General features: G+C 40.6%; 51 protein-coding genes, 2 tRNA genes and 1 pseudogene (1 of these 54 running past the window's edge). 22 read left to right on the top strand and 32 right to left on the bottom strand.

All coding sequences use genetic code 11. The features are described from left to right. Nucleotides 1–365, top strand: partial view of an ABC transporter permease gene (locus tag FTU80_RS01475; protein WP_180083881.1) — the 3' end only. The gene continues 754 nt to the left of window position 1, outside the view; the window shows 365 of its 1,119 coding nt (coding positions 755–1,119); its start codon lies beyond the left edge, outside the window; it ends in the stop codon at nt 363–365. 119 nt (nt 366–484) lie between these two features. Here the strand turns inward: FTU80_RS01475 and FTU80_RS01470 are convergent, their stop codons facing one another. Then, nucleotides 485–1,033, bottom strand: coding sequence for a hypothetical protein (locus FTU80_RS01470; protein ID WP_180083879.1), 549 nt, complete (start codon nt 1,031–1,033; stop codon nt 485–487). A 459-nt stretch (nt 1,034–1,492) separates the two neighbouring features. On the opposite strand from FTU80_RS01470, the gene gltP reads away from it, so the two are divergent. Continuing rightward, on the top strand, nt 1,493–2,788 hold the full coding sequence (gltP, locus tag FTU80_RS01465) for a glutamate/aspartate:proton symporter GltP (RefSeq protein ID WP_078190399.1): 1,296 nt from the start codon (nt 1,493–1,495) through the stop codon (nt 2,786–2,788). A gap of 67 nt (nt 2,789–2,855) precedes the next feature. On the opposite strand, the gene FTU80_RS01460 is transcribed toward gltP, so the two are convergent. The 7 genes from FTU80_RS01460 to FTU80_RS01430 all read right to left on the bottom strand — a co-directional run bounded on the left by FTU80_RS01460 (nt 2,856) and on the right by FTU80_RS01430 (nt 11,248). Further along, on the bottom strand, nt 2,856–3,299 hold the full coding sequence (locus tag FTU80_RS01460) for a DUF3887 domain-containing protein (RefSeq protein WP_180083877.1): 444 nt from the start codon (nt 3,297–3,299) through the stop codon (nt 2,856–2,858). A gap of 197 nt (nt 3,300–3,496) precedes the next feature. Next, nucleotides 3,497–3,967, bottom strand: a complete 471-nt coding sequence (locus FTU80_RS01455) for a hypothetical protein (RefSeq protein ID WP_162689711.1) — start codon at nt 3,965–3,967, stop codon at nt 3,497–3,499. Between the two features lie 91 nt (nt 3,968–4,058). Beyond that, nucleotides 4,059–7,043 (bottom strand): DNA gyrase subunit A, encoded by a 2,985-nt coding sequence (gyrA, locus tag FTU80_RS01450; RefSeq protein ID WP_180083875.1) that lies wholly within the window; start codon nt 7,041–7,043, stop codon nt 4,059–4,061. A gap of 290 nt (nt 7,044–7,333) precedes the next feature. After that, nucleotides 7,334–7,864 carry a hypothetical protein gene (locus FTU80_RS01445; protein ID WP_257221389.1) on the bottom strand — a complete coding sequence of 177 codons (531 nt, stop codon included), beginning with the start codon at nt 7,862–7,864 and terminating at the stop codon, nt 7,334–7,336. Nucleotides 7,865–8,411: 547 nt separating this feature from the next. Next, entirely contained in the window at nt 8,412–9,344 is a 933-nt protein-coding gene (locus FTU80_RS01440) for an FAD-binding protein (RefSeq protein WP_180009984.1), read from the bottom strand. Nucleotides 9,345–9,362: 18 nt separating this feature from the next. Then, nucleotides 9,363–10,115 carry an electron transfer flavoprotein subunit beta/FixA family protein gene (locus FTU80_RS01435; protein WP_078192067.1) on the bottom strand — a complete coding sequence of 251 codons (753 nt, stop codon included), beginning with the start codon at nt 10,113–10,115 and terminating at the stop codon, nt 9,363–9,365. Between the two features lie 527 nt (nt 10,116–10,642). After that, nucleotides 10,643–11,248, bottom strand: a complete 606-nt coding sequence (locus FTU80_RS01430) for a LysE family translocator (protein WP_078190404.1) — start codon at nt 11,246–11,248, stop codon at nt 10,643–10,645. A 113-nt stretch (nt 11,249–11,361) separates the two neighbouring features. On the opposite strand from FTU80_RS01430, the gene FTU80_RS01425 reads away from it, so the two are divergent. Continuing rightward, complete coding sequence (locus FTU80_RS01425; RefSeq protein ID WP_078190405.1) at nt 11,362–11,856, top strand: Lrp/AsnC family transcriptional regulator; 495 nt, start codon at nt 11,362–11,364, stop codon at nt 11,854–11,856. Between the two features lie 503 nt (nt 11,857–12,359). Here the strand turns inward: FTU80_RS01425 and FTU80_RS01420 are convergent. The 7 genes from FTU80_RS01420 to FTU80_RS01390 form a co-directional block, all read right to left on the bottom strand. Continuing rightward, nucleotides 12,360–12,731 (bottom strand): hypothetical protein, encoded by a 372-nt coding sequence (locus tag FTU80_RS01420; RefSeq protein WP_218948993.1) that lies wholly within the window; start codon nt 12,729–12,731, stop codon nt 12,360–12,362. 279 nt (nt 12,732–13,010) lie between these two features. Then, the gene (locus tag FTU80_RS01415) at nt 13,011–13,934 is read right to left on the bottom strand and encodes a tyrosine recombinase XerC (protein WP_180003344.1); all 924 of its coding nucleotides are present in this window, start codon (nt 13,932–13,934) and stop codon (nt 13,011–13,013) included. Between the two features lie 71 nt (nt 13,935–14,005). Further along, nucleotides 14,006–14,827 (bottom strand): enhanced serine sensitivity protein SseB C-terminal domain-containing protein, encoded by an 822-nt coding sequence (locus tag FTU80_RS01410; RefSeq protein WP_180083871.1) that lies wholly within the window; start codon nt 14,825–14,827, stop codon nt 14,006–14,008. An 85-nt stretch (nt 14,828–14,912) separates the two neighbouring features. After that, nucleotides 14,913–15,758, bottom strand: coding sequence for a diaminopimelate epimerase (dapF, locus tag FTU80_RS01405; protein WP_180008334.1), 846 nt, complete (start codon nt 15,756–15,758; stop codon nt 14,913–14,915). A 13-nt stretch (nt 15,759–15,771) separates the two neighbouring features. Next, nucleotides 15,772–17,016: a diaminopimelate decarboxylase gene (gene lysA / locus FTU80_RS01400; RefSeq protein ID WP_180056051.1), complete on the bottom strand. Its 1,245-nt coding sequence runs from the start codon at nt 17,014–17,016 to the stop codon at nt 15,772–15,774. 24 nt (nt 17,017–17,040) lie between these two features. Continuing rightward, entirely contained in the window at nt 17,041–17,250 is a 210-nt protein-coding gene (locus tag FTU80_RS01395; RefSeq protein WP_372491094.1) for a lipoprotein, read from the bottom strand. Nucleotides 17,251–17,594: 344 nt separating this feature from the next. Continuing rightward, on the bottom strand, nt 17,595–18,998 hold the full coding sequence (locus FTU80_RS01390; protein WP_078192075.1) for an amino acid permease: 1,404 nt from the start codon (nt 18,996–18,998) through the stop codon (nt 17,595–17,597). A gap of 333 nt (nt 18,999–19,331) precedes the next feature. Between FTU80_RS01390 and FTU80_RS01385 the strand changes: the two genes are divergently transcribed. Next, on the top strand, nt 19,332–20,693 hold the full coding sequence (locus tag FTU80_RS01385; protein ID WP_180083869.1) for a sodium:alanine symporter family protein: 1,362 nt from the start codon (nt 19,332–19,334) through the stop codon (nt 20,691–20,693). A gap of 246 nt (nt 20,694–20,939) precedes the next feature. On the opposite strand, the pseudogene FTU80_RS01380 reads toward FTU80_RS01385, so the two are convergent. After that, a pseudogene (locus FTU80_RS01380) lies at nt 20,940–21,296 on the bottom strand (hypothetical protein); the annotation flags it as partial. Nucleotides 21,297–21,481: 185 nt separating this feature from the next. Between FTU80_RS01380 and radA the strand changes: the two are divergent. The 6 genes from radA to FTU80_RS01350 all read left to right on the top strand — a co-directional run bounded on the left by radA (nt 21,482) and on the right by FTU80_RS01350 (nt 27,239). Continuing rightward, the gene (gene radA / locus FTU80_RS01375) at nt 21,482–22,870 is read left to right on the top strand and encodes a DNA repair protein RadA (protein ID WP_180003350.1); all 1,389 of its coding nucleotides are present in this window, start codon (nt 21,482–21,484) and stop codon (nt 22,868–22,870) included. 123 nt (nt 22,871–22,993) lie between these two features. Continuing rightward, complete coding sequence (locus FTU80_RS01370; RefSeq protein ID WP_180083867.1) at nt 22,994–23,995, top strand: Tim44 domain-containing protein; 1,002 nt, start codon at nt 22,994–22,996, stop codon at nt 23,993–23,995. Nucleotides 23,996–24,197: 202 nt separating this feature from the next. After that, complete coding sequence (locus tag FTU80_RS01365) at nt 24,198–24,545, top strand: hypothetical protein (protein WP_180026688.1); 348 nt, start codon at nt 24,198–24,200, stop codon at nt 24,543–24,545. Between the two features lies 1 nt (nt 24,546). Then, complete coding sequence (locus FTU80_RS01360) at nt 24,547–26,289, top strand: PepSY domain-containing protein (RefSeq protein ID WP_180083865.1); 1,743 nt, start codon at nt 24,547–24,549, stop codon at nt 26,287–26,289. After that, on the top strand, nt 26,286–26,624 hold the full coding sequence (locus FTU80_RS01355; protein WP_180083863.1) for a DUF3325 domain-containing protein: 339 nt from the start codon (nt 26,286–26,288) through the stop codon (nt 26,622–26,624). Before FTU80_RS01360 ends, FTU80_RS01355 begins: the two co-directional genes overlap by 4 nt. Before the next feature lie 102 nt (nt 26,625–26,726). Next, nucleotides 26,727–27,239 (top strand): tetratricopeptide repeat protein, encoded by a 513-nt coding sequence (locus tag FTU80_RS01350; RefSeq protein WP_180008352.1) that lies wholly within the window; start codon nt 26,727–26,729, stop codon nt 27,237–27,239. Nucleotides 27,240–27,303: 64 nt separating this feature from the next. Here FTU80_RS01350 and FTU80_RS01345 read toward each other — a convergent pair whose 3' ends face one another. The 4 genes from FTU80_RS01345 to FTU80_RS01330 form a co-directional block, all read right to left on the bottom strand. Continuing rightward, nucleotides 27,304–27,828: a cysteine peptidase family C39 domain-containing protein gene (locus FTU80_RS01345; protein ID WP_180083861.1), complete on the bottom strand. Its 525-nt coding sequence runs from the start codon at nt 27,826–27,828 to the stop codon at nt 27,304–27,306. A 160-nt stretch (nt 27,829–27,988) separates the two neighbouring features. Beyond that, nucleotides 27,989–28,618 carry a hypothetical protein gene (locus FTU80_RS01340; RefSeq protein ID WP_180083859.1) on the bottom strand — a complete coding sequence of 210 codons (630 nt, stop codon included), beginning with the start codon at nt 28,616–28,618 and terminating at the stop codon, nt 27,989–27,991. A 152-nt stretch (nt 28,619–28,770) separates the two neighbouring features. Further along, nucleotides 28,771–29,712: a DUF4424 family protein gene (locus FTU80_RS01335; protein ID WP_180083857.1), complete on the bottom strand. Its 942-nt coding sequence runs from the start codon at nt 29,710–29,712 to the stop codon at nt 28,771–28,773. 34 nt (nt 29,713–29,746) lie between these two features. Continuing rightward, nucleotides 29,747–30,049: a hypothetical protein gene (locus tag FTU80_RS01330; RefSeq protein ID WP_111883908.1), complete on the bottom strand. Its 303-nt coding sequence runs from the start codon at nt 30,047–30,049 to the stop codon at nt 29,747–29,749. Between the two features lie 236 nt (nt 30,050–30,285). Here FTU80_RS01330 and ahcY point away from each other — a divergent pair, with 236 nt between their 5' ends. From ahcY to FTU80_RS16505, 8 genes are all read left to right on the top strand, one after another. Further along, nucleotides 30,286–31,668 carry an adenosylhomocysteinase gene (ahcY, locus tag FTU80_RS01325; protein WP_078192086.1) on the top strand — a complete coding sequence of 461 codons (1,383 nt, stop codon included), beginning with the start codon at nt 30,286–30,288 and terminating at the stop codon, nt 31,666–31,668. Between the two features lie 184 nt (nt 31,669–31,852). Next, on the top strand, nt 31,853–32,689 hold the full coding sequence (gene metF, locus FTU80_RS01320; protein WP_180083855.1) for a methylenetetrahydrofolate reductase [NAD(P)H]: 837 nt from the start codon (nt 31,853–31,855) through the stop codon (nt 32,687–32,689). A 32-nt stretch (nt 32,690–32,721) separates the two neighbouring features. Further along, entirely contained in the window at nt 32,722–33,435 is a 714-nt protein-coding gene (locus FTU80_RS01315; protein WP_180083853.1) for a 16S rRNA (uracil(1498)-N(3))-methyltransferase, read from the top strand. Nucleotides 33,436–33,618: 183 nt separating this feature from the next. Continuing rightward, on the top strand, nt 33,619–36,495 hold the full coding sequence (locus FTU80_RS01310) for an EAL domain-containing protein (RefSeq protein ID WP_180083851.1): 2,877 nt from the start codon (nt 33,619–33,621) through the stop codon (nt 36,493–36,495). 140 nt (nt 36,496–36,635) lie between these two features. Continuing rightward, nucleotides 36,636–38,915, top strand: coding sequence for an NADP-dependent malic enzyme (locus FTU80_RS01305; RefSeq protein WP_180083849.1), 2,280 nt, complete (start codon nt 36,636–36,638; stop codon nt 38,913–38,915). A gap of 81 nt (nt 38,916–38,996) precedes the next feature. Further along, on the top strand, nt 38,997–40,232 hold the full coding sequence (locus FTU80_RS01300; protein ID WP_180083848.1) for a multifunctional CCA addition/repair protein: 1,236 nt from the start codon (nt 38,997–38,999) through the stop codon (nt 40,230–40,232). 170 nt (nt 40,233–40,402) lie between these two features. Beyond that, nucleotides 40,403–40,609: a hypothetical protein gene (locus FTU80_RS01295; RefSeq protein ID WP_180083846.1), complete on the top strand. Its 207-nt coding sequence runs from the start codon at nt 40,403–40,405 to the stop codon at nt 40,607–40,609. A gap of 81 nt (nt 40,610–40,690) precedes the next feature. Continuing rightward, the gene (locus tag FTU80_RS16505) at nt 40,691–40,798 is read left to right on the top strand and encodes a hypothetical protein (protein ID WP_373685159.1); all 108 of its coding nucleotides are present in this window, start codon (nt 40,691–40,693) and stop codon (nt 40,796–40,798) included. Nucleotides 40,799–40,880: 82 nt separating this feature from the next. On the opposite strand, the gene epmA is transcribed toward FTU80_RS16505, so the two are convergent. The 6 genes from epmA to greB all read right to left on the bottom strand — a co-directional run bounded on the left by epmA (nt 40,881) and on the right by greB (nt 44,947). After that, nucleotides 40,881–41,849 carry an EF-P lysine aminoacylase EpmA gene (epmA, locus tag FTU80_RS01290; protein ID WP_373685162.1) on the bottom strand — a complete coding sequence of 323 codons (969 nt, stop codon included), beginning with the start codon at nt 41,847–41,849 and terminating at the stop codon, nt 40,881–40,883. Between the two features lie 5 nt (nt 41,850–41,854). Further along, a complete protein-coding gene (locus FTU80_RS01285) occupies nt 41,855–42,922 on the bottom strand; it encodes a 4-phosphoerythronate dehydrogenase (RefSeq protein WP_180083842.1) in 1,068 nt (355 codons plus the stop codon). A gap of 116 nt (nt 42,923–43,038) precedes the next feature. Beyond that, nucleotides 43,039–43,791, bottom strand: a complete 753-nt coding sequence (locus FTU80_RS01280; RefSeq protein ID WP_180083840.1) for a class II aldolase/adducin family protein — start codon at nt 43,789–43,791, stop codon at nt 43,039–43,041. A 165-nt stretch (nt 43,792–43,956) separates the two neighbouring features. Continuing rightward, nucleotides 43,957–44,046 (bottom strand) — tRNA-Ser (locus FTU80_RS01275). Between the two features lie 230 nt (nt 44,047–44,276). Continuing rightward, nucleotides 44,277–44,366: transfer RNA gene (locus FTU80_RS01270), tRNA-Ser, on the bottom strand. A gap of 86 nt (nt 44,367–44,452) precedes the next feature. Then, on the bottom strand, nt 44,453–44,947 hold the full coding sequence (gene greB / locus FTU80_RS01265) for a transcription elongation factor GreB (protein WP_180083838.1): 495 nt from the start codon (nt 44,945–44,947) through the stop codon (nt 44,453–44,455). Between the two features lie 365 nt (nt 44,948–45,312). On the opposite strand from greB, the gene FTU80_RS01260 reads away from it, so the two are divergent. Next, the gene (locus tag FTU80_RS01260) at nt 45,313–46,425 is read left to right on the top strand and encodes a transglycosylase SLT domain-containing protein (RefSeq protein WP_180083836.1); all 1,113 of its coding nucleotides are present in this window, start codon (nt 45,313–45,315) and stop codon (nt 46,423–46,425) included. Nucleotides 46,426–46,501: 76 nt separating this feature from the next. Here FTU80_RS01260 and FTU80_RS01255 read toward each other — a convergent pair whose 3' ends face one another. Then, a complete protein-coding gene (locus tag FTU80_RS01255; protein ID WP_180008384.1) occupies nt 46,502–46,885 on the bottom strand; it encodes an SCP2 sterol-binding domain-containing protein in 384 nt (127 codons plus the stop codon). 222 nt (nt 46,886–47,107) lie between these two features. Then, the gene (gene ttcA, locus FTU80_RS01250) at nt 47,108–48,037 is read right to left on the bottom strand and encodes a tRNA 2-thiocytidine(32) synthetase TtcA (protein WP_180083834.1); all 930 of its coding nucleotides are present in this window, start codon (nt 48,035–48,037) and stop codon (nt 47,108–47,110) included. 497 nt (nt 48,038–48,534) lie between these two features. Between ttcA and FTU80_RS01245 the strand changes: the two genes are divergently transcribed. Further along, entirely contained in the window at nt 48,535–49,398 is an 864-nt protein-coding gene (locus tag FTU80_RS01245; RefSeq protein WP_180023271.1) for a lytic transglycosylase domain-containing protein, read from the top strand. Nucleotides 49,399–49,531: 133 nt separating this feature from the next. Further along, nucleotides 49,532–50,437 (top strand): protease HtpX, encoded by a 906-nt coding sequence (gene htpX, locus FTU80_RS01240; protein ID WP_078192146.1) that lies wholly within the window; start codon nt 49,532–49,534, stop codon nt 50,435–50,437. Between the two features lie 161 nt (nt 50,438–50,598). On the opposite strand, the gene FTU80_RS01235 is transcribed toward htpX, so the two are convergent. From FTU80_RS01235 to FTU80_RS01225, 3 genes are all read right to left on the bottom strand, one after another. Further along, nucleotides 50,599–51,189 carry a DUF4112 domain-containing protein gene (locus FTU80_RS01235; RefSeq protein WP_180083832.1) on the bottom strand — a complete coding sequence of 197 codons (591 nt, stop codon included), beginning with the start codon at nt 51,187–51,189 and terminating at the stop codon, nt 50,599–50,601. A gap of 80 nt (nt 51,190–51,269) precedes the next feature. Then, nucleotides 51,270–52,610: a magnesium transporter gene (gene mgtE / locus FTU80_RS01230; protein ID WP_180083830.1), complete on the bottom strand. Its 1,341-nt coding sequence runs from the start codon at nt 52,608–52,610 to the stop codon at nt 51,270–51,272. Between the two features lie 230 nt (nt 52,611–52,840). After that, nucleotides 52,841–55,951, bottom strand: a complete 3,111-nt coding sequence (locus FTU80_RS01225) for a multidrug efflux RND transporter permease subunit (protein ID WP_180083828.1) — start codon at nt 55,949–55,951, stop codon at nt 52,841–52,843. Between the two features lie 276 nt (nt 55,952–56,227). Here FTU80_RS01225 and FTU80_RS01220 point away from each other — a divergent pair, with 276 nt between their 5' ends. Further along, entirely contained in the window at nt 56,228–57,415 is a 1,188-nt protein-coding gene (locus tag FTU80_RS01220) for a glycerophosphodiester phosphodiesterase (protein ID WP_180083826.1), read from the top strand. 56 nt (nt 57,416–57,471) lie between these two features. On the opposite strand, the gene FTU80_RS01215 is transcribed toward FTU80_RS01220, so the two are convergent. Beyond that, the coding region (locus FTU80_RS01215; protein WP_180083824.1) for a hypothetical protein at nt 57,472–57,671 on the bottom strand (200 nt) is incomplete at its 5' end.

Genomic DNA, 57,671 nt, shown 5'->3' with positions numbered 1-57,671 from the left:
CACGAGGTGGAAATTTTTGGGGTATGTTCATTGCTGTACCCATCTTCCTCAGTTGTATTATTGCAATGACCCTCTATCTCGCCACTTTTCTTGACCTGCCAGAACGTGCAGGACATGTCATCGTTTTTAGTTCTATTCCGCTATTTCTACTTTCGGGAACGGCATGGCCGCATGCAGCTATGCCTGAATGGATGCAAATACTTGCTCAGGTGTTGCCATCAACCCAAGGCATACAACTGTTCCTTCAACTCAATCAGATGGGTGTGCCTACAGTAATCGTCATCCCAAAACTGCTTTATCTCACAAGTATTGGACTGATTTTTTTATGTCTTGCTGTCTGGCGTTTAAAGTTTGCCAAAAGATAAAACTGTTTGTGCTGTAAGACATGTCTGGTCTCAAGCGAAATGCGTTCAAACCTATTCATCATAGACTCGAACGCTTTGTATCTAATCATGTCTCAAATTTAAATTCTTGCTGTCATCTATTAGCTGTATGCTGTTGGCGTCACAGTCGATGCCTCATCCACTTGAATATCAAAATCATCTGCATCTGAAGTGATCTCAGTAACCAAATCATCTGATTCTTTTTCTGCAGCGTTTTCAAGCCAGAATCCTTTCACTTTATCGTCCCCATCATGACCTGCAAAGACCACACTCATATACAGTTCTTTTTGCGGATAATCATATTTATACACAATTGTTGTGGTCTTACCTTCTCCCAGCCGAGTATTTGCCATTCGCTGAATCACTTCCGCCTCAGCGCTAGGTTGACCTGCAGGAATCAGTTTTTTCATACGTGAAAACAGCTCTGGATCTGCCAGCATCGCATCACGAACATTTTCTTCAACCAATGCCAAAAAGGTGTCTTGATGGGGTTCGTGTAGCGCGACGAATAATTTTTCTGACTTCGCACGCTGTGAACTTGTCTCACTTGGCAGGCTTGATTCGAATTTTGCAATCAAGAAATCGCCGATTTTTTCACAAGCCGTTATAGGTAAGATTAAAGTGATGATGACGACTAATTTTTTCAACACCGTACAAGCCCTCTGGTTATTATTAAAATATATAAAGTTAAAATTTAGTTCGGATAATCTATGTGATTTATAGAATTTTCACTGATTTATTTGCCTCACAAGTATAAAGCAAACTTCTATATAAAAATGAAAAATACAGGCTCACATTTAGTTTTTCGATCTTTCTAGGCAAATCAGCGATTTTGTGAAGTGTTTATTAATAACTCAATTTTATTCGTTTTATAAATTAAACTTAACAATCAAATCGTTTATACGACTAAAAATGATAATTTATCGATCAAACAGTTTGGTTTTTATCAAAATCGTTGGCTGTATTCTCATATAAACTGCAAAATATTGTCGTATTTATCTCCCAAATTATTCAGAACTTTTTGTCATGGCGGATTCAGTCTGTCTGCAACATTTGTTCGTGGATGACTGTGGGCTTTTTTCTCCCAAATCTGACATAAGAGCTGATGTATGAAAAAGATTAAGGTGAGCCTTGCCTGGCAAATCGTGATTGCTCTCATTCTAGGTATACTTGTTGGTGCTTTCCTACACTATTCTCCTGAATATCGTGATGCTTTAGTTAATAACTTTTTGACTCCTTTGGGCTCAATTTTTATTAACCTTATTAAGATGATCGTTATTCCGCTTGTTGTGTCGATGCTTATTTTAGGTATTGCCAATACAAGTCACGGTAGTAACCTAGGTAAACTAGGTTTCAAAACGATTATTTATTTTGAAATCATTACCACCGTTGCTATTTTAGTGGGTTTAGTTGCAGCCAACGTATTCCAACCTGGTGCCGGCATTGATATGTCTGCATTGACGCAAGTCGATATTTCAAAGTATCAAGAAACAACACATGAAGTCAGTGAACATTCTCATGGTTTGATTCAAACAATACTTTCACTTATTCCATCTAACTTTTTTGCAGCTTTGACTAGTGGTCAAATGCTCCCAATCATCTTTTTCTCTGTGATGTTTGGCGTAGGTTTAGGTGCGCTTGATCAGGAAGTAAAACAACCTTTAATTAAAGTGTTGACCGCTGTTTCTGAAACGATGTTTAAAGTTACGCACATGATCATGATGTTTGCCCCTATTGGTGTATTCGGCTTGATTGCAGCGACTGTTGCGAATTTCGGCTTCAGCTCACTTGTGCCACTGCTTAAACTCGCAGTTTTAGTTTATGGTGCAATCTTCTTCTTTATTTTCATTGTATTAGGTGCAGTTGCTAAATTCTGTGGCTTCAGTGTTTGGGCCATTATCAAGATCTTAAAAGATGAATTGATTCTCGCCTATTCAACTGCAAGTTCTGAAACTGTCCTACCCCGTATTATGGAAAAAATGGAAGCTTATGGTGCTCCGAAACCGATTACCAGTTTCGTGATTCCAATTGGCTATTCATTTAACCTCGATGGTTCGACCCTATATCAAAGTATTGCGGCTATCTTTATTGCTCAGCTTTACGGGATCGATCTGACAATCACCCAACAAGTGATTCTAGTACTGACCTTGATGATTACCTCTAAAGGGATTGCAGGTGTACCTGGCGTTTCTTTCGTGGTCTTGCTGGCGACTCTCGGCAGTGTCGGTATTCCTCTTGAAGGTCTGGCATTCATTGCAGGTATTGACCGTATTTTAGATATGGCACGTACTGTACTGAATGTAATTGGTAACGCACTTGCGGTACTGGTGATCAGTAAATGGGAAGGCCAATTTGATACTGAAAAACAAAAAAATTATGCCGCTAATCTAAAAGATGCCGCTTAATTTTATGACATAAAAAAGGACGCTTCGGCGTCCTTTTTTACAGCTTTGTTTTATTCTTTCACCAATTTTATTTATTTTTTTCGCCAAAAACTGAAATATTAAAATCTCGAATTTTGTTACTTCCTGCGGGTTTATCAAAACTTACATCATACTGTACAAGGTTTTTATTGGTATAACCGTACTCATAAGTGACCGTATATAAAGATGGTTTTTCAGTCGATTTTTCAATGTGCTTAGCCACTATATTTTTGCGTGAGTAATCTTGTTTCGGAATACCTCGTGCAAATTTACGCAGCTCTTTTTCATTCTGTTCAAACTTGGCTTTGAGTTCTGGTTCAAAGTAGGTGTACAGCTTTTCAAAATTGCCTTCACGCAACTGATCATAGGCAGCTTGGGCAACTTCAGTCTGTTCAGCGCTTGGGTCTGGTATTGCATTTAAGGTTTTTTGACCAATTTGGTCACAGCCTGACAACGCTATGACACAACCTAGTAACAAAAAATTTGCCTTCATAACCACACTTATTCCTAATTTAAGCTTTTGAGTATATATAAAACTTCAAAGTTGATATTAAAATTAAGATATCTCTTTAACTTTTCTCTTTCCAACTTGTTGACAATACATTAAATTAAACTCTGTTCACTTACGCAAGGTAAATGAGCTTCACTTTTAATGTATTTAAATAAAGTACCACTGAAAATTCTAAGGGTTTATTTAAGTACCAACTTTAGATGACTACCGATAATTTTAGCCAAAGGATCATCTTGTTTAAATAATACGGTGTAAAATACAGTTTGCTGCTCGTATTCATACTTAAGGTTTGCTTCAATTAGTTCACCATGCACACTATTTTTAATACTTTTATATTCCAACATTTTATAATCTAAAACTTTTTCAAAATATGGAATATATGAAGATATTTCTGGTAGTAATGTTGGATCTTCTAACAAAGCTTGATAAAACTTCTCATCTGTTATTTTCTGGATTTGATCTAAATCTTTATCACGTATAGCAACATACAATTGCTCAATGTGTTTAAGTTGCAAAGGTGTCAGCTTATAAGGAATAGATGATTCTTTTTTTATACCTTCATTAAACTCTACAGACGTCGGTTCACTACATCCCATTAATGCAAAACAAATGACTATTCCTTTGGTTCTAATTAATTTTTTGAAATACATTTAAGTCACTATTCTTGTTTATATAAATTTTTGTTAATACTATTCATCTATCAAAAAGGACGCCGTAGCGCCCTCTTTTCTCAATCTTCAATTAGTCTTCTTCAGGCCCATTGAGATCTGATTCATTGTCATTTTGATCAATAATCGTTGAGTCATCTACAAGCTGCTCAGTTTCGATTGCTTCCACTTCTTCAAAAGTTTCGTCTTCTTCAACTGCTTCGATCGCAACAACACCGACCAAGATTTCGCTTTCACCTAAACGGATCAGACGAACACCTTGAGCATTACGACCTGTTTGTGCCACTTCAGACGCACGTGTACGAACCAGCGTACCACCATCTGAAATTAACATCAGCTCTTTAGACGCATCAATCGCTACCGCACCAACAAGTTCACCGTTACGTTCAGATGTTTTGATTGCAATAACACCTTTACCGCCACGTTTCTTGGTTGGGAAGTCATCTACTGGTGTACGTTTACCATAACCATTAGCTGAAGCACAAAGTACTTCACCGGTTTCCGGAACAACCACCAATGACACTATACGGCTAATGAGAGCTGAATCAGAGGTATCTTCATCATCAGACTCTACATCCGCATCCTCAGCTTCTTCAGCTTGAGCTGCTGCACCAATGGTCACGCGCATACCACGAACACCTTTGGCAGAACGACCCATTGATCGCACGTCAGTTTCGGCAAAACGAATGGCTTTACCTTCGTTTGAGAACAACATGATTTGTTGTTCGCCGTCGGTAATGGCGACACCAATTAAAGTGTCATCACCATTCAGCTCAATCGCGCGTAGACCGTTAGAACGAACATTCGAGAATTGTTCTAACTCAACACGTTTAATCGTACCGTATTCTGTTGCCATAAATACGTAGAAGTTTTTACGAACGGCTTCTGCTTGCTGTGCAAAGTCATTGATGATTTCGTCATCAAGATCAGTGGTAGAAAGCTCTAAGCCCAACTGTTTCAATTGAACACGTAATGCATCAGACAAGTCATCTGCACCGTCTTCAGTCTCAGCAAGTGCAGCTTCTAAACCAGCAAAATGACTATTAATCACTTCATTGGTTTGTAGCTGTGCATTATTGGCTTTTACAAATGCTTTAAAGTCAGCCAAGCGTTCTTTAAATTTCTTCGGCGCATCAACCACAGGTAAAATAGCGGTGATGGTTTCGTTTTCATCTAATGGCAATAAGTTCACCATCGGACGACCTTTCGCACCACGAGATGCTTGAGGTACTTCATACACTTTCAAACGATAAACTTTACCCACATTGGTAAAGCAAAGCACTGTTGCGTGGTTTGAAGTCACGATCAAATGCTGGATGTAATCGTCTTCTTTCATTGAAGTTGCAGACTTACCACGTCCACCACGACGCTGTGCAGCGTAGTCTGACAATGGTTGAGTTTTTGCATAGCCTGATTTAGAAACAGTTAGTACCATTTGCTCTTCAGGGATTAAATCTTCACGAGAGAAGTCGATACGTGATTCCACGATATCGGTACGACGTGCATCGCCATATTGTTGAAGGATTAAAGCCAATTCTTCTTTAATCACGTTCATCAATAAGTTGAAATCGTTCAAAATTGCCGTGTATTCAGCAATTTGACCAAGAATTTCTGTATATTCAGCTTGTAACTTGTCTTGTTCTAGACCGGTTAAGCGATGTAAACGAAGTTCTAAGATCGCACCTACTTGGGTTGGAGACAGACGATAAATATCACCTGTTAAACCAAATGGACGTGATGGATCTTCGCCTTCAATTTCATCTGGACGGACAGATACCGCACCCGCTTTTTCAAGCAAGGCAACAACACCACCGCCTGCCCACTCGCCCGCTTGTAAACGTTCACGCGCTTCGCTTGGGTTTGCAGATGTTTTGATGGTTTCAATGATCGCATCGATATTTGCCAGAGCAACCGTCAAACCTTCTAAGATATGTCCACGTTCACGTGCTTTACGCAATTCGAACATGGTACGGCGTGTAACCACTTCCTGACGGTGACGGATAAACGCTGCAATAATATCCTTCAAGTTCATTAACTTAGGCTGACCATTATCGAGGCAGACCATGTTAATGCTGAATGAATTTTCTAATTGGGTATTTTGGAATAAGTTATTTACAATCACTTCAGCGTTTTCACCACGCTTCAAGTCAATTGCAATACGCATCCCTTCTTTATCTGATTCATCACGAAGTTCAGAAATACCTTCAAGTTTTTTCTCTTTAACCAACTCAGCAATACGTTCAATGGTTTTTGCTTTGTTAACTTGATAAGGAATTTCAGTGAAGACAATCGTGCTACGGCCCGATTTTTGGTCTTCTTCAATGTGATATTTACCACGGATATGCAAACGGCCTTTACCAGTACGGTACGCATCGACAATGCCTGATTTACCGTAAATGATACCGCCTGTAGGGAAGTCTGGACCAGAAATATGTTCCATTAACCCTTCAATGCTGATGTGCGGATCGTTGGCATAAGCAAGACATGCATTAATGACTTCTGTCATGTTATGCGGAGCCATATTGGTTGCCATACCTACAGCAATACCAGCTACACCGTTAATCAACAAGTTAGGCACACGTGTTGGCATGACTTGTGGAATACGTTCAGAACCGTCGTAGTTGTCTTCCCACTCTACGGTATCTTTCTCAAGATCCGCTAAAAGTTCGTGGGTTAATTTACGCATACGAACTTCGGTATAACGCATTGCTGCTGCACTGTCACCATCGACAGAACCGAAGTTACCCTGACCATCAACCAATTGATAGCGTAAGCTGAAATCTTGAGCCATACGAACAATGGTTTCGTATACAGCTGAGTCACCATGTGGGTGATATTTACCGATGACGTCACCGACTACACGGGCAGACTTTTTGTAAGCTTTGTTGTAGTCATTGCCCAATTCGTGCATTGCAAAAAGCACACGACGGTGAACAGGTTTGAGACCATCTCGGACATCTGGCAACGCACGTGACACAATCACGCTCATTGCATAATCGAGATATGAGCTCTTCAGTTCATCCTCAATGGCAATCGGTCTAATTTCCGATACGCTCATGCATACTCCTTGTTATACAAGCAGAATTCTGCCCGCATTTATATATCGTAAATCTGTAAAAATTAGTTCAAAAAACACTGAACCAATATCAAAAATCAAGTCGGACAGTATAGCATAAAAACCCTGATTTTTGTGCCAATCATCTTGCACTAGAACCATGATTTTTTGTATTTATTTTAAGCATTTTGATTTTATTTGCTGTGAAAAAAACCTCTACGAATAGAGGTTGTTTAATGTTCAAAATATTTCTTTTCGTAGCTTCAAATTTAGACCCATAAATGTGATAAAAATCACTCTTTATGATATTGCATGACTTCTAATTCTTGAGGCACATGATCCTGCTGCATCCATGGGTATGCTGTTAAAAACAAACCTAAAATAAGCGGAAATTCATAAACTTCTTCGATGAAATCTTTATAAGCTAAATCGTACAAAAATAAAAAACTGAGACTTCGGCTATGCTCAACTGCATCAGAAATAAATAAGCCCAATATCACCAAGCCCAATGGCCAAATTGGTAAAGCCAAGGTTTTTAGCTTACGTACAATTTCTTGACGTAAATACGGCGAAAACAGCATAAAGACCACAAGTGCAATCATGAATACCGAAATTAAACGAAAATACGGTTTAGGCACATCAGGAAAATAGTCACGCCCCCAACTAATACTACGACCAAATAGCAACAACCACCATGCAACAGCCCACAACCAAAATTGTTTCTTTCCATCTTGCATTTCAAGTGGTCGAATATAGAAAAAAGTAAAAATCGCAAAAAACAGCAATAACAATGCTTGGACCGATTCAACTGCCGTAACAGTCATTCCATCAAATAAAGGAAAAGAGATACTTTGTAAAACAGGAAAAAGTAAACAACAGATCATCAGCACCAATACACTGATTGGTAACTGAAAATCAAATTTCAAAGGGAGACTCGGCCTAAAGGCAAGTTCAATAAAAAAGCAAAGTTAACACAAAATATACAATCCTTTAAGCTTGCTTTAAGTTTAAGATTCAAACTTGAAGGATAAATTTTATTATTTTAAACCTATGTATTTTTTATAATTTATTAATTTTCATCCTATTAACAAGCCATTGCTCCTGCTTACTTACCATTTAAGTTTTAACATACAAATAGCTTGCGCTACAGTAGTGTCTAATACCAATAATAAGAAACACTATATGAATTTTGAACTACTAAACTAAGAATCCACTACCCTCATAAGCATGAAACATCTAAGTGCAATTTATATATGTACATTTACGTATAATTAATCGATTAAACATAACCAAGAAGACCTACTAATTCTTCAAACAATAAAAACGCCCCTAAACCATAAGCTTAGGAGCGTTTTGAACTGCGTTCAGAAATTAGATTTTAGATACTAATTCTGGAACTACAGTATTCAAATCACCCACTAACCAGTAGTCAGCTACTGAGTTAATTGGCGCTTCTTCATCTTTGTTGATCGCAACGATCACTTTAGATTCTTTCATACCTGCCAAGTGCTGAATCGCACCAGAGATACCTACAGCGATGTACAAGTCAGGAGCAACGATTTTACCTGTTTGACCCACTTGCATATCGTTTGGTACGAAACCAGCATCAACTGCTGCACGAGATGCGCCTTGCGCAGCACCAAGCTTGTCCGCTAATGGATCAAGAACAGTGTGATAGTTTTCACCTGAACCAACACCACGACCGCCTGAAACAACAATACGCGCAGCTGTTAATTCTGGACGTTCAGATTTCACGATTTCTTCAGAAACGAACTTAGAAATACCAGCATCACCAGTAGATGCAACAGCTTCAACTGCAGCAGAGCCGCCTTCGCTTGCAACAGCATCAAATGCAGTACCACGAACAGTCGCAACTACAACAGACTCGCCAGACTCTACAGTTGCAATCGCGTTGCCTGCATAGATTGGACGTTTGAAAGTTTTAGGACCTTCAACAGCAATGATGTCAGTGATCATGCTTACGTCAAGTAGCGCAGCAGCACGTGGAAGTACGTTTTTGCCTGTTGTCGTAGAAGCAGCAAGGATGTGAGAATATCCCGCACCGATAGAAGCAACTAATTTAGCAACGTTTTCAGCCAATTGATTAGCATAAGCTGCGTCGTCAGCAAGCAATACTTTGCTTACACCCGCAACTTTAGCTGCTTGGTCTGCAACTGCTTGAGCGCCTGAACCAGCTACTAATACAGTGATATCACCACCGATTTTTTGCGCTGCAGCAACAACGTTAAGAGTTGCACCATTTAGTGCTTTGTTGTCGTGCTCAGCGATAACTAAAATACTCATGATTTTTATCCTTCTGTATTAGATCACTTTCGCTTCGTTTTTCAATTTATCTACAAGCTCGTCTACAGACTTCACTTGTACGCCCGCTTTACGTTCTGCAGGAGCTTCAACTTTAACAGTTTTAAGCTTAGTCGCAGGTGAAACGCCATAATCAGCAGGTGACTTAGTATCAAGCGGTTTTTTACGCGCTTTCATGATGTTTGGAAGAGCAGCATAACGTGGCTCATTCAAACGCAAGTCAGTGGTGATAATTGCAGGAAGTGCAAGTTCAACAGTTTGTAAACCACCGTCAATTTCACGAGTCACTTGTACTTTGTCGCCTTCAACTTTAACTTCTGAAGCGAAAGTACCTTGGCCAGCACCTAAAAGCGCGCCAAGCATCTGACCAACTTGGTTAGAGTCATCATCAATTGCTTGTTTACCAAGAAGGATCAATTGAGGTTGTTCAGCATCTACAACACCTTTTAGGATTTTTGCAACTTCAAGTGCACCTAACTGGCTGTCGTCAGCTTCAACAAGGATACCGCGGTCTGCACCAAGCGCCATAGAAGAACGGATTTGTTCTTGAGCTTCTTTAGGACCAATAGAAACAACAACGATTTCTGAAACAGTTCCTTTTTCTTTTAAACGAACCGCTTCTTCCACTGCGATTTCACAGAATGGGTTAATTGACATTTTAACGTTCGTTAAGTCAACACCACTGTTGTCCGGCTTAACGCGAACTTTAACGTTGGCATCAACCACACGTTTTACAGCAACAAGAGCCTTCATGTAATCCTCGGCTGTTTTAGCAAATGTAAATGTTGAGAAAAGTTATATTAACTCTTCACTTTAAATTTTTTAGGTGCCCTATCTTGCAATGTGTACGGCATTTCGGTCAAGTCACAATTATCGAAAGACCTGTAAAAAAGCGTAATTTCCTTGAACTTATCGTTCACATTTTTTAAAGAATGCTTCAGTTATTCAAAAAAACGCATTATTCAGTTATTTTTTAAGCATTGATTTTTATTATTTTTTTACTTGATTTAGCTCATCAAAAGATCTGATTTAATATCAATTTTCGATCAATCTTTCTGAAATAGAGCTTTCTCTCTACACATTCGGCAACATATCTAAACTTGTCATTTAAGATAGAAGCATAATGAATTTAGTGCTGATTTCACTTTTCTGAAGCTAATTGGCGTGTTTTTCCCCCTCTTCTTATTCTTAATATCTGTCAATATTCAGCACAGATAAAAAAACCTCCGCTTTCGCGAAGGTTTTAGTTAAGGCATTTAGCCCAATTTACATTTGCTGTTTTAATTGGCAATTAACCATGTCGCAGCAAGAGCCAACAAACCACCTGATGTACCATCAATCCACTTTTGTTTGCGTTCATCAATTTCAGTTTTTTGTGTAATACGTGCAAAGACCACACTCAAACTACAATACACCACAAAAATCAGCCCAATAAAAATGAAGGACAAAATCAAACCTTGGCTCACAGTATTCGCTGATTTATCGATAAATTGCGGCAAAATTGCAAAATAAATCAACATACCTTTCGGGTTCAGTAAAGCCGTAAAAAAGCCTTTTTTAATCGGGTTGGACGCTGACTTTTTCTCAATACTTAATTTTTTACTGCTAAATACTGAACGCAGTAAATGCGTTGCCAAATATAAAAGATAAGCAATCCCCAACCAGCGGATTGTTTCAAACAGTAGTGGAAATGACACGATAATCGCAGCAATACCCAATGCCACCAAAATCGAGTGAACCAAGTAACCTGAACACACACCTACTGTTGCCATCATGCCTGCTTTTGCATCCTTACCCATCACTTGTGACAGGATAAAAAGCATATCGGGTCCTGGTGTGAAAATAAGGGGAATTACCGTTAAGGCAAACAAAGCAAATACAGACATTTCAATTTTCCCTTTCTATATCCTGAAAGTGAAATTAGTATGTTTGAATCGCTTTAAAATAGGATATCAAATATTCTACAATAGATATTATTTTTAGAATTATATTCTATTTTATGAAGACATCTTCTAAGTCAATTCTAGTTAAACTAGATCGTATTGATAAAAATATCATTCGCGCACTTCAAAATAATGGCCGCATGCAAAATAATGACTTAGCCAAGGAAATCGGACTCTCTCCTTCTTCTTGTTTACGTCGGGTCAAATTACTCGAAGAAGCAGGTGTGATTCAGAATTACACCACCGTGGTCGATCCACAAAAGATTGGCTTTCAATTGATTTTATTCTCTCGTATTTGGCTGACTGGGCAAGATGCTGAAACCATCGATACTTTTATCGAAGCGATGAAAGAACTTCCTCAAGTCATGGAGTGCTACATTATTTTGGGTGAGTGCGATGCAATGCTCAAAGTTGTAGTTCCTGACCTAGAAAGTTACCGCAAATTTCAATCTACTCACTTAACCAAGAAAAATGGCATCACTAGTGTAAAGACTGATTTACCTAGCCAAATCATCAAACAAAGCTTCCAGTTACCGTTAGAAGATTTGTAACCAAACAATTGATCTGCCAACGAGCAACTCAATCATTAGAAACGACGAGGCTGAAACTACAAGCTTGGCAATGTAGTGACGGATTACCTTCACAGCCTCGAATGCAAATACCTAGCTATGCGGTATTTCATTATATTTTAAGCAAAGAAAAAAAATGATTTGCTGCAAATGAACAAACACAATCTAAGGAGCCTTTGAGCTTAATTTCTTAAACAAGAATACAACTGATTGGATTTACAGGCTCTCGCTATCAAAACTGAGCGAATTGAATTACTGAACAGCGAAATGGTTTTGCATTTAGAGATTTTGTTTAGCATCATAAGTTTTGCAAAGACGTCCACTAGCTTATCTCAAATGTTCATTTGAAAGCTTAAAACCAAACGAGGTAGACACTTTAACGCTCTGCTCACAAGCATCACAACATGTCATGGTGCGGGTGATATAAGGGCTAAACATCCAAAACCAATGAAGATAGCCCATGAGTTGTTTATTTGACCAATGGTTTAGGCTGGCTGATTTTCCAAAAAGTCACGATGGATGTGGCTTAGGTCAATAAGTTCATACTTTGCCAAATCAAAAATACGCCAAATGGTGAGGGCATCTTCTTTACTGTCAAATTTAGCAGTTGCTTTATTGGTAAGCTGCCATTGTTTATCCGAAATCCAAATAAAGTATTGTCCCGTCGTCGCATTAAACGCCTGAACTTTACCATCGGCATTAATCCCTTGTAGCTGCGCACCTTCAGGCAATACAGCTTCTACTTCAGGCAAACTGATTTCAACAAAGTGTTTGATCTGGCGTAAGCCGTATCCTGCAAAAATTTCTTTTTGCTGACCATTTAACTGGTCATATTTTTCTTGAATATCTGAAATCATGGTATGGCCTATATATTTTTAACGGTACAGCAATTTAGTAAATGGCGAATTTCACTTCAGCACTTACGTCAATTCAATAATGGACAATTTTTATACCCGATAATTTGAATTTTTATAATGCGACAATAGTTCAAAATGTCGGTCAATTTTACCAATATTTTTTCACATCCTTATTTAATTTTCATGAAGTAGACCACTTTAGGATGCAAAATGTGAAATCTAGCCTGTGAATTTAAGCAAAATTTAGACCACTGAGTACCAAAGTCGTTTTTGCAATTGTTACGAATCTTTATGCTGTGCCCTTGGATGGGCCTGATCATAAACTTGTGCCAATCGATCAAAATCCACATGGGTATAAATTTGTGTAGTGGTTAAATTACTATGACCCAACATTTCTTGTACAGCACGCAAGTCACCGCTATTGGACAACATATGGCTAGCGAAGCAATGTCGTAATAAATGCGGATGTAAATCGACATTTACACCTGCACGTCGAGCTTGAAATTTAACTCGATTTTCTATTTGTCTTACCCCCAGTGGATTACCTTTTTGAGTGATAAAAACTTGGGCTTCTGGGACAAAATCACCATGCCATGCAGGATATAATTGCAACCAATGCATCACAGCCTCTTTGGCTTTAGAACCAAAAGGTACAATGCGCGTTTTATTCCCTTTACCCGTAATACGTAACAGTTGGCGATTAAAATCAATATCTCGAATGGTTAAGCCCTGCACTTCAGCCAAACGTAAACCACTTGAATATAGCAGCTCCAAAATCGCTTTATCACGTATCCAAAGCTGCCGTTGAGTTTCACTTTCTGGCTCAGGCTGTTCCATGATTTGTTTAATGGTTTCAATATCGACCAATCCAGGTAAAGGACGTGATTGGCGTTTGAGCTGAAAATCATCTGCAGGATTAAAATTGAGATAATTTCCTTGTTCTGCCCATTTCATAAATTGGCGAATCGAAGATAACATGCGCTGCAAACTACTTGGACTGAGCTGAAACTGTTCCACTTTATGAGCAACAAATTCACGCAGATCTGACTTTTCAACATCATGCAGTGGCAAGTTGCGTATTGTACAAAATTGGAGAAAATCACTGACATCACGCTCATACGCTTGCAATGTATGTTTAGACTGATTTTGAATTTCACGTTCCTTCAACCACATAGTCAGTAGTTGACTCTGATCCATCGTCATCTGTCTTCTCCCATTTCAACATGTGCTTTAGCGTTGCAGTACGTTCACTAAAGCGATTTTACATATCTATTTTATGAAAAGAGTCTAGCAAAGAACCCCTTAGGCTTACCATCAACACGTTGGTAAAAAGCTTGCGTTTCATTAAGCAAATACCCTTCTACACCATCCACACTGTGCGTATTGACATGGATTAAATCCACTGGGCATTGCTCTTTTAAACTGTCCTGTGTGATACGACCAATTTTACTGTGTAAATCTTGAATTTGTTGTTCAGATAATCCTGCTTCTAAATCTAGTCCGATCAGCAAAGTTGGTGAATCATCTCGAACTTTATTCAGCATTTGCGCCAAATAAGCAGCTTTTACCACACGCTCTGTGCCAAAAAAAATGCTTAATTGATCAATCATAAACTGCGGATATTCCGCCGGCTGACCAATTAAAACTTCCGTATCTTCCGTAACTTCATAGTTTTCTGAGGGCTGAATATACTGCCCGTCCAGCAAATGTTGAATTTCTTCTGGTACAAAGTCCTTCGTTGCATCTGGTGATTGTGGATTCAATATAAGCTTTGCTCCCAAGGTCATTTCAAATAATACCTTGGTTGGTAGCCGGATATACGACTCTTCTTCAGATATTGCCAACCGCATTTTTTCAAAAGAGGTAAAAAACGGGATGATGCAATCATAAGTTTCATCTTCCCATGAGTTCAATTGAACACTGTCGCCTTCATCCAAGATCAAAGCTTCGGCAATACGTGAATCACGTCCCCCTGTTGTTCCCACACAATACACATTGGCCGCTAATAATTGAGCTAAAAATTCGGGTCGATACGCAGGTTCATGTAAAGCTTTATGAAAAAGTTGCTCTAAGATTTCTTCGTTTATTTGTTCCATGTTGATTCCAATCCCATTGAATTATAATTTTTTATTCACTTTTTATTTTATGAAAAAAAGCCCTGAATGAATCAGGGCTTTGATTTTAACCTTGGAAGTAGCTTAAATCTAAGCGTCCTTCGTAAACTGTTGCAGTTGGTCCAGTCATCCAGACTACACCACCTTCTTGCCACTCAATTTGCAGCTTACCACCTGCCAACTCTATTTCGACCGAATTGGCTAATAAACCACGACGCATACCTGATACTGCCGCTGCACAAGCACCTGTACCACAGGCCATAGTTTCACCGACACCACGTTCAAATACACGTAAGCGTGCATGTTTCTCATCCAAAATTTGCATAAAGCCAGCATTTACTCGCTGTGGAAAACGCTCATGTGATTCGACTTGTGGACCAATTTTAGCGACGTCTGCGGTAATGACATCAGGAACGATCGTCACTGCATGCGGATTACCCATACTCACTACATCAATGGTGAGTTGTTCATTATTCGCCAATGCAATGTCGTATAAGTTTTCAGGCTCTTCCGCAATAAATGGAATTTCATGCGGCAAAAAGCGTGGATAACCCATATTAACGCGCACCCAACCATTCGCACCTAATTCAGGCTCTACGATACCTGACTTGGTTTGTACTTTGATTTTGGTTTTGCTGGTCAACTTACGTTCATGCACAAAGCGTGCAAAACAACGTACGCCATTACCACATTGTTCAACTTCCGAACCATCTGCATTAAAAATACGATATTTAAAATCGACATTAGGCAAATCAGGTGGCTCTACAATCAAAAGCTGATCAAAACCAATACCAAAATGACGGTCGGCCAAACGCTGAATCGTCACTGTATCTAAATAAGCCCGTTGGCTAATTAGATCGACCACCATAAAATCATTGCCAAGGCCATGCATTTTGGTAAATTCTAATAACATCTCGAATTTCTCCTTAAGGCAATAAACGTTCACGTTCCCATAATGATTCGATGGTTTCACGCTCACGAATCAAATGAGACTGATCACCATCAACCATCACTTCAGCAGCACGTCCGCGGCTGTTGTAGTTTGAACTCATGACAAAACCATAAGCACCCGCACCCAATACTGCAAGCACGTCATTTTCTTGAATCGCCAACTGACGTTGCTTTCCTAGGAAATCGCCAGTTTCGCAAATCGCGCCAACAACATCCCAGTCTTTCTTTTCTGTATCAGTACGAGGCGTTACTTCCTGAATATCCATCCATGCTTCATATAAAGCAGGACGGATTAAGTCGTTCATTGCGGCATCAATAATGGCAAAATTACGATGATTGGTCGGTTTGAGCAAATCAACTTTAGTTAACAACACACCTGCATTTGCAGAAATACTACGCCCCGGCTCCATATATACCTTAAGGCCTAATTTTTCTAAAGCCGGACGCATTGCCTGAGCATATTCTTCAACGGTTGGCGGAACTTCGTCTTTGTACGTTACGCCTAAGCCACCACCAATATCGATGTGTTTTAGGTGAATACCCATCTCTTTCAGTTGATTAATCATCACAATGACACGATCAAGTGCATCAACAAAAGGCTGAGTTTCAGTCAACTGTGAACCGATATGACAATCAATCCCGATAATCTCAAGATTTGGCAATGATGCCGCATACGCATAGGTGTCAAAAACGCTGTCTGAAGGAATACCGAATTTATTTTCTTTTAAACCCGTAGAGATATAAGGATGGGTTTTGGCATCAACATCTGGATTTACACGCAATGAAATCGGTGCTTTCTTACCCATTGCCGCAGCAACTTTTTGGATTCGATCCAACTCTGCATGTGATTCAACGTTAAAACATGCAATACCCACGTCCAATGCTTTTTGGATATCGGCTTCTGTTTTACCCAAACCTGAGAATACAATTTTAGAAGCTTCACCACCGGCTTTTAACACACGTGCGAGTTCTCCACCCGTCACGATATCAAAACCAGCGCCCTGCTTGGCAAGTACGTTTAACACCGCAAGATTAGAGTTTGACTTTACCGCAAAACAAATTTGATGGTCGATAAAGCTAAATGCACGATCCATATCTGAATAATGCTTTTCAAAAGTAGCTTTTGAATAAACATAAAGCGGTGTGCCATATTGCTGTGCAAGCTGTTGTAAAGAACATTGCTCTGCATGCAATACCCCATTCGTACGGGTGAAACTCATGAAAGTATCCTTTCTATAAAAGCATTAAGGTGTAGGGTTAGAATTTGATGATTCCGATTCAGTTGCAACAGGAGCCGCTTGTTTTTCCTGCTTTTGCTGTGCAGGCGTATCTGGATAAATCAGATATTTTGCGCGCTTATCTGCATTTGCATCTGAAGGTAAATGCAATGCACCAGACTGACCACAAGCGGTCAGCAGCACAGCACTTGCTAATACAATAATTTTATAATTCATAAAACGATACATAAACGTACCTAATGAAAAGATTTTTCCGAGTATAACGTGATCAACCCGCGGATAAAAGAAAAGCCCTGTAATTCCAAGTGAGCTTTTTGCCATTCTGCACTAAATTTAAGCAAAATTTGATGATGCTGTTTTCAATCCTTATTTGTCTTTATTTCTAGCTCGATCAGGCTATTGATTTCACTGAAATAGCATATCAATTTGAATGCTATTTAATACAAATCGAAACGCTAATAAACAGTCTGTTTTAACTTAAAATAAGTCCATATCCAAATAAAAAAGCTGCCCCCTCAGGAGCAGCTTTTTATGTTTTTACATCCGTTCAAAAATGTAAATTAATGGTGCTTTTTCTTATAAAAACCGAAATAACCAATAATCAAAATGATGAACCAAATTGGGCTCACCATGAGCGCTTTCATGGTATCTGCTTCTAATGACAAAACATAAATCATGCCGATGAAGAAGATAATCACAAGCCAGCAAGTATATAAGCCACCTGGTAATTTAAAGGTTGACTTCGCATGTAACTCAGGACGAGTTTTATAGTAAACAATATAGCTCCAGATAATCATGAGCCATACGCAGATAAATAAAATCGTAGAAAGTGTAGTTGCTAATGTAAAGGCTTCAACCGTGTTCGGTACGAAATACTGTAATGCAGCGCCCAACAGTAAACAAACTGCCGAGAAATACAACGCATTTGCCGGAACTGCACGTGAGTTTAGACGGCCAAACGCTTTTGGACCTTGCTCTTCACGAGATAAACCAAACAACATACGTGAAGTCGAGAACACACCACTATTCATCGATGACATAACTGATGACAACACCACCAAGTTCATAATAATCGCAGCAGCAGCAATACCGGCTTGGCTAAACAAGTTCACGAATGGTGAAATGCTTGGGTCAATGGCATTCCATGGAGTAACGGACATCACAATCACAAGTGCAAGCACATAGAAAATAATGATACGAATCGGAATCGAGTTCACAGCTTTAGGCAAGTTGTGTTCTGGATCTTTGGTTTCTGCTGCCGTAGTACCAACGAGTTCTACACCGACAAAGGCAAAAATGGCGATCTGGAAACCTGCCAAGAAGCCAGTTACTCCTGTTGGGAATAGACCACCATGTGACCATAAATGTGTGAATGATGCGATTTCACCTGTCGATGAGGTAAAACCGGTAAAGATCATCCAAAGACCGACACCAATGAGCACCACGATTGCAATAATTTTAATCAGTGCAAACCAAAACTCTAATTCACCAAAAAGTTTAACCGTAACAAGGTTTAACCCCATGATAAATACAATGGCGGCAACACTGATCATCACCCCTTCTTCGGGCGAGAACGGGTTACCTCCATTAAAGAATTGCAGGTAATAAATGATGGCCGATAAATCAGCAATCCCTATAGTGATCCAGCACAGCCAATAGGTCCAACCCACAAAATAGCCTGCCCACGGGCCGATTAAGTCGGTTGCAAAATCGATAAAAGATTTATATTCAAGATTTGATAGTAATAACTCGCCTAATGCACGCATGACGAGGAAAACCATAAAACCAATAATCATATAGATAATAAGGATGGACGGACCAGCTAAACTGATGGTCTTTCCTGACCCCATAAATAAACCTGTACCAATCGCACCACCAATCGCAATCAATTGCAGGTGTCGGTTGGACAAGCTTCGTTTCAAATCGCCGCTATCAGCGTGCGATCCATGAATTTCATTTGACATTATTTAATTCAACTTCGCGTTCCAATTGCGACAAATTAACGTAAAAATTTCAGAAAATACAAAATTATTTTTCATCATCTATATTTTCGGATTAAGTGACAAAGTTAATTTATTTTTCTTATATATAAAAATCTTAGCGCCAGTTCACATTTTAAAGCGACCAATAAAACAACAATTTACTTGTAATAACTTAAATTTTATGCAAAAAATATTTTACCAACGATAAAAAAATTATGCCAAAAATCATGGAAGTTTCTAACAATGGCATATCAATTGCTACAGATATCAAAAATGTAGCATTCACTCACTCAGGGCCGATAAGAAGAAGATACTATGCAAGAAATTCAAAATATCATGGAAACACTCAGTGGATGGGTCTGGGGCCCGTACATGTTGGTCCTCATTGTCGGAACAGGTGTATTCCTCACCTTCCGACTACTTTTCTGGCAATTTCGCATGTTGCCTTTCGCATTCAAACAAGTCTTTGGCAAGCATCCTAAAGCCAATCAACATGATGGCGATATTTCTCATTTCGCCTCACTTATGACCGCACTTTCTGCCACCATTGGTACAGGTAATATTGCCGGTGTAGCCACCGCTTGTGTGCTCGGTGGTCCGGGCGCAGTGTTTTGGATGTGGATAACCGCGCTCTTTGGTATGGCAACCAAATATGGTGAAGGTGTACTCGCTGTGAAGTTTCGTCATAAAAATGAAAATGGCGAAATGAACGGTGGTCCAATGTATTACATCGAACGTGGACTTGGACCTAAGTGGAAATGGTTGGCAGTGGTATTTGCCCTATTTGGTACTTTGGCATCCTTTGGTATTGGTAGCTCAGTACAGTCGAACACTGTCGCGCTTGCTGTGCAAAACAGCTTAGGGATCAGCACACTCACCACTGCAATCGTTATCACCATATTCTCTGCACTCGTTATTTTAGGCGGCATCAAATCCATTTCTAAAGCCTCTTCATTTATTGTTCCAATTATGGCGGTAGGTTATGTATTGGGTGGCTTAATCATTATTTTCAACAACCTTGAATTGGTGATCCCTGCACTAAAAATGATCTTTAGCTATGCATTTACGGGCGAAGCTGCTGCGGGTGGTGCGATTGGTGCTGCGATTCGTTATGGTGTGGCACGTGGTGTATTCTCTAATGAAGCAGGTATGGGCTCAGCACCCATTGCCGCTGCGGCTGCAAAAACTGACCACCCAGCACGTCAAGGTCTTGTCTCTATGACAGGTACGTTCTTAGACACCATCATTGTTTGCTCAATTACAGGTATCGTACTGGTGATGGGATTCATCATGGCCGGACAAAGCTTTGGTGATCAAACCGGTGCAGTTTTGACGATTAGTGTTTTTGACAAACTACTTCCGGGCTTCGGTGGTTGGGTCGTAACTTTCGGTATTATTTTCTTCGCTTATTCAACCATTCTGGGTTGGAGCTATTATGGTGAAAAATGCTGTACTTACCTGTTAGGTGAAAAATCAGTAATGATTTATCGCTTAATTTACATCGCATCAGTATTTGTCGGCTGTGTTGTAACACTTGATCTCGTTTGGCTATTTGCCGATACCTTTAACGGTTTGATGGCTGCACCAAACTGTATTGCACTGTTATTGCTCTCAGGCATCATTGTGAAAGAATCGAAAGATTTTATTGAACGTCGTAAATCAGGTGAGTTGTACTAATACCTGCATCCTGCTCAACAAAAAGCCACGTGAATTCACGTGGCTTTTTTATTCGGACTGAAAATCGATATTTACTTATTGAATTGTGCCAATTTGACCATCATCAAATTTGTCGTTTTTCGTCTTGCTTTCATTGGCTGCTTCATCTTTTGGATATGATTCAGCATCTTCAATAAAGCCTTCACCAAATTGGTCACCAAACTCATTTTCAGCATATTCAGAATCTACAGCACTGGCTTCCATCAGATCAGCTTCGATTTCTAGGGCAATTTCCAAAGATAAAGAAAAGAACAATACCCCCTGAATTTTCATGTTCCCTTGTTCATCTTCAAGGTATTCACTGAGGGTTTTATATGCAGGGCTGCTTTTATCAAAAGGCACGTCAAGGTATAAATCACCTGTATAGCTATCGATTAAAGACTCACCTTCTAGCCCCATACAAGGGAAATAGTCGATATTTTGCAGGTCAAACCAGTGCATAACATCATTACGCACCGTATTTTTTTCAGGATGTTGATGATCATATTCTTCAAAATGCACAAATAACACATCACGATTTTTTTCACGTGCGATGGCATCGATATGTCGTAATAGTTCAGTCATGTGGTGACCCATTTCAAAAAATATAATGCGCTATTATAAAGTGCTTACTATGTAAAAGTGCAGCTATTGAAAATAAAACGACATCAATTGACCTTCATCAGTCATTTCATGCGATAAAAACTTGGTTTTTCGATGTATTCACCGCTATGCTGTGACTCAATTTGAGTTTGTGCACAGTAAATATTATGGCGAAAGCAAAAAGTGTCTATCGATGTGAACAATGTGGTGCTGATCATCCCAAATGGGCCGGTCAATGTACCGAATGTGGTGAATGGAATTCATTAGTCGAAGTCAATATTGCACCCGCCGTTACACACCGTGCACAACCTAAAATGGGCGGTGGCTATGCAGGCCAAGCTGCTGCTGTGACCACCTTAAATCAAGTTTCAGTTTCGCATGAAACTCGAATGGCAACAGGTATTGGTGAATTTGACCGTGTGCTCGGCGGTGGACTGGTCACAGGTTCAGTAGTGCTGATTGGTGGTGACCCCGGCATTGGTAAATCCACTATTTTGCTACAAACCGCAACCTATATGGCGGCGAGTAAAAGTTCTGCCTTATACGTCACTGGTGAGGAATCTTTGTCTCAAGTGGCTCTACGTGCCCAGCGCCTAGATTTGCCGACCGATCAACTCAAAGTCATGGCCGAAACCTGTGTCGAGCGTATTTGTGAAGTTTTGGCACATGAACGCCCTGCCGTTGCCATTTTAGATTCGATCCAAACCCTATACACCGAGACACTCCAGTCTGCGCCGGGCGGTGTTTCCCAAATTCGTGAATCGGCTGCACTCCTGACTCGCTTTGCCAAAAATAGTGGCACTGCACTGTTTATTGTCGGTCACGTAACGAAAGAAGGTTCTTTGGCAGGCCCTCGCGTGCTTGAGCACATGGTCGATTGTGTTTTGTATTTTGAAGGTCAGTCTGACTCGCGCTTCCGTATGATTCGTGCAGTGAAAAACCGTTTTGGTGCAGTCAACGAGCTTGGTGTATTTGGCATGACCGATAAAGGTCTGCGCGAGGTATCAAACCCATCCGCTATTTTCCTGAGTCGTTATGATGAAGCCATTCCGGGTTCCATTGTCATGATTAGCCGTGAAGGTACACGTCCACTTTTAGTTGAAGTTCAGGCTTTGGTAGATGATGCGCACGGACAACCTCGACGCGTGGCCTTAGGTTTAGAACAAAACCGTTTAAACATGCTTTTAGCCGTTATGCACCGTCATGGTGGCGTACAAACTGCAGGACAAGATGTCTATGTCAATGTCGTGGGTGGTTTAAAAATCACAGAAACCGGTTCTGACCTTGCGGTACTTTTAGCCTGCGCCTCTAGCTTAAGAGCTAAAGCCCTGCCACAGCATTTGGCAGTATTTGGTGAAGTCGGCCTTTCAGGCGAAATCCGCCCTGTACCCAATGGACAGGAGCGACTCAAAGAAGCCATTAAGCATGGGTTTAAAACCATTATTTTACCTCGTGGTAATGCACCGCAAAAACCCATTTCAGGTGTAGAGATTATTTCTGTGGCACGTTTACATGAGGCGTTGAGTCAGGCAATTACGCTGACCGATGAGTCTTAGTCACGTTGAATCGTTTATTTTGAATGAATTTTCAATTTTTTACCGATATTCTATTGAAATTCAGTACAAATGGCGGCATAACTAGATGGCTATTTTAAATTTATATAGATATAGGAAAATTTGATGGAAGTTCGACAGCGTGGTTTGATGACTGCTCTTTTAACAGCAGCCCTTTTGGTAGCGCCGATTGCAGAAGCGAAACGTGCCGGTGGTGGTAAAAGCCATGGTATGAGCCGTCAAGCTGCTCCAACTCAGTCTTATCAGCAACCTCGTCAATCTGCTCCTGTTCAACAGCCTGCAACTGCTGGCGCTCCAGCAAAATCTGGCTCGAATGTGGGCGGAATGGTTGCTGCTGGTGTGGCTGGTGCTGCTATTGGTGCAGTCGCTGCAAATGCGATGGCCGATGACAATAACGGTCAAGCAGCTTCTGAAGCGCAAGCTCAACAACAGGAAGAGAAAGGTGGTATTCCAGGATGGATCTGGATTTTACTTGCCGCTGCTGTTGCCTTCTTCATTTTCCGTAAGATGGGCGCAAAAAAAAAACTAGCCGCTAACAATCCGTATGCGCCAAACAGCGGTGCAAACAATGCACCGTTTGGCCAGCAAAATGCTGCACCTCGTGCAGGTAATGACAATACGAATATTTTTGGTAATTCTGTAGGCGGTAATTCAGCAGCTTCAAATGCTCCATTTGGTGCAGCTACAGCAACGAACGCGCCTTTTGGTGCTGCCTATACCAACAGCGGCAATCAATTGCCTGATGGTACAGAACCAGCAACATTTTTACGTGTTGCACGTCAGCGTTTTAACCACATTCAATCGATGAATACGGCAAGCAACATTTCTGAAATTCAGCGTTACTTAACGCCTGATCTTTACCAGTCTATGTATAACGACATTATGGCGAATAAAGATGAAGACGTTGCTGAGTTTTCTAACTTAAATGCTATGGTGGTCGATTCTGCTAACGAAAATGGTCAATACGTTGTAAGTGTGCGTTTTACAGGTACGGTAAGTGAAGACTTAAATAGCCTGCCACAGCCATTTGCTGAAGTATGGCATTTTGTTAAACCTGCGGGTTCTGATCAAGACTGGTTGGTTGCAGGCATTCAACAAGAGCAATAATGTAGACAATTAAGCATTCTTGCATTCTAAAATAGCGACTTCGGTCGCTATTTTTTCGCCTTTAATTCCCCTCTTTTTAAATCAATTTCCACTCAGCATGCTGAAAAATCAATAATTTTGTGAATACATTATTCTAATTATTAATAATAATTGTTATCATTTAGATTAACTTTAATACAATTTCCAAGCGCTTAAGTATTTTATGAATAGCTCACCACCTGAGGCACTTGTGACACCCCTCACATCTGCGCTGCCTAAAACGCGTAAAGACACTCCTTCTCTATTTACCTATCGCTTGATGATTTTCTATCGCTTTGCCCTCGCTTTAGTGGGCGGATATGTTGTCGCGATGCTATCGGCCATCGTGATCGCAGATGTGTTTAGCGAAGACCGTGGAAGTGCAGCCATGAGTGCAACTTTAATTGCATTTATCCTGTGGAGCTGTGCATTTATTTGGGTCTTTATGGTGAATAAAACCCTCAAAGCAACTTTAGGCATTGTGATCCCTGCGGTGTGTTTGTATGCCATTTACATGATGATGGGAAGCTAAAATGCGTGTTGATGCAAAAGTAGAGGGACCGCGCCAGTCCATGTCTTGGCTGCATACATGGGCTAGCCTAATCTTAGGTTGGTTGCTGTATGCTATTTTCCTGACCGGAACCCTAAGCTTCTTTAAAAATGAAATCAATGTCTGGATGACACCTGAGCTGCATCAATCTGTTCCAGCCAGTTCACAAGTCCAACAAACTCAAGTTGCACTGAATTATTTACAACAAAATCATCCGAATGCAGGTGCTTGGAATATTTTGCTGCCGAATACGCGTCAAAATGCCACATTAATTACCGTGCGTGAACAAGGTGAAGACCCTCGCGCACGCCGTGGTGGTAAACAAATCTACATTGATAGTGCTACAGGTGAAGTGCTTGAGCCGCGCGATACGCGTGGTGGTAATTTTCTCTATCGTTTCCATTTCGAACTTTATGGTATGCCACGTATGTGGACGCGATGGTTTGTCGGTATAGCGACACTGTTGATGTTAGTTGCCATCATTAGTGGTGTGATTACTCATAAAAAAATCTTTAAAGATTTCTTTACGTTCCGCTCAGGCAAAGGACAACGTTCTTGGCTCGATGCACATAATGCAACCGCAGTATTTGCGCTCCCCTTCCACATCATGATCACCTTTAGTGGCCTGTTGCTACTGTTATTTACGATCATGCCTTGGGGGATTGAACGTATTTATGAAAACCGGGGACAATTTCTACAAGAACAAAATCGTGCCTTGGTTCAAGAAAATAAACCTGAAGGACGTGAATCTGCTCAAGAACGTGGCGAACGCCCACAGCAAGCCCGTGCCAATTCTGCACAAAACCAAGGCAAAAATCGTGCTGAGGGCCGTGGTGAAGGTCGAGGAGATCGTCGCTCTAAACGTGAAGAGCAACCTGTTGTTGCTGCGCCGCTGACCAACTTAGCGCCAATAGTAACTGCGGTTCAGGCTGAATGGAGAACTAATCCTATTAGTACCGTTAGCATCATTGCACCGAATACAGACCAAGCTAAAATTGAGCTACGCGCATTACATGGTGAAAGTGTTGCATATCGAAATGTCTATGCAAGCAAACAATTTGATGGCGTAACAGGCAAAGACTTAACTGACGAAAGTGCCAAATTAAAGCACCCTTCTGTACCGATGGGTATTTACAATGTAGTCACCACGCTACATGAAGCACGTGGTGTAGACTTAGCTCTACGTTGGCTGCTGTTTATTTCAGGGATTGTAGGCACCCTGATGGTCGCTACAGGTCTCATTCTGTGGTGTGTAAAACGTGCGCCGCAACAGCAAAAACAAGGCTTTAAATCATTTGGCTACCGCACGGTTGAAGTGACCAATATTGCAGCGATTATTGGTTTACCCATTGCCTGTGCAGCATTTTTCTATGCCAACCGTTTTATTCCCACACAGCTTGAAAACCGTTCGGAATTAGAAATTCGTAGTTTCTTTATTGTTTGGCTACTGACGCTCGTTTATGCGATGTTCCGTACGCATCGTCAAGCGTGGCTAGAACTTTTAGCTTTTGCCACAGCAATTTTTGCTTTACTGCCGATTGTAAACTTCATGACTGGTGGTCAAGCGCTTTGGAATACCATGGCAAATGGCCAATGGATGATTGCATCCTTTGATCTTGCAATGTGGCTTTTGGCTATCTTGTTTGCCTATTCATTTTACAAAGTGAAAAAGCATAAAGGACTGCCTGTTAAAAAAGCACGTAGCACAAAGGAGGTTGAAGCATGATGTTCTCTCTCCTGATTTGGGCACTGAGTGGCTTAGGCTTTTTTGCCTTGGCAAGCAGCATGTCTAAACATCAAAAGCAGTTCTACAGCAAAGAACTAAGTGTGGGCCAAACACGGTTAGCCACGCTAGTCGGCTGGGCGCTATTGATCATCGCCTTGATAATTTGCCTCTCTCTTGGCACGCCGAGCAATAACATCAGTTATTGGTTTGGCGCGCTGACTATTGCGGCTTTATTTGTCGGGCTATGTATTAGTTATATCGCTGAATATTTTTGGAAAATTATTGGTGCATTGGTTGTCGTATTTGTATTGTCAGCTGTGTTATTGAAATTTTAATTCATTAGACAAGCTTCTCTAAACATTGAAAGCCAATCTTCGGATTGGCTTTTTTCATGCCAACCGATTAGGCTATGCCTATTCTGCTCTTTTGGATTACACATGTCTGAACTTTCGATCTCTCCTGCTTTATATAACCGTGCCATGGCAGGCAATAAAGATGCTCAATTTGAACTGGCTGAAATTTATATGCAAAGTGAAAATGATGAGCATGTTGAACTTGCAGAAGAATGGGCACTCAAAGCAGCTCAGTTAGGTCATGTAGAAGCAATGTATTGGCTGGGTGAAGGCTATGCAGTCTATGCCAAAGATATGCTCGAAGAAGATCCGGAAGAATCTAAAACCTATTTTGAACATGCGCACCGCTGGTTAGAACAAGCGGCGAAGCATGACCATCCTGCTGCTATTTTAGAATTGGCCAATTTTTACCGTCGCGGCGATGTGGTGGAAAAAGATGTCGCTAAATCCATTGAACTGGTTGAACAATCTGCAAAATTAGGTGAAGTTCAGGCCATGCGTGATTTGGCTTTTATTTATGCCAATGGATTAGGCATCGACGCCGATGAAGAAAAAGCAGATTTTTGGAATGAAAAAGCCAATATGGCTGAGCAATAATCCAATTATTTTCTAAAAAATAAAGCCCATCTCATGATGGGCTTTTTTCATTCAACAATATGGCTCAGCTCGCCACATAATCATTTACATCCACAATAATGACTTGTCGGCAAATGCCTTCCGCACCACGCTGCTGTTCAAATACATCTGATGGCATGGCATCAAAGCTGTCAAAGAAACTGATTTCAGTTTCGTCAATGTCATACACCAAGGAATGATTCCCCACGCCCTCTAGGGTATCGTAATAGACAATCACAAACTGATTTTGTTCAAAAGCCTGCTGAATTTGTGCATAGCCAATTGCGGGTAATACAGGCAGTTCCAATTGGTCTGCTTCCGTATAGCTGCGTTTTTCACTGTCTTGCAGCTCAGGATCATGCTCTGTGTAAAACTTTACTTGAAAACCAAATTTTTTCAGTCCAACGGCTAAACCAATGGTTGTTGTGCCATGGTCAGCGTCATAAGCGCAAACTTCGATGAGCTGCTGAATATCTGCATCTATACCTAAGTGCTGCAACAGCATCCATACTGCAAAAATGCCGCCATTGGCTTCAAGATTGGCTAATTCTTCAGGCATTTCCAAAGACATAATAAGAACTCACAACTTAAATCTGCAGTGATAATAAACAAATCAGCGCGATTTGTACGGCAATTTTTATAAACATAGTTATGCCGCATCAAAAAAAATTTATCCCTAGTGCAGAAGTTTTTTAGGACGAAGATGTTTACTCCATATCAGGTTTAGCTTTTTACACCTTTGCCTTAGGCTTAGTCTTACTTTTTTTAGCTGTCTTAGATTCTTTCGAATCAGAAAAGGCATCCCACAGCAAAATGACAACGATAAGAACTAAAACCAAGGACAGCATTTGAAGGCCGTAAATCAGCCATGCAAACCCTGAATTACGAAGTTCAAAATAGTCTTGGTTAAGAAAAAATCGGGATTGATTCGGATTTTGAGTATTTACATACACTGAATACTGCTGCTGATGTATTGCATGCTCAGTTTTGAGTGCTGCTCTGACTTTTAAATCCTGCGACGTTTCAAGAAACCAAAGCATATATTGCGGGTCAAGTTTATCTGCAACACCTGTACTTATTTGCTCATTCAGCATGTATTGGTATTGCACTCGCGTATACGCATATTGCAGTGAACGCCTTTGCCTATAATCATCAATTTCAACTTGATTAATATGAACCTGATCTGCCAAAATCCAGTTGGGATGAGTCAGTTGAAATTCTTTAATTTGTAAAAAACTTGAACTAAAAAATATGGCTAAAACAGTGCTATACAAAACAATAAAACTGAGGCCATGACACAACCAGCTCCATGATTTTTTGCTGATAAATCTAAATACTGCATACAGCAAGCCGTACAACATTATTGAAAACAGCAACAAATGCCATTTGTCATTTTCATAGAAAAAAGTATAACAACCATATAAACAGGCACACATTCCCAAGAAATATGCAGCATATGATTTAAATTTTTCTAGGCTCATTACTTTGGTTATATCTCTTGCTGGATTGTGTCTTATGACGGACGTTTACTCACAAAAATAATGTCCAAATCTTGTTTCGGTACAAAATTCTTTTCAACCATTTGAAACTGCGTAGCGCTGATTTTCTTCACTTTACCTGCCCAGCAAAAAGAAACCAGCTCTCCTGCATCACGCTCGATAGTCAGTTTAAAATCTTGAATAGGCTTTGCCCAATTGGCGCCAGTTTTTAAGATATAGCCCAGTGCTTGAAATGGTGCATGCTGTGATTTGGCCTTTCTGAGTCCTGCCTTAAACTTTTGATCCATACAATAACTTTGATTATATTCATCAGGATATAAAGCCACAGACCCGCCCACCAGCGGTGTATATTGATGCTGTACACGTGTGAGCGCATTGGCTTTAAAGGTTTGCTTCCAGCTGTAAATTACCTGAGATGACCATGAAATGACTTCACTCGGATCTTTGGGCAAAACTTTTTGCAGCGCTGCATTTTTACAGTTTCTAAGCTTTCTCTCAAAAGTTTCATATTCAACATCTTGCCTGCTCCACGGATTCAGCATGTCTTTTTCCGTAAACCCGCATTGCTTAAAACTCTCCGTCATATCAATCGGGGCTGTTTTTTCATCTTTTTGAATAAAAGTGCGCACATGCATTTCAGGCTGAATCATTTTTCCATTCACCTGAACTTTAAAACTTTTTAGCAATTTTTCAGTATTGGCAAAATCAGATTCAAAGAAGTTTTCAACTTTTGGCAGTGGAAAGAGTATGGTTTCAGTCACGTCTTTATTGCTCAGATTTTTAAACTGATAATCGACCTTGATCATTTTTTTACTAATAAATAGGTCTTCACTGAACATTTGAATGTCTTTATTTTTAAGGTACTGCACCCCTCCCGTTGCCACATAGCCTGTTGAATCGTTGGCATATGTTAGTGCTGAAAAACACAAGCATATGAATGCAGTTAATTTTTTCATTATTAGCTTCCAATTTTTTATATTTAAAATTGCACTAGAATATCATCGACCATTTTTCAGGAATATACTCAGAAATTAGCCCTATCCCGATAATTATAAGGGCAATGATGCCAATCAAAATAATAAAACTCACTGCTTTTATGACTACTCTAAGGGTTAAATTTAAGCCTTTCGTATAATTTTCAATAAAGCCTGAAAATTTAAATAAGGATAAAACCCCAATCAAAATTAAAGGCAGAAAAAAAATATCTTGTGGTGAAAAGTCGCCTCGCCTTGCTGAGACAGCTTGTGAGGATACGAGTAAAACTAGGAAAATATTAAATTTTAATATATTCATGATATGTACGTTATTATCTTTTTATTATCAGATTATTCATCTACATATTAACCAATTTTTGATTGGAACTCACTCTATTTCCAAGTACAATACTGCCCTAGTCGAGGGATGCTGCGACTTTCTTATAGGCACTAAATATAAGATCGCTAGGCTCGACGATTCGGTTGGACACTCGTTCCAATCAACAACGGCATCCGCGAACTGAATGATCAATTGTTTTTATTAAGGAGATCGTGATGAACGCGGTTAATGCTTCATTTACAGATTATAAAGTTGCCGACATTTCACTAGCTGACTACGGCCGTAAAGAAATCAAACTCGCAGAAGCAGAAATGCCAGCCCTAATGGGTCTTCGCAAACGCTATGCAGCGGCTAAACCGCTTGCTGGCGCGAAAATCCTAGGCTGTATCCACATGACTATTCAAACTGCAGTTTTAATTGAAACTCTAGTTGAATTGGGCGCAGAAGTACGCTGGACTTCATGCAACATCTTCTCTACTCAAGACCACGCTGCTGCTGCAATCGCTGCTGCAGGTATTCCTGTATTTGCTTGGAAAGGCGAAACTGAAGAAGAATACATGTGGTGTCTTGAACAGCAAATCAATGTGAACGGTACACCTTGGGATGCCAACATGATTCTGGATGATGGCGGTGACTTAACTGCGCTTGTTCACGAAAAATACCCAGAAGTGATTGCTAAAATCCACGGTATTACTGAAGAAACAACGACAGGTGTTCAACGTCTTTACGAAATGCACCGCGACGGTACTTTAAAAGTTCCAGCGATTAACGTAAATGACTCTGTCACTAAGTCTAAAAACGACAATAAATACGGCTGCCGTCACTCACTTAACGATGCAATCAAACGTGGTACAGATATGCTTTTATCTGGTCGTCGTGCGCTTGTAATCGGTTATGGTGACGTAGGTAAAGGTTCTGCTCAATCACTTCGTCAAGAAGGCATGATTGTACGTGTCACTGAAGTTGACCCTATCTGTGCAATGCAAGCATGCATGGACGGTTTCGAAGTTGTTGCTCCGTATAAAAATGGCATTCAAACGGGTAAGAAAGAAGACATCAACCTTGATCTTCTTCAAAATACTGACTTGATCGTAACAACAACTGGTAACTACCACGTATGTGACGCTGCAATGCTTGATTCATTAAAAGCTGGCGCTGTAGTTTGTAACATCGGTCATTTCGATACTGAAATCGACACAAACTACTTACGTGGTTATAAGTGGGTTGAAGTTAAGCCACAAGTTCACCAAGTGTATCGTTCAGAAAATGAAAATGATTACCTTATTCTTCTTTCAGAAGGCCGTTTGGTGAACCTTGGTAATGCAACCGGTCACCCTTCACGTATTATGGATGGTTCTTTTGCCAACCAAGTATTGGGTCAAATGCACCTATTCGCTGAAAAATTTGCTGATCTTCCTGAAGATCAAAAACAAGCTGCGATCCGCGTAGAACTTATTCCTAAGAAATTAGACGAAGAAGTTGCTGCTGCAATGGTTGCAGGTTTCGGTGGCGTATTAACGACTTTGACTCAAGAACAAGCTGACTATCTTGGTGTTCAAGTTGAAGGTCCGTTCAAAGCTGAGGCTTATAAATACTAAGTTTTATAAATACCTCTCCCTAACCCTCTCCTGAAAGGAGAGGGAACTCTTCATTGTGAAAGCAAATTTGATGTTAACTCCAAATCACTATTACTTTCATAATGGAAGTCCCTTCTCCCTCTGGGAGAAGGTTAGGATGAGGGGATTTTTTTAAATAAAAGTATTTATAAAAAAGGATTTGAACATGTCAAAACAGATTCCTATTTCCTTTGAGTTCTTCCCGACCAAAACTGATGCTGGCGCGGAAAAACTTAAAGTTGTACACCAAGAACTACAATTATTAAATCCTGAATTTTTCTCTGTAACATACGGTGCAGGCGGTTCTACCCGTGAACGCACTTTGTCTACATTGAATGATTTCAACGGTAAAGGCACGCCTGTTGCTCCTCACCTGTCTTGTATTGGTGACAGCAAAGAACGTATTGCTGAATTGCTGGATTTGTATAAATCACAAGGCATTGACCGCATTGTTGCGCTTCGCGGCGACTTGCCGTCTGGTCAAGTTGGCTTAGGCGAATTGCCTTATGCAACAGATCTTGTGCGTTTTATCCGTGAGCATTCAGGTGACCATTTCCACATTGAAGTGGCGGCTTATCCTGAAATGCATCCGCAAGCAGACAGCTTTGATCTCGACATCAAATGTTTTTGCGACAAAGCAAATGCAGGTGCTAATGCTGCATTGACCCAGTTCTTCTTTAATCCAGATGCCTATTTCTACTTTGTAGAACGCATTCAAAAAGAAGGTGTGAACATTCCTGTAGCGCCAGGCATCATGCCGATTACCAATGCAAGCAACTTAATCCGCTTTGCTGATGGTACAGGTGCAGAAATTCCACGTTGGATTCGCAAACAGCTTGCGACTTATGGCGATGACACTGCTTCTATCAAAGCCTTCGGTCATGAAGTGATTGTTAAACTTTGCGAACGCCTGATTGCTGGCGGTGCGCCAAGCTTGCACTTCTACACCATGAACACCACTGACCCTACACGTCAACTTGTGAAAGACCTCGGTCTTGCATAAGACATTTCGACCTATTTGAGAGTAAAACTTTAATGCCACGTTTTTATATTGAAGCTGATTTAACTGTTGATACGACTGTTGAATTAACGGAAACAGTGTTTCATCACTGGGTAAAAGTTTTACGTGCTCAAGTGGGCGAAACTGCCACTTTGTTCAATGGGCAAGGTGGCGAATACCATGTTGAATTGGTTGAAGTCGCTAAAAAGTCGGCTGCCGTCCAAGTTTTGCAATTCAATCCAAGCAATCGCACACCACATTTTACGGCACTATTGGGTCAAGTGATGAGCAAAGGCGACCGCATGGATTATGCGATTCAAAAAGCTGTGGAACTCGGTGTTTCTGAAATTCAACTACTCACATCCGAACGTTGTGAAATGCGTTTGAAGTACGATCGTGATCAAAAGAAACTCGATCATTGGCAAGGTATTGCCATTGCTGCATGTGAACAATGTGGTCTCAACATTGTCCCTAAAGTACTTGCGCCCCTTTCCCTTGAAAAATGGTTGGAAAGTGACCTACCGACAACAAAATTGGTACTCGCACCCAATAAAGATGAAGTTGGTGTATTAGCTGATGCTGACCCGCACTTTGCCTTACTGATTGGCCCTGAAGGTGGCTTGAGCGAAGCAGAGATCAGCGCAGCAAATGAGAAAGGTTTCGTGAACTGGTGTATCGGTGAACGTGTCCTTCGCACAGAAACTGCACCTGTAGTTGCACTTTCAATTTTAAATTATAAATTTATTTAATTTTTACTCGATAGTTCATCTGAAAGCATCAATGATGGCATCCTTGATATTGCTTTTTATTTGTAACGCAATTACCCTAGAGTCAATAAAAACAAATGATTTGTTACTAAGAATAAACAAATACTCTCAGGAACAATACAAATACAACGATCTAAATTTGGTTAAGGCAGGGTTTTTATATTCATGACGTATAAACAAGATGAATATATCAAGCAGTACAATCATACTGCTCAAATTGCGAACACGATTCGCCATAGCCGCTATTTTTTAGTCAGTATTCTGATTATTTGCTTATATATTTTTTCGATATATCAAATTTTTTATAAATCACCATCTTTATATTTCAATATTTGGTTTATTTTTACCGAAGTTTTTGTCAGTTTATGCTGGCTGATGAGCACCGTTTATTTTAAACCCGAACAATATTCACTGATGATTGCGCATCGTTGGCTACAATTTCAGTGTTTTTCAGTCGGTACGCTTATTGCGAGCGGTATCTTTTTAATTTTTTACTATTTACCTGCGACCAATCAAAGCTTTGAACCGATTCAGGCCTTAACGCTCTCCGCCTTACTATTGATCGTGACGCAAACCTTTGGTTTGACCTATTTAACGCAAAAACTCAATTATTTTTGTTTAGCCTTTATCCCGTCTATCGTGCCGTATCTGATTGCACAGTTCTTTTTCTTAGATAGTTCAAATCACTTATTTAGCCTGAGTATTAATTTTGGGCTCATTGTGATTCTAATGTGCGCCATGACGTCATATCGGATTCACCGTCGTGTGTCGACCTTACATGCAAAAAACAACCTACTGGTTGATAGTGCCAAGCAACAAGTCAAATGGACTGATGAACTGTGTCAGCAGCTCCAAGATGAAGTCAACAAATCACGTGACATCGAATTACAATTACAACTAGGTAACCAAATCCTTGAACAAAAAGTCAAAGAACGGACCTTCGACATTGAGCAAATGAACAAGGATTTAGAAAACCAACAAGCCAATTTAGTCCTTGCGCATGAAATCGCCGGTTTACGTCCTTGGGATTGGAATATCAAGGATCGTAAAATCGTTGTCACCAACTATAAGCAAGAAAAAACCCTTAGACATTCGAAAGAGCATCAGCAACAGTTACAACATGTGATCCATCCTGATGATATCCCTCATTTTAAGTCGGCAATGATTCAACATCTACGTGGATTTAAAGACCGTTATGAGGCCACCTATCGGATTCAAAACAGTCAAGGAAAATGGAGTTGGGTACATGATATTGGACGGGTCATTCAACGCGATCCAAATAATCATAAGCCATTGCGCATGGTCGGTATTCGACGTGATATCCATCAAGAACGGACATCACAAGAACGTTTAAAACTTGCAGCTAGTGTACTCGAACAAGCCGCTGAAGGAATTTTCATTTTAAATGAAGAACTGTGCTATATCGAAGTCAATCCGTTTTACGAACAATTAACCGGATTTAACTACGACCAAATTATTGGCAAACATCTTTTTGATATCACAGCGAATTACAAATCAATTCAACGCAGTATGCACTACTCGATCATTAAACAAGTGCTGAAAATTGGTGAATATGATGGTGAATTGCACGAAAAATTTCTTTCAGGTAAAGAACTGACGCTGTGGATGCATATTAATGCCATTACCGATGATCAAAACCGTGTCACCCATTATATCGGGATCGTTTCAGACCTGACCGAACGTAAATTGCAAGAACAACGCTTATCATATTTAGAAAACTATGACACCTTAACGGATTTACCGAACCGTTTTTATTACAACTATCAACTGCATCAATATTTAGTTTCGCAGCAAGATTCGATTAAACAGTTGGCTGTCATTCGTTTAAACATCGATCGTTTCCGTCCATTAAATGAATATCTCAGCAACAATGGTGGTGATGAACTGTTACGCCAAGTCGCACAGCGTTTACGTCTAACCAATGCCGAAGCTCTGTTTGTCGCACACTTAAATGGCGATGATTTTGCGATTGTGTATGAAATCTCGCACATCCGCCCTTCAGTACAAGAACATTGTGAACGCATCAATAAAGCTTTTAGCATTCCATTTAATATTTTTGGTCAAGACCATGTCATCACCTTATCGATGGGTGTTGCGTTCTATCCTGAGCATGGCCGTCAGTTGGATTATCTGAATAATTGTGCAGAACAAGCGCTAAGCGAAGCAAAAAATTTGGGCGGCAATACCACACGTTATTATTCCAATGAAAATACCGCATTATTAGAGCAAGGGATCTTCTTGGAACGAGACTTGCGTAAAGCCATTCAAAATAATGAGCTGGTGGTGTATTACCAACCGAAGATCAATTTCCGTGATAAAAATATTTATGGTTTTGAAGCCTTGGTGCGTTGGAATCATCCTGAAAAAGGCTTAATACCACCGGGCTTATTTATTCCTCTAGCAGAACAAACCAGTTTAATTTCGGATATTGGGCGTTTTGTCCTGCAAAAAACCGCGCAGCAAATTCGTTTTTGGAACAATTTGGGTTATCAAAATATTTGTGTATCCGTCAATATTGTCGCGCAGCAACTGCGCCGTGGACAATTGTTAAATGATCTTGATGAAGCGATAGATGCCAATCAGATTGATGGTGCCAGTCTGGAACTGGAAATTACAGAATCTTCTTTGGTCGAAAATCTAGATTCAGTACGTGAACTGTTAAATGAAATAAAAAAACGTAAGATCAATATTTCACTTGATGACTTTGGTACGGGCTATTCTTCTCTATCCTATCTAGCTGATTTTCCAATTGATATCTTAAAAATAGACCGCAGTTTTATCTCTAAAATTGGTGAAAATAAACAATTGGCCATCGTTAGTGCCATGATTGCCATGGGTAAAGCGATGGGCATGACGGTAGTCGCTGAAGGGATTGAAACTGAACAGCAGTTACAGTATCTACAAGACTTAGAATGTGACATTGCTCAAGGCTATTTTTTCTCTAAGCCACTGCCACAAGAAGAGGCAACCGTGTTCCTTGAAAATAATATCTCTTCGCCTGCTTATACTTACTTAATATAAGTCACTATGCCTGAGCTATAAGATTGTCTGAAAAAGACGCGACTTCGACTGTCCCAACTGTGCAACTAATGTTATATTCAAGCGGATAAAGCAAGCATTGCAGCTTTATATTGGATAAACAAAACACAATCGAGATACAGATGGACGATCAATCTTTAAAACAGCAGGCTTTGTATTATCACGAATTTCCAACTCCGGGGAAAATCAGCGTTACACCAAGCAAACAATTGGTCAACCAACACGATTTAGCCCTCGCATACTCGCCAGGTGTCGCTGCACCTTGTTTAGAAATTGAACGCGACCCATCTACTGCTGCACTTTACACAGCGCGCGGTAATCTTGTTGCTGTAGTCAGTAACGGTACAGCCGTACTTGGCTTAGGTAACATCGGTCCTTTAGCGTCAAAACCTGTTATGGAAGGTAAAGGCGTTCTATTCAAAAAATTCGCTGGTGTTGATGTCTTTGACATTGAAATTGCTGAAAACGATCCAGACAAAATCGTAGATATCGTTGCAGCATTAGAACCAACTTTCGGTGGTATCAACCTTGAAGACATCAAGGCCCCAGAGTGTTTCTACATCGAGCAAAAACTTCGTGAACGCATGAATATTCCTGTGTTCCATGATGACCAACACGGTACATCAATCATTGTGGGTTCTGCATTACTGAATGCACTTCAACTCAATGGCAAAAAAATTGAAGAAATCAAAATTGTCGCTTCTGGCGCAGGTGCTGCTGCCCTTTCATGTTTGAACTTACTTTGTGCACTTGGCGCGAAAAAAGAAAATATCATTGTGGCAGATTCACGCGGTTTATTGACCACTAAACGTGAAGGCTTGGATGAGTCGAAAAAGGCATACGTTCAAGACATCGATGGCTCTCAGCTTGCTGATGTAATGGAAGGTGCGGACATGTTCCTCGGTCTTTCAGCAGCAGGTATTTTGACCAAAGAAATGGTTAAAGTCATGGCGAAAGATCCGATTATCTTTGCCCTTGCTAACCCAGACCCTGAAATTCTTCCTGAACATGCACATGAAGCACGTCCAGACGTGATTATGGCAACAGGTCGTTCAGACTATCCAAACCAAGTGAACAATGCGCTTTGCTTCCCTTATATCTTCCGTGGTGCACTAGATGTTGGCGCAACTACGATTAATGAAGAGATGAAGATTGCTTGTGTACATGCGATTGCTCGCATGGCGCATGTCGAAGCTGATGCTGCATCGTATGGTGAAAAATCTGCTTCATTTGGTCGTGATTACCTCATTCCGCGCCCATTAGATCAACGTTTGATTCTTGAAATTGCACCTGCAATTGCACAAGCAGCGATGGATTCTGGTGTAGCAACTCGTCCGATTCAAGACTTCTCTGCATATCGTCAACGTTTATCTGAATTCGTCTACAACTCTGCGTTTATGATGAAACCAATTTTTGCGCAAGCGAAAACTGATCCGAAACGCATTGCATATGCTGAAGGTGAAGATTTACGTGTACTTCGCGCGGTGCAAATTGCTGTTGATGAAGGTTTGGCAAAACCAATTCTTGTCGGTCGTCCTGCAGTCATTGAAGCAAACATCAAGAAATTAGGCCTACGTCTTGAAGATGGCGTGAACATCACTATCGTCGATCAAGAGAAAAACCCTGATTACGATAAGTTTGCTGACGATTACTACAGCATCATGCAGCGTAAAGGTGTTACACCTGAATACGCTCAGCGTGAGGCACGTCGTCGCTCTACCCTAATCGCTGCAATGTTGGTTCGTCATGGTGTGGCTGACGGTATGCTGTGCGGTACTTATTCTAGCTATGACATTCATTTAGACTTCGTCAGCAATGTGATTGGGCTAAAAGAAGGTCGTAATAACTTCTTCACGCTGAATGCGTTAATGCTTGAAGATCGTAACTTGTTTATTGCCGATACTTACATTAACCGTAATCCAACAGCTGAACAGCTGGCTGAAATGACCATTTTAGCGGCTGAAGAAGTACGCCGTTTTGGTATTACGCCGCGTGTAGCATTGCTATCTCACTCAAGTTTTGGCTCTGATCAACATGATCCTAGCGCACAAAAAATGCGTAAGGTTTATGATATTTTGTCAGAAATTGCACCTGAACTTGAAGTTGAAGGTGAAATGCATGGTGATGCCGCATTGGATGAAAATATTCGTCATTTCGCATACCCGAACTCACGTTTTAAAGGTTCTGCGAACTTGCTGATTATGCCGAATCTAGATGCAGCGAACATTTCGTTCAACTTGTTGAAATCAACTTCAGGTAGTAACGTGACAATTGGCCCAATTCTTTTGGGTGCTGCAAAACCTGTTCATATTTTAACACCAACAGCGACAACTCGCCGTTTAGTGAATATGACTGCATTAACAGTTGCAGAGATTCAAGAAAACGAAAAATTAGCACTCTAATTTAGTTGACTTGAACACACTTTGTGACTTGAGAAAACCTCTGTTCTGTAGCATGATTGCTCTAAGAATAGAGGTTTTTTCATGCAAGTTTATTTAGTAGGCGGTGCAGTTCGAGATCACTTGCTCGGGCACCCCTATCACGAAAAAGATTATGTCGTTGTCGGTGCAACGCCGGAACAATTACTTGCTCAAGGTTATCAACCTGTGGGTAAAGATTTCCCTGTTTTTCTTCATCCAGAGACCAAAGACGAATATGCCTTAGCCCGTACAGAACGTAAGTCTGGACATGGGTATCATGGCTTTGAATTTTATACCGACGTCAATGTCACACTCGAACAAGATCTCATTCGACGTGACCTCACGATCAATGCGATTGCTATGGATGATGCAGGTAATGTCTATGACCCCTATGGCGGTCAACGTGATCTAGAACAGCGTGTCCTTCGTCATGTTTCTGATGCCTTCGTCGAAGATCCTTTGCGAGTTCTGCGGATTGCACGTTTTGCGGCACGTTATAAAGCTTTAGGTTTTAAAGTGGCTGATGAAACATTGGAACTGATGCAAGAGCTTGCCAAATCTGGCGAGCTTAAAGCCCTTACACCTGAACGTGTATGGAAGGAAACGTCTCGTGCATTAATGGAAGACCACGCAGATGAATATTTTGAGGTATTAAGAGCCTGTGGCGCTTTAAAAGTCTTGTTCCCTGAAATTGATGCGTTATACGGTATTCCACAGCGTCCTGAATATCATCCTGAAATAGACTGTGGCATTCATACCATGATGTCGCTACAACAAGCGTGTCGTGCAAATTATTCTTTGGATGTTCGTTTTGCTGTACTGGTACACGACTTAGGCAAAGCACTTACTCCAGTAGATGAGTTACCGCGCCATATCATGCATGAAGAGCGTGGTGTAAAACCAGTTACTGATGTCTGTGACCGTATGCGTGTTCCCACCAATACCAAACAATTGGCTATCTCAGTGTGTAAAGAACATTTAAAATGCCATCAAGCCTTGAGTTTAAAACCGGGTACCTTGTGGCGCCTGTTACAACGTCTGGATGTGCTACGCCGTCCTGAACGCGTAGAGGCCTTTGTACAAGCCTGTGAATGTGATTCACGTGGTCGCTTAGGTTTAGAGGATCGTGCCTATCCGCAAGCTCAATACGTTTTAGATGCCATGCAAGTGGTTCGTAATATTAAAGCTGCCGACCTTCCACCTGATGTATCCGGGCCGGATATTGGTGAAATGTTGATTGAACGACGTATTCAAGCCATTGCTGCACTTAAAACCAGTCAATATGCAGTCGAAGCTTAATTAGAGCACCTTCGGGTGCTTTTTTAATTTACCTTTTCTATATTCTTAAAACTTTAACTTTTGCAATATTTCACCTTGCCCTTTCAGATATAGATATGCTTTGAAAAATATCTGCACTCACATCAAGGCTCATTCATCTATGCTCTAAGGAAAACCATCGAGCTGACAATATGCATCCCCAAATTCGCCCACCACAACTCCAAGAAAATCTCATAAATATTCATCAACTTACACTCCAATTGGGTTATGAAATACCACTAGAGCGACTACAACAGCATTGGCAGTTGACTCATTTGAATAAGTATTATCAAACATTAGTGATAGCGACTAATGACCGCGTCATTGATTATGCAGATTTTATCCAACAATACAGTTAAGAGTTTGAGGAATGAATAATTCGGATTTAGGCTTTTGTCATTAATGCCATTTATCGCGATCAAGGTTTAGGGCGACGGTTCATGCAAGCCATTGAGCAAAGCGCACGGCGACAAGATCTAAAACGTATTTTCTCAATAGTGGGAATCGTTCAGAACGATATGCCGCACATGCCTATTATCAAAATTTAGGGTTTGAAGCCTATATGGTTTAAATTTTACTAAATATTTAAATTGATCGGCCAATTTTACCATCAGCCGATCAAGACATTTTTTAAGAAATATCGGCTGGAAAACTAATGACTTTTTCAAGTTTTAACTGATTCGTTGCCACCATTAGCAATCGATCAATGCCTAAGGCTATACCTGCACACTCACTCATATGCGGTAATGCAGCAAGCAAATATTCATCAATCGGCATCACATGCAACCCAAGTTTAGCGCGCTCTGCATTATCTGCCTCAAAACGACTTCGTAAAACATCCGCATCAATCAGTTCATCATAAGCGTTCGCTAACTCTAAACCTTCGATATAGAGCTCAAATCGTGCTGCAACCAATTCACCATCTTCGTCCACACGGGTTTTCGCCAAAGAAGCCATTTCCGGTGGAAAATCTGTCAGGAACACTGGCGCATCAAAACCGAGGCTCGGCTCAACATAATGCGAAAACAATAAATCCATATAGCCTAAACGGTCTTCACCCAGATCTAAGCTAAGTCCAACACGACGACAGCAATCTTTCAGATCTTGTAAAGTGGCTTGTAACGGATTCAAATCCAAACGATCCATAAAAGCATGCTTATAGCTCAAAATAGTCGGACGAATTTCACCAAAGCGCTGTTTCAAAGTTTCATTCAATAGGTCAGTCACTTCAAACATCAAGTCTTTTAAGCTAAAACCCGGACGGTACCATTCCAACATGGTGAATTCACTGTTGTGTTTACGTCCATGTTCATCATCACGGAAAACTTTACAGATTTGGTAAATAGGCCCACTACCACTTGCCAACAGACGCTTCATGGCAAATTCAGGTGAAGTTTGCAAATAATGCGTTTGCTTTTGACCATTCACATGACGCTGAGCTTGTACCGATGCTAAATGCACATCGGTGACACCGGCTTGAGAAAGCACAGGTGTTTCCACTTCAAGCACATCACGTGCAGCAAAAAACTGGCGAATTTGAACATACATCGTGGCACGTGCATGAAGTGCAGTGAGTTCACAACTCGGTTGAAAGTTCATTTGACTCATGCTGCTGGGCCTCCATGTGCAGCCCATTCACGGCGTAAAGGATAGGTTTTACGTAAATAATCAAAAGCTTTTTGATCCACTTTACCGTCTTTTAGGCAAGCACGTAAGTTTGCATCGTCACGAGCAATGTCATAAATATCTTTTAAATAACGCTGTAATACCGTCTTAAAGTCAGCACTAGTAAAATACTGCTCACAAACGGGTAACTGACTTTCAAAAGCTTTATTTATCGGTTGATTGAAAGTTTGACAGAATGCTTCATAGATCATCTGTGTGCCACGTGCTTTACCTTCCAAGCTGTAGCCTGCAATATGGGGTGTCACCACGTAAATTAAATCCAACAACGCTGCTGAAATCTCTGGCTCATGTTCAAAAACATCTAAGACCACTTTACGCTGAGTTTGTTGAATATCGGCAATTAAGGCAGCTTCTTCGACCACTGGCCCACGCGCGGAATTAATCAAGATCGCTGTAGGCTTCATAGCAGAAAGCGTAGCTGCGTTGATTAAATGATAGGTTGGATGTTCACCCTCTTTGGTCAGTGGCACATGGGTACTAATCGCATCTGCATTTTTTAACAGTTCTGCAAATTCAACTTGTTTCACCTGATCAGATTGCACAAATGGATCATAGCCAATGACATTCCAACCGAATAATTCTGCCATGACCGCTAAACGTGAACCAACATTACCTAAACCAACAATGCCCAAGGTAAATTTTTCATTTGCATTCAACAGTTGAGGTTTAATGTAGAGCAATGCAGTAATCACATATTCAGCAACCGCTTGTGCATTACAACCTGCGGCATTTGACCAAGCAATGCCCTGCTTTTCTAGAGCATTAATATCTAAATGATCTGTTCCAATCGTAGCACTACCGACAAATTTGAGTGCGGTCTGTTGAATTAATTCTGCATTTACCTGAGTCACTGATCGTACCAATAATGCATCGGCTACTTTGACATCCTCATGGGTCAATGTTCGACCTGCCGCTTGCTTTATTTCACCAAATTCAGTAAAAAAATACTCAGTAAATGCCAGATTTTCATCTGCAACGATTTTCATAGTTCATCTCATAGTTCCACTATGAACATGATAACGCGTTGATCAAGCCATGACTATTCTTCTGCACATAAGGCACAGTGCCTTCAATCTACAACCTTGATGATTGAAAAATTATATTAGCGACAATAATCTGACTGCTGATCTTCAATTAAAGACAAGGCCGCCTGCCAAGCCGCTTGAATAATGGGCTCGGCCATCGGATTTTCAAACTGCTGCAACGTATGTTCACAAACCTTCGGACTTGGATAATGCAATGTAGCACTCGACAACGCTTTTACTTGAATTTGACAAGCTCGTTCTAAAAAATAAATTTCATGAAATGCCCGTGCCACACTATCTCCAGTCGCAAGTAAACCATGATTGCGTAAAATCATGCAGCGATAATGACCCATGTCATGCACCAACCTTTCACGCTCTTCAGTTGAAAAGGCTATGCCCTCATATTCATGATAAGCAATGTTCTGATAGAACTTTAACGCATGTTGCGATATTGGCAATAAACCATGTTCTTGTGCAGAAACTGCTACACCATCCGCAGTATGCGTATGAATAACGCAATTAATATTTGCACGCGCATGATGTAAGGCAGAATGAATCACAAAGCCCGCAACATTCACCATCTTCCCTGCATCATAAGTTTCAATAATTTTTCCTTCATGATCAATTTTGACCAAATCAGAAGCTGTCATTTTGTCAAAGGTCACACCATAACGATTAATCAAAAAATGCTCCGGTTCATGACTTAAACGCAGGCTGATATGAGTATCAATTAAGTCGGTCATTTTATAATAAGCCACCAAGCGATACAGTGCCGCCAATTGACAACGCGCTTGCCATTCCAGTTCATGAATAAGCTCTGGTTTTTGCATGGGTGAATTCCTTTTCTAAATCGATTGATCTAGTTTTCTGTTTATTGTGAATAATTAATAGCATGTCATATCCATGCTGTATATCAGCTTCGCCTTTAGAAAAAACTTTTCAAAAAATTTAGGCAATAAAAAAACCCCAATCGTTAAATTGGGGTTTTTTGAATATGGCGGAAGCGGTGAGATTCGAACTCACGGAGGACTCGCGCCCTCGTCGGTTTTCAAGACCGGTGCATTAAACCGCTCTGCCACGCTTCCATGGCCGCTATCATATAAATAAAAATTCAAATTGGCAAATTATTTTGCCTTATTTTGACTACTTAGCGAATCGTTCATACAAAATTTAGTCGATTGTAAAATTTTGGTTTAGGTCAGAAAAATAGAAGCTGAATCAATATGTATTGAATTAAGGTCAAGGCTAATTGCATTACCTCAATTTACGCACATAAAAAAACCCTGATGCTAAAAACATCAAGGTTTTTTGAATATGGCGGAAGCGGTGAGATTCGAACTCACGGAGGACTCGCGCCCTCGTCGGTTTTCAAGACCGGTGCATTAAACCGCTCTGCCACGCTTCCATGGCCGCCATCATATAAATAAAATTCAGCAATGGCAAATTATTTTGTAAAAAACACGTCCAATTGAACAAAATAAGAGCAGTTTGTTATTTTTCAGTACTTTCGCCCATTTCATAACGAATTGAATTGATATACCAACATTTTTTCCCCAGCGGGGTTAGGACTTCGACTTCATCATCCACTTGCTTGGATAAGAGTGCTCGAGCCATAGGTGAATCAATTGAGATATGCTGCGGATGATGATCATAAATTTCATCTACCCCCACAATCCTTAGCGTTTTTTGTTCACCGTCATCATTTTCAATATCGACCCATGCCCCAAAATAAACTTTCCCTTTTTGTTCGGGTGAGTAATCGATAATACGAAGCTCTTCCAAACGTTTTCCCAAGTAGCGTACACGTCGATCAATTTTGCGTAACAATTGCTTATTATATTGATAATCCGCGTTTTCCGAACGATCTCCAAGACTAGCCGCCCAGTTCACTTTTTTGGTAATTTCAGGTCGCTCTTCATGCCATAAATGTTGAAGTTCAGCGACCAATAAATCGTGTCCACCACGGGTAATTAAGTTAGATTTCATGAAGATTTTTAGGCCTTGAGCAAGTGCTGATTTTTACAAAACATGCCTATTTTATCCTCCATTTCTACACAGGCAAAGTATATAAAATTTATTCCCAAACAAAATCAATTGTTTATGTTACATATTTTAATATTTTTTCGTACAAAATTTGACAAGTATTTTTTTGCTCATTATTATGCGCACATCTTTTAGGCTTGTTTAATTTTTATCCAGTGTAGATTTTCTACATATTTCCCGAAACCCCCTAGTCATTTTTGAATGACGTCATGACTGCCCAACCCTTATTGAATTTATCAAACTTGAAAAAGTCTGAGGCCTGTTTGCCTTTGCTTTTTAGGGCATAAATTACTTGTAGCGGAGACAACATGCACAGTAGTTCAACTTCTGGGTCGAGGCTTTGCCTTAACTCTTTTAACTCTCTCCCGTTTAAAGCGCTTGCACTTAGTACTATCTTAATTCCTTTTCACAGTATTAATGCCAGCAAAACAGCACATCAATATGATGCTGTCGTCAACAGTAATAAACTCACTGTTGTTGCAGTTGCCAATCCTGCCATTGTTTTTCAGGATGGTAAACATCGACATGGTTTTGGTTACGACCTTGCACGTAACTATGCAGAAAGTTTAAATGTCCAATTAGATTTTAAAACAGTGAATGACAATGCCACTGCTTTAAAAATGGTTGCCAAAGGTCAAGCCAATTTTGCTATGACCACTGCCGAAATGAGTACCATTGAAGCCAAGCATTTGACGTCATTTTCAGCCAGTTGTGGTGATACCGTTTCTTTAAAAAAGAATGGTTTAAACAGCAACTTAAACTGGGTATTTAAAAATGCAGATGATCCATTAAGCCAAACCGCGAGTGGTTTTATTTGCCGTGCCAAACAAAATGGCGCAATTGGACAGTTGGCATCATTCTACAACCGTAATGTGGTCAAACAAGATTCTTGGAATGTGATTCAACGTGATTTAAGTAAACGTATGCCGATCTATAAGGCAAGTTTTAAAAACACGGCCAAGCAATACGATCTAGACTGGCATTTATTGGCAGCGATTGGTTATCAAGAGTCTTACCTCAAACCTGACTCGGTATCCCCAACGGGTGTTCGTGGCATTATGATGCTGACCAACAGTACAGCAAAAGCCATGGGTGTGAGCAACCGTACAGATGCGACTCAAAGCATTCAAGGTGGTGCAAAGTACTATGACCAAATGTTAAACCGTTATAGTAACATTCCGTACCCTGATCGTAATTGGTATGCCTTAGTGGCTTATAACATGGGTCCTGGTGCTGTAAGTCAGATTCAAAAGCGCATCCAAGCTCAGGGTAAAAACCCAAATAAGTGGGTGAATTTATATGCTTATCTAGACCGTAACAAGGCCAGCAATGGTCGTTATCGTCAAGCTGTGCAATATGTCACGCGTATTCGTGCGTATTTGGAACATATTAAAACCACACCTCAACTTGTGAATATCTAATATGCGTCCACTTAACATTTACATGTGAGCGCACAAAAAAAAGCTTACCTTCGGGTAAGCTTTTTTCGTTTTAGACTTAAGCAGTTTGCTCAAGTACTTTTTTGAACAAATCTTTTTGCTCAGCACTTGGTTTTGCTGTTTGCAATGCCATCAATTGTGACATATCACCTTGTACTTTTATTTTGCCCGTCATAAACGCTTGCATCGCTGCAGCCATATCAAATTCAAGGAATACTTTACGTAAAGTTTCAGCATCCATGTTCAAAGTTGTTTTCGCGTTTGAAGATAAACCTTTTTTAATTGCACCACCGTCTAATGACAATTCAGTATTGCCTGCAGCGTCAGCAACCACAAGGTTAATTGCAAGATTAGCCAATGCAGGTGGTAAGTTTAAATCACCAGCTTGAGCTGTCAAAGTTTCTACAGTTGAAAACCAATCATCAGTTAAAAAAGCAGGCATGATCTTTCCTCAATTTATTTTGTTCGTGTGTGTTGCCGTTCCGGACAACATCAGTGCAAGCATATTTTGCTTGAGGTTTGTTATAGCATGATCATTTGTGAAAAGGCTAAAGTTTTTTGTACGCACCGTTCAATATTTAACTGTTTAATAACAAAATGAGAAAAATCATAAGCATAAAAAAGGCATTCCGTAGAATGCCTTTTGCATGATAAGGTTTTCGGCTTAATCTGCCATAAACCCTAAGTTCACCATATTAATGCGTTTGCTTTCTGAATCACCTTCATCAGTTGAACAACTTTCGCTATTTTTAAAGTCAAATTCGCGTTGTTCATCTAGGGCTTCAAAGTCGAATAACTCACGGTCAGCCAGTTGTGAAGGTGATACATTTTGCAACGCACCAAAAATACTGTGTAAACGTTTTGGAAATTCTTTATCCCAAGTACGCAGCATGTCATTTAACATCGCACGTTGTAAGTTTTCCTGAGAACCACACAAATTACATGGGATAATTGGGAACTTACGCATTTCTGCATATTTGATAATGTCTTTTTCTTCCACATAAGCCAGTGGACGAATCAAAATGTTCTTTTTGTCAGAAGACAATAATTTCGGTGGCATGGCTTTTAAGCTGCCGCCATGGAACAAGTTCAAAAAGAACGTCGCCAAAATATCATCACGGTGATGACCTAAAGCCACTTTCGTCGCCCCAATTTCTTGAGCAAAGCCGTATAACGAACCACGACGTAGACGCGAGCACACTGCGCAGTACGTTTTACCTTCTGGTGTTAAACGTTTGGTAATGCTGTAAGTATCTTTTTCTAAGATGTAATACGGAATTTTGTTTTCTTCTAAATAACGTGGCAATACGTCTTCAGGGAAACCCGGCTGTTTTTGGTCAAGGTTGACCGCAACCACATCAAAATTAATCGGCGCAATACGCTTAAACTGCAACAAAATGTCGAGCAAGGTATAACTGTCTTTACCGCCTGAAATACAGACCATCACTTTGTCACCCTCTTCGATCATTTTAAAATCACGAATAGCATGACCGACCTGACGGCGTAGCTTTTTCAATAAACGATAATACGCAGAGCTAGTTGGTAGTTCTGGTTTGAAATTAAATCCTTGTTCGGACTCAACTGGCGAGAACATAGACGAGTTAAACCTAAAAAAAAATACCGCGCAATTTTATCCGATTCACAGACTTCTCGCATCAAAAGAATGTAATTTCCGAAAAAAGTAGAAATACTGTCATGATCACGTAAACTTCAGTGCAATATTCTATACGGTACAGTTCATTTTTTAGCCCAAATGCTTATCTTTTGGACTTTTCCACAGTTGTCCACAAAAGCTGTGGATAACTTTGTGGATTCTAAATGACTTGACAAGGTGAGCCGCCCTTATTTTAAGGCTTTTATTTAAATTGATCATTTTTTGATCAATTTAAATAAATTTAATTATCAATGGCTTAAGTGTGTCAAGTTAAGATCAATAAAAAAAAATAAATATTTTTTTTGATTATTGAATCATCAAAATGACTTGATTTTTACAAAGTAAAGAAGAAATCAGTCTATGAAGCCTTTTCATCTAATTTTTTTTTGATAAACTCTCTTTAACTGTTTGGGGACAGAATTTTTCTTCACAATAAAATGAAAAACATTACTTGGACTTTGGGGCTGTTATTAGGTGGAAGTGTGGCTATCAGTTTAGCAGCACCAAACATTTTTGCCGGCCAAACGATTTATCAATTGCGTGAAAGTAATGGCACAACGTTACTGACCAATAAACAAGGCCGCTATAGCAATCTAAAAGTTGAGAAAAAAACCTACTATCCGGACAGTAATATCCATAGTTATAGTAACTGGGGCTCAAATGAAGCGTCTGTGTTACCCAGCTATAGTAGGAATAAAAATGCCTTTGACAATATTATTAAACAAGCAGCGGCCCAACATGGTGTTTCCGAAGGTCTAATCAAAGCGGTGATGCATACCGAATCAGGCTTTAACACTAATGCTCGTTCACCTGTTGGCGCCCAAGGTTTAATGCAGCTCATGCCTGCCACGGCACGTCGCTTCAATGTAACAAATGCTTATGATCCTCATCAGAATATTATGGCTGGTGCTCGATATTTATCTTGGCTACTGAAACGTTTTAATGGTAACACCTCACTTGCCTTAGCTGGTTATAACGCAGGTGAAGGCAATGTCGCAAAATATGGTGGTATCCCACCTTTTCGTGAAACACAAGATTATGTCCGCCGTGTTACTAGCCGCTATAACAACCTATATGCTGGTAGTTTAAGTGTATCAGGTTCGAGCAATTCCAATATCGCTTCAAATAGTGGTCGGATTATTGCCAGTTCGGATAATTATCATGCTGCTGCCCCTACGGTTGCTAAATCATCGGCACGTCAAATTATTCAAACAGACAATGGTAGTTTTACCGACGCACCTTCAGGTTCATTTGCCACAGCAAATGCGTCTGCTTCAGCGCGTATTTATTTCAATGAATAAATTCACTGATTTTGTAAAATTGCATCTGTTTTACTAATTTTTCCTTGAAATTTTAAGACTTTCACCTCATATTGAGTTTAATGATTTTTATTTGTAAATCAGATCATTTTTCTATAATAAGAGGATTTACCCAATGATGCGGATTGGTTTGTTCTTGCTGACCAACCTCGCGGTACTGGTTGTAGCTGGCATAATCTTGTCACTCTTCGGTGTCGGTAGTTACCACGGTGCAGGCGGCTTAAACTTAGGCAACTTGCTCGTAATCTGTTTTGTGTTCGGTATGGTGGGTTCAATGATCTCACTATTCATGTCAAAATGGATGGCGAAGAAAACCACGGGTACAGAGCTGATTGACCCTAATGCACCACGTAACCAAGCTGAAGCATGGTTACTTAACGAAGTTGCGCAACTAGCACAACGTTCTGGTATCAAAATGCCAGAAGTGGGTATTTTCCCATCGTACCAGTCAAATGCCTTTGCAACAGGCTGGAATAAAAATGATGCTTTAGTAGCAGTTTCTACCGGTCTACTTGAGCGTATGAACAAAGACGAGCTCCGTGCCGTACTCGCTCACGAAATTGGTCACGTAGCCAATGGTGATATGGTAACCCTTGCATTGGTGCAAGGTGTAGTCAACGCCTTTGTCATGTTCTTTGCACGTGTAGCAGGTGATTTCATTGACCGTAATGTTTTTGGTCGTGAAGATGGTGAAGCACCGGGTATCGCATATTTTGTCATTACGATTGTATTAGATATTGTTTTTGGTATCGCAGCGTCTGCCATTGTGATGTGGTTCTCTCGCTACCGTGAATACCGTGCCGATGAAGCTGGTGCGCGTTTAGCAGGTAAACAAGCGATGATTTCTGCCCTGTTACGTTTACAAGCAGAATCTGAAATGCCAGATCAAATGCCAAAAGAAATGAAAGCCTTTGCAATTTCTGCGGGTCAAGAACAAGGTTTCAGTTTAGCTGCATTGTTCCAAACACACCCAACGATTGAACAACGTGTTGCGGCATTACAACAATTAGATTGCCCATAATCGAGCATCTAATGTATGTCGTAAAAAAGCCTCCCTATGGAGGCTTTTTTACGTCTAATTTTTTCCGAACATTTACTGTCTTATCAATAATCTTTCAGCTGAACGATCTTTCAATTGAATAGCCTCTCAGTGATCGCGTTCAAGCAACAAGGCATTTCTATCTACAATACTCCATTGGCCTTTAACCATTGCCAAAGCAATGAACCACCCATATAAATTGCAAAGATAAAGACTAATAAGAAAATCATCCCGAGTATATCTGGGATATGGATCCATATCCATGCAACCACAGGGTTGCGCCAAAAAGCAGATTGCTGTTGTTTCTGTTCTAATTTTTCATGTAAAAACGGATGTACCACATGTTGATCTGTACTGATTTGATATTCTTCACGAATGTGCGTATGTACAACATCTAAAGCTTTACGGCTCGGTCGAATAAACACATCAAAGATCGTCCCTGCAACAGGAATAAACCCCACGACAGCATCTATAACTGCGAGTTTCATCACACCATTTAATTTGGCTTGTGGTACGCCAATCTGTTTGGCTTTATAGACGGCATAACAGGTCAAGACAAATCCTGCGATATCACCAGCTACGGGAATGGTACTCAACGCTGCGTCCGCACCTACCCCTTGTCGAGTAAATGGAATCCGAACCACGGAGTCCATCATATTGGCAAACTTTGCGAGATCGCGTTCAAGACGAATGACTTCTTGCTTTGACATTTTTTGTTTTAATGGTTCAGCCATGTTTTATCCAATAAAAAACGTGTAAATCACTGAGATTAAAACATATTAGAAGTCTTCAATCTGTTGCAAAATGCTAATCTCTATAAATTGAGCAATTGTGAAGCAATCATCAAATACACCACCACGCCAGTCGCATCACAAATCGAGGTTACCAAAGGTGCAGAAGCGCTTGCAGGATCGAGCTTTAACTTATTGAGTATGAAAGGCAAACTCATGCCAATTAAACAACCGAGCAATACGATACCCATCATACTCAGTGCCAAGACCAAGGCCACGGTTGCATCACCACGGTAGTAGCCTAAAATCGATACAGCAATGGCCATGGTTCCGCCCAGACACAGGGCAACCAAACTTTCACGTCCCAGCAAGTAAAACCAGTCCCTAAAATGTACATCGCCCGTTGCCAATGCACGCACCATCAGCGTTGCAGATTGAGAGCCGGCATTTCCACCACTGCCGACCAATAAGGGCAAAAAGAAAACCAATACAATATTTGCGGCAATAACGTCTTCAAAATGTGCAATGCCAATCCCAGATAACAAACTGCCAAAAACAAGAAATACCAGCCAATACACCCGTTTTTGATAGAGTTGCAATATCGGGGCAGATTTAAGACTCAATTTAGATGATGCATCGACAGCACCAGATTTTAAAAAATCTTCTGTTGCCTCTTCACTGGCCACATCCATTGCATCATCATATGTCACAATACCCACCATCACACCGGCATGATCTATAATGGGTAATGCCAGTAAGTCATAACGAGCAATGGTTTTGGCTACTTCATTCTGATCGCTGTCAAAATATGCAAAAATAATATCGGTCGCCATTAAATCACTAATATTGCTTTGTTCTTCGGCAAGTATTAATTGTTTGAGCGATAAAACACCCAGCAGCTTTCTTGCTTCATCAAGTACATAGGCCAAATAAATGGTTTCCGAATCGGGTGCCTCATAACGCAACATTTTAATGGCATCTTTTACCGACATATTCGGTTTTAGGGTGGCATATTCGGAGCTCATGATGGCCCCTGCCGTACCTTCTACATAAGAAGAGAGCTGCCGAATATCTTCACGCTCGGCCTGTGCCAATGCAGGCAATAAAGTATTTTGCTGCTCGTGATCTAAACATTTAAATAAATCGACACGCTTGTCTGAAGGCATTTCGCCCATAATTTCAGCCAAGTCTGTTCGCGTTAAACCGCGTGCAAATTTTACTTGTTCTTCGGGTTTGAGATATGAAAATACATAGGCGCGTGCAGGAAGATGCAGTAGCAGCTTTTGACTATTCTCTAAAGGTAATTGTGCCAAAATATCAGCCAAATCTGCGGCTTTAAACGTTTTAACAGAGTCTAATGCCAATGCAATATCTTGCTTGCTTAATGCATCATTTAAAAGATATAAAAAGTTGTTGTAGCTCATGCTCGCCCCCTATTACCCAACCTATGTAATAGGGCCGCAACGGCTCTTATTTTATTTGCCGAATGAACCCACATAATAATGTTGGTAAATATATATGTTTGAAATTTGGTGTATCTGACAACTGTGCCTGTCCATTTAGGGATTTAATCCTCATCAAACCGCTTATACGGCGCAGCAATACTACGAAAAACTGTTACATTTCTCAACCTTTACAACGAGACCTAAACAATTTAATCACTTATGTTTCTTTTAACAGACTTGGGCTTAAATAGAGTCCGTATCAATACATACATAAACGGAATAAAGATCAGCACCAAAACCGTACCGAATATTACCCCACCGAGTACGCTCACCCCAATCTCTTGGCGACTGGCTGCACCTGCACCAAAAGCAAGAACTAAAGGAACCACTCCTGCACCAAAAGCCAAAGAGGTCATCAAAATAGGACGTAAACGAAGTGCTGCGCCTTCCATTGCAGCTTCGATTACATGTTTGCCTTTTTCTTGTGCCATCGCTGCAAACTCTACAAGCAAGATCGCATTTTTACAGGACAGACCGATGGTCGTCAGCAAGGCAATTTGGAAATAGATGTCATTTGGAAAACCGGTCATGTAGCTAAACAAAATATTACCGCCTATCCCGAGTGGAATCGCACTCATGACTGCGGTCGGAATGCTCCAACTTTCATATAGGGCGGCAAGACAGAGGAAAATAAATCCAATCGAGACCAAATATAGCCAAATCGCTTGATGACTTGATTTTTGCTCTTCAAAAGATAAACCACTCCATGCCACATCCACGCCAGGCACCTGATCGACTAAAGCTTTAACATCCTGCATGGCTTGGCCACTTGAGACATTTTTGGCTGTATCCGCTTCCATTTGTAATGCGGTGTATCCCATAAAGCGATTGACGACTTCAGGGCCGCCACTCCAGCCAATGGTTGAAAAATTACTAAATGGAATCATTTCATTTTGGTCATTACGTACATGCCAATAAGCCAAATCTTCTGGTTTAGAACGGAATTCGGCATCTGCCTGCATCATGACGCGTTTAATACGTCCACGGTCAATGAAATCGTTAATATAACTCCCGCCCCATGCACTACTCATGGTGCTATTAATCGCATTTTGCGTTAAACCCATAGCCATCGCTTGTTTTTGATCAATATCAACTTTCAGTTCAGCTTTGTCTGGGTTAGAGCGTTTGTCTAAATTTTCGAAACTACTGAATTGTGCGGATTTCTCTTGCAGGCTTTTAAATTGCTCATCGAGATAAGCACGACCCTCACCATTCATATCTCGCAGCCAAAACTCCAGACCATCGGTTTGCCCAAGACCGCTGACTGAAGACGGCATGCTGACATTGATTTGTGCATTGTTGAACTTTTTAAAATGTTTCATAGCACGTTCACGAATCGCTTGCGCTGAATTGTATTGTCCTGAACGTTCATCCCAATGCTTCAGTGCAATAAAGCCTTGCCCTAAGTTTTGACCCGTACCAGAAAAATTTCGTCCATAACGAATCATCACCAAATCAATATTTTGCTTTTCTTCAGTCAAAAAGTACTGCCGAATTTGTTCACCGATCTCACGACTTTTCGACATCGGTGCACCTTCTTGTAATTTAAGTTGCACACTCAAAATGCCCTGGTCTTCACTAGGAATAAAACTGGTCGGCAAAGCACGATAAAACAAAGCAAATACCGTAATGAGCCCCGCAAACAAAACCACCGTCCATAAGCGATAACGAACCGTGGCTTGTGCAAGTGCTAGATATTTGGTTTTTAAAGTCTCTAATTTGGTGTTAAACCAAATCGCCCAGCGCTGTGGTTTCGGATTGGGTTTTAAAATTAAGGCACATAATGCAGGGGTTAAAATCAGCGCAACCATCAGTGACAAGCCCATTGCAGCCACGAGTGTGATGGAAAATTGTCTATAGATCACGCCCGTTGAGCCACCAAAGAACGCCATGGGAATAAATACAGCGGTCAATACCAAAGTAATCCCGATTAATGCCCCGCTAATTTCATGCATCGACTCGATGGCCGCTTGTTTTGCTGTTAACTGTTGTTCATGCATTAAACGTTCGACGTTTTCCACCACAACAATCGCATCATCGACCAACAGACCGATGGCCAGTACCAATGCAAACAATGTGAGCGTATTAATGGTCATGCCCAAAGCATATAAAATCGCTAAAGTCCCAAGAATCACCACAGGCACCGTAATCGCAGGTATCAGCGTTGCTCGCCAATTTTGTAAGAAGATAAACATCACCAAAACCACCAGTAAAACGGCTTCGAATAACGTTTTCACCACTTCTTTAATCGATTCTTGTACAAATGGCGTGTTATCCCGTGGATAAACGATTTTATAACCGGCAGGTAATTGCTTCGCTAACTGTTCAATTTCTTGCTTAATTAAGGCTGAGGTTTCAAGTGCATTTGCCCCAGAAGCCAATGAGATCCCCATCCCTGAAGATGGATACCCGTTAATGGTATTAACCCCTGAATAATTTTCCGCACCCAATTCAACACGTGCAACGTCTTTTAAATAGACAAAACTGCCGTTTCGTGCAGATTTGACAATAATATTTTCAAATTCTTCAACTGACTTTAAACGTGAACCTGAAGTGACTTTTGCATTGAGATATTGATCCGATACACTCGGCAATTCACCTACGGCTCCGGCTGCAACCTGCGTATTTTGTGATTCAACAGCCGCACGGATATCACTGGGCATAAGGCTATATTGCTTTAACTTCAGTGGGTTGAGCCAAATGCGCATGGCAAATTGCGAACCAAAAACATCGACTTCACCGATACCCTCAATTCGAGCAATGTCCTGCTCTAGATGAGTCATCATATAGTCACCAAGTTCGATATTCGAACTCTTGCCAGTCTCATCATAGAGGCCGATAACCATATGGGTATCACCCAAAGATTTATAGACATTTACCCCTTGGCGCTGCACATCTTCAGGCAGCCGATTGATTACTCCATTTATGGCATTTTGTACTTGTACTTGAGCGGTATCTGGGTCAGTGCCATTTTCAAAACTGATGCTGATCCGGCTTCGACCTGAAGAGTCGCTGCTTGAACTAAAATATAAAAGGTGATCAATTCCTTTAATTTGTTGTTCAAGAACTTGTGTGACACTTTCCTCAACTGTTTCTGCTGACGCACCGCTATAACTTGCGCTGACCGTAATTCGTGGTGGCGCAATATCTGGATAGCGCTCTACCGGTAAATTGAGCACAGCAAATAGCCCGAGCGCCATGACGATGATCGCCAAGACACCTGCAAAAATCGGTCGATAAATAAAAAACTTAGACAGCATCAGTCCATGTCACTTTTCAATTAATGAAATAAAATATGTTGATTGATTTTTTCAAAAAATCTTATTGATAATCAATCACAATGTGCTTGATTACAAGCCTAGACTACATAAAAACCTTGCTTGAAGCGAAATATGTAGAAAATATGGAGAGCCTCCACTTCAGCTATTTTAGTAAATTTATGTGACAAAACCGCCTCTGTCATGAAGTCTTAGCCACTGCCCTGCAATGTATGCCTGCAACTTCATTCATTTAAATAAAAAGATGCCGAGGCAGCCATGCAAAAACAATTAACAAAACAGTTAAATCTAGCCATAACAAGCAAAGTGAAATCCTCATGGGGCGTGTCTTCACTGCTCCTTTTTAGCGTTTTTGGTTTATCTGCATGTAATTCGGATGACGATAAAACCCATGTCACCAAGCCCCCTATTTTGCCTGATACAGGTTTTGTCATTGTTGGGCATCGTGGTGCCAGTGCTTTGCGACCTGAGCATACTCTTGCCGCATATCAAAAAGCGATTGACGATGGTGCGGATTTTATCGAACCCGATTTAGTGCCAACCAAGGATGGCTATCTGGTTGCGCGCCATGAAAGTGAAATTTCAGGGACAACCAATATCAGTACGCTGCCACAATTTGCGGATCGAAAAACCACCAAAAAAATCGATGGTATCGACTATACAGGATGGTTTACGGAAGACTTTAATTTGAATGAACTGACTCAAAATGTAAAAGCACGTGAGCGTATTGCTCAATATCGCCCTAATAACACTCAATATAATGATCAATACAGCATCCCAACGCTCGAACAAATCATTGAACTTGCCGAAGCTCATTATAAAAAAACTGGAAAAATTGTTGGTTTATATATTGAAACCAAGCATCCAACATTTTTCCAACAGCAAAATCTAGCCATGGAAGATCGTTTACTCACCACGCTTGCCAAATACAGTTATACACGTGATATCGCGCCTGTATATTTACAGTCTTTTGAAACCACCAATCTTAAATACTTACGTGATCAACTCACGCAAAAGAAAACCCTCAAACATGGCAAAATTATTCAATTATTAGATAGCCCAACTGCCATACCGGGTGACTTACAGCAACAAAGCTCACCTCAAAATTATGCAAGTTTAGCCACTGCAGAAGGCCTAAAATCAGTGGCAAAATATGCAGATGGTGTAGGTCCAAGTAAAACCTATATTTTTTCAAACACTGAATTTAAACAAACCAATTTTGTCAAAGATGCCCATGCTGCTGGTTTGAAAGTTCATCCTTATACGCTCAGACCTGAAAATGGTTTTTTACCTGACTATTTAAAATGTAGCTCAGTGGCAACCGAACGTTGTGATACCGGTGCGGCTAAAGAATTTGAAAACTTCTATAAAGCTGGTGTAGATGGTGTATTTGCAGATGATCCGGGACTGGTGCGCAAAACCTTAACGCAACTGCAAAAACCCTAATTTTTCTAAAATGAAAAAAGACGCCGAGGCGTCTTTTTTATTGTTCAATGGAAACCTTAAAGCGGGTTTGCCAAATATTCTGCGGCTGACTGCGTTGCCACTGGCTGAGGTGTTGGAGCTGTCGGAGCTGTCGGAGCTGTCGGAGCTGTCGGAGCTGTCGGAGCTGTCGGAGCTGTCGGAGCTGTCGGAGCTGTCGGAGCTGTCGGAGCTGTCGGAGCTGTCGGAGCTGTCGGAGCTGTCGGAGCTGTCGGATGTA

The organism is Acinetobacter sp. YH12145 (assembly GCF_013418335.1).
In the GTDB taxonomy this organism is placed as follows: domain Bacteria; phylum Pseudomonadota; class Gammaproteobacteria; order Pseudomonadales; family Moraxellaceae; genus Acinetobacter; species Acinetobacter amyesii.
The sequence above is the reverse complement of the archived record's forward strand: the minus strand, read 5'-3'. Positions and strand labels throughout refer to the sequence as shown.

Coding starts and splice junctions, on each gene's coding strand:
- gltP (WP_078190399.1), top strand. CDS start 1,493: ATGAAAAAGATTAAGGTGAGCCTTGCCTGGCAAATCGTGATTGCTCTC.
- FTU80_RS01460 (WP_180083877.1), bottom strand. CDS start 3,299: ATGAAGGCAAATTTTTTGTTACTAGGTTGTGTCATAGCGTTGTCAGGC.
- FTU80_RS01455 (WP_162689711.1), bottom strand. CDS start 3,967: ATGTATTTCAAAAAATTAATTAGAACCAAAGGAATAGTCATTTGTTTT.
- gyrA (WP_180083875.1), bottom strand. CDS start 7,043: ATGAGCGTATCGGAAATTAGACCGATTGCCATTGAGGATGAACTGAAG.
- FTU80_RS01445 (WP_257221389.1), bottom strand. CDS start 7,864: ATGACTGTTACGGCAGTTGAATCGGTCCAAGCATTGTTATTGCTGTTT.
- FTU80_RS01440 (WP_180009984.1), bottom strand. CDS start 9,344: ATGAGTATTTTAGTTATCGCTGAGCACGACAACAAAGCACTAAATGGT.
- FTU80_RS01435 (WP_078192067.1), bottom strand. CDS start 10,115: ATGAAGGCTCTTGTTGCTGTAAAACGTGTGGTTGATGCCAACGTTAAA.
- FTU80_RS01430 (WP_078190404.1), bottom strand. CDS start 11,248: ATGTCTGTATTTGCTTTGTTTGCCTTAACGGTAATTCCCCTTATTTTC.
- FTU80_RS01425 (WP_078190405.1), top strand. CDS start 11,362: ATGAAGACATCTTCTAAGTCAATTCTAGTTAAACTAGATCGTATTGAT.
- FTU80_RS01420 (WP_218948993.1), bottom strand. CDS start 12,731: ATGATTTCAGATATTCAAGAAAAATATGACCAGTTAAATGGTCAGCAA.
- FTU80_RS01415 (WP_180003344.1), bottom strand. CDS start 13,934: ATGACGATGGATCAGAGTCAACTACTGACTATGTGGTTGAAGGAACGT.
- FTU80_RS01410 (WP_180083871.1), bottom strand. CDS start 14,827: ATGGAACAAATAAACGAAGAAATCTTAGAGCAACTTTTTCATAAAGCT.
- dapF (WP_180008334.1), bottom strand. CDS start 15,758: ATGTTATTAGAATTTACCAAAATGCATGGCCTTGGCAATGATTTTATG.
- lysA (WP_180056051.1), bottom strand. CDS start 17,016: ATGAGTTTCACCCGTACGAATGGGGTATTGCATGCAGAGCAATGTTCT.
- FTU80_RS01395 (WP_372491094.1), bottom strand. CDS start 17,250: ATGAATTATAAAATTATTGTATTAGCAAGTGCTGTGCTGCTGACCGCT.
- FTU80_RS01390 (WP_078192075.1), bottom strand. CDS start 18,998: ATGTCAAATGAAATTCATGGATCGCACGCTGATAGCGGCGATTTGAAA.
- FTU80_RS01385 (WP_180083869.1), top strand. CDS start 19,332: ATGCAAGAAATTCAAAATATCATGGAAACACTCAGTGGATGGGTCTGG.
- radA (WP_180003350.1), top strand. CDS start 21,482: ATGGCGAAAGCAAAAAGTGTCTATCGATGTGAACAATGTGGTGCTGAT.
- FTU80_RS01370 (WP_180083867.1), top strand. CDS start 22,994: ATGGAAGTTCGACAGCGTGGTTTGATGACTGCTCTTTTAACAGCAGCC.
- FTU80_RS01365 (WP_180026688.1), top strand. CDS start 24,198: ATGAATAGCTCACCACCTGAGGCACTTGTGACACCCCTCACATCTGCG.
- FTU80_RS01360 (WP_180083865.1), top strand. CDS start 24,547: ATGCGTGTTGATGCAAAAGTAGAGGGACCGCGCCAGTCCATGTCTTGG.
- FTU80_RS01355 (WP_180083863.1), top strand. CDS start 26,286: ATGATGTTCTCTCTCCTGATTTGGGCACTGAGTGGCTTAGGCTTTTTT.
- FTU80_RS01350 (WP_180008352.1), top strand. CDS start 26,727: ATGTCTGAACTTTCGATCTCTCCTGCTTTATATAACCGTGCCATGGCA.
- FTU80_RS01345 (WP_180083861.1), bottom strand. CDS start 27,828: ATGTCTTTGGAAATGCCTGAAGAATTAGCCAATCTTGAAGCCAATGGC.
- FTU80_RS01340 (WP_180083859.1), bottom strand. CDS start 28,618: ATGTTGTACGGCTTGCTGTATGCAGTATTTAGATTTATCAGCAAAAAA.
- FTU80_RS01335 (WP_180083857.1), bottom strand. CDS start 29,712: ATGAAAAAATTAACTGCATTCATATGCTTGTGTTTTTCAGCACTAACA.
- FTU80_RS01330 (WP_111883908.1), bottom strand. CDS start 30,049: ATGAATATATTAAAATTTAATATTTTCCTAGTTTTACTCGTATCCTCA.
- ahcY (WP_078192086.1), top strand. CDS start 30,286: ATGAACGCGGTTAATGCTTCATTTACAGATTATAAAGTTGCCGACATT.
- metF (WP_180083855.1), top strand. CDS start 31,853: ATGTCAAAACAGATTCCTATTTCCTTTGAGTTCTTCCCGACCAAAACT.
- FTU80_RS01315 (WP_180083853.1), top strand. CDS start 32,722: ATGCCACGTTTTTATATTGAAGCTGATTTAACTGTTGATACGACTGTT.
- FTU80_RS01310 (WP_180083851.1), top strand. CDS start 33,619: ATGACGTATAAACAAGATGAATATATCAAGCAGTACAATCATACTGCT.
- FTU80_RS01305 (WP_180083849.1), top strand. CDS start 36,636: ATGGACGATCAATCTTTAAAACAGCAGGCTTTGTATTATCACGAATTT.
- FTU80_RS01300 (WP_180083848.1), top strand. CDS start 38,997: ATGCAAGTTTATTTAGTAGGCGGTGCAGTTCGAGATCACTTGCTCGGG.
- FTU80_RS01295 (WP_180083846.1), top strand. CDS start 40,403: ATGCATCCCCAAATTCGCCCACCACAACTCCAAGAAAATCTCATAAAT.
- FTU80_RS16505 (WP_373685159.1), top strand. CDS start 40,691: ATGCAAGCCATTGAGCAAAGCGCACGGCGACAAGATCTAAAACGTATT.
- epmA (WP_373685162.1), bottom strand. CDS start 41,849: ATGAACTTTCAACCGAGTTGTGAACTCACTGCACTTCATGCACGTGCC.
- FTU80_RS01285 (WP_180083842.1), bottom strand. CDS start 42,922: ATGAAAATCGTTGCAGATGAAAATCTGGCATTTACTGAGTATTTTTTT.
- FTU80_RS01280 (WP_180083840.1), bottom strand. CDS start 43,791: ATGCAAAAACCAGAGCTTATTCATGAACTGGAATGGCAAGCGCGTTGT.
- greB (WP_180083838.1), bottom strand. CDS start 44,947: ATGAAATCTAACTTAATTACCCGTGGTGGACACGATTTATTGGTCGCT.
- FTU80_RS01260 (WP_180083836.1), top strand. CDS start 45,313: ATGCACAGTAGTTCAACTTCTGGGTCGAGGCTTTGCCTTAACTCTTTT.
- FTU80_RS01255 (WP_180008384.1), bottom strand. CDS start 46,885: ATGCCTGCTTTTTTAACTGATGATTGGTTTTCAACTGTAGAAACTTTG.
- ttcA (WP_180083834.1), bottom strand. CDS start 48,037: ATGTTCTCGCCAGTTGAGTCCGAACAAGGATTTAATTTCAAACCAGAA.
- FTU80_RS01245 (WP_180023271.1), top strand. CDS start 48,535: ATGAAAAACATTACTTGGACTTTGGGGCTGTTATTAGGTGGAAGTGTG.
- htpX (WP_078192146.1), top strand. CDS start 49,532: ATGATGCGGATTGGTTTGTTCTTGCTGACCAACCTCGCGGTACTGGTT.
- FTU80_RS01235 (WP_180083832.1), bottom strand. CDS start 51,189: ATGGCTGAACCATTAAAACAAAAAATGTCAAAGCAAGAAGTCATTCGT.
- mgtE (WP_180083830.1), bottom strand. CDS start 52,610: ATGAGCTACAACAACTTTTTATATCTTTTAAATGATGCATTAAGCAAG.
- FTU80_RS01225 (WP_180083828.1), bottom strand. CDS start 55,951: ATGCTGTCTAAGTTTTTTATTTATCGACCGATTTTTGCAGGTGTCTTG.
- FTU80_RS01220 (WP_180083826.1), top strand. CDS start 56,228: ATGCAAAAACAATTAACAAAACAGTTAAATCTAGCCATAACAAGCAAA.